This window comes from Enterococcus sp. 4E1_DIV0656, assembly GCF_002140695.1.
In the GTDB taxonomy this organism is placed as follows: domain Bacteria; phylum Bacillota; class Bacilli; order Lactobacillales; family Enterococcaceae; genus Enterococcus_D; species Enterococcus_D entomosocium.
Genome location: NZ_NGLF01000001.1, coordinates 1,593,532 through 1,647,025 on the forward strand (window position 1 = coordinate 1,593,532; position 53,494 = coordinate 1,647,025).

Annotated in this window: 44 protein-coding genes (1 of these 44 cut by a window edge); 34 read left to right on the forward strand and 10 right to left on the reverse strand. The window is 42.6% G+C overall.

Going from position 1 to position 53,494, the window contains the following annotated elements:
* Positions 1-187 carry the 3' end of a hypothetical protein gene (locus A5882_RS07580; RefSeq protein WP_050790962.1) on the forward strand. It extends 305 nt beyond the left edge of the window, so the window shows 187 of its 492 coding nt (coding positions 306-492); the start codon falls outside the window, past its left edge; it ends in the stop codon at positions 185-187.
* On the forward strand, positions 114-647 hold the full coding sequence (locus A5882_RS07585) for a ParB/RepB/Spo0J family partition protein (protein WP_005232014.1): 534 nt from the start codon (positions 114-116) through the stop codon (positions 645-647). The genes A5882_RS07580 and A5882_RS07585 overlap by 74 nt, the downstream gene beginning before the upstream one ends.
* Positions 648-698: 51 nt before the next feature.
* Here the strand turns inward: A5882_RS07585 and A5882_RS19755 are convergent, their stop codons facing one another.
* The 3 genes from A5882_RS19755 to A5882_RS07595 form a co-directional block, all read right to left on the reverse strand.
* On the reverse strand, positions 699-851 hold the full coding sequence (locus A5882_RS19755; protein ID WP_008377957.1) for a hypothetical protein: 153 nt from the start codon (positions 849-851) through the stop codon (positions 699-701).
* A 502-nt stretch (positions 852-1,353) separates the two neighbouring features.
* Positions 1,354-2,220, reverse strand: a complete 867-nt coding sequence (locus A5882_RS07590) for a LysR family transcriptional regulator (RefSeq protein ID WP_016611302.1) — start codon at positions 2,218-2,220, stop codon at positions 1,354-1,356.
* A 458-nt stretch (positions 2,221-2,678) separates the two neighbouring features.
* Positions 2,679-4,184 carry a helix-turn-helix domain-containing protein gene (locus A5882_RS07595; RefSeq protein ID WP_086333014.1) on the reverse strand — a complete coding sequence of 502 codons (1,506 nt, stop codon included), beginning with the start codon at positions 4,182-4,184 and terminating at the stop codon, positions 2,679-2,681.
* Between the two features lie 297 nt (positions 4,185-4,481).
* Between A5882_RS07595 and A5882_RS07600 the strand changes: the two genes are divergently transcribed.
* Entirely contained in the window at positions 4,482-7,142 is a 2,661-nt protein-coding gene (locus tag A5882_RS07600; protein WP_086372618.1) for a bacterial Ig-like domain-containing protein, read from the forward strand.
* Positions 7,143-7,308: 166 nt separating this feature from the next.
* Here A5882_RS07600 and A5882_RS07605 read toward each other — a convergent pair whose 3' ends face one another.
* Entirely contained in the window at positions 7,309-7,884 is a 576-nt protein-coding gene (locus A5882_RS07605) for a recombinase family protein (protein WP_005232006.1), read from the reverse strand.
* 180 nt (positions 7,885-8,064) lie between these two features.
* Between A5882_RS07605 and A5882_RS07610 the strand changes: the two genes are divergently transcribed.
* Positions 8,065-9,555 (forward strand): helix-turn-helix domain-containing protein, encoded by a 1,491-nt coding sequence (locus A5882_RS07610; RefSeq protein ID WP_016611298.1) that lies wholly within the window; start codon positions 8,065-8,067, stop codon positions 9,553-9,555.
* Positions 9,556-9,751: 196 nt separating this feature from the next.
* Here the strand turns inward: A5882_RS07610 and A5882_RS07615 are convergent, their stop codons facing one another.
* Complete coding sequence (locus A5882_RS07615) at positions 9,752-9,955, reverse strand: hypothetical protein (RefSeq protein ID WP_005232004.1); 204 nt, start codon at positions 9,953-9,955, stop codon at positions 9,752-9,754.
* 660 nt (positions 9,956-10,615) lie between these two features.
* On the opposite strand from A5882_RS07615, the gene A5882_RS07620 reads away from it, so the two are divergent.
* The 13 genes from A5882_RS07620 (at position 10,616) to A5882_RS07680 (ending at position 25,588) form a co-directional block, all read left to right on the forward strand.
* On the forward strand, positions 10,616-14,221 hold the full coding sequence (locus tag A5882_RS07620) for an immunoglobulin-like domain-containing protein (RefSeq protein WP_086372619.1): 3,606 nt from the start codon (positions 10,616-10,618) through the stop codon (positions 14,219-14,221).
* Between the two features lie 76 nt (positions 14,222-14,297).
* Positions 14,298-14,792: a hypothetical protein gene (locus A5882_RS07625; protein WP_008377972.1), complete on the forward strand. Its 495-nt coding sequence runs from the start codon at positions 14,298-14,300 to the stop codon at positions 14,790-14,792.
* Positions 14,789-16,042, forward strand: a complete 1,254-nt coding sequence (locus A5882_RS07630; protein WP_086372620.1) for a nucleotide sugar dehydrogenase — start codon at positions 14,789-14,791, stop codon at positions 16,040-16,042. The genes A5882_RS07625 and A5882_RS07630 overlap by 4 nt, the downstream gene beginning before the upstream one ends.
* 40 nt (positions 16,043-16,082) lie before the next feature.
* Positions 16,083-16,817 carry a YveK family protein gene (locus A5882_RS07635; protein WP_016611294.1) on the forward strand — a complete coding sequence of 245 codons (735 nt, stop codon included), beginning with the start codon at positions 16,083-16,085 and terminating at the stop codon, positions 16,815-16,817.
* Positions 16,817-17,458, forward strand: coding sequence for a CpsD/CapB family tyrosine-protein kinase (locus A5882_RS07640; protein ID WP_086372621.1), 642 nt, complete (start codon positions 16,817-16,819; stop codon positions 17,456-17,458). Before A5882_RS07635 ends, A5882_RS07640 begins: the two co-directional genes overlap by 1 nt.
* A 13-nt stretch (positions 17,459-17,471) precedes the next feature.
* The gene (locus A5882_RS07645; RefSeq protein ID WP_086372622.1) at positions 17,472-18,119 is read left to right on the forward strand and encodes a sugar transferase; all 648 of its coding nucleotides are present in this window, start codon (positions 17,472-17,474) and stop codon (positions 18,117-18,119) included.
* Positions 18,119-18,865: a WecB/TagA/CpsF family glycosyltransferase gene (locus tag A5882_RS07650; protein ID WP_008377984.1), complete on the forward strand. Its 747-nt coding sequence runs from the start codon at positions 18,119-18,121 to the stop codon at positions 18,863-18,865. The genes A5882_RS07645 and A5882_RS07650 overlap by 1 nt, the downstream gene beginning before the upstream one ends.
* Positions 18,862-20,115 (forward strand): O-antigen ligase family protein, encoded by a 1,254-nt coding sequence (locus A5882_RS07655; RefSeq protein ID WP_008377986.1) that lies wholly within the window; start codon positions 18,862-18,864, stop codon positions 20,113-20,115. Before A5882_RS07650 ends, A5882_RS07655 begins: the two co-directional genes overlap by 4 nt.
* Positions 20,116-20,123: 8 nt before the next feature.
* Positions 20,124-21,539: a lipopolysaccharide biosynthesis protein gene (locus tag A5882_RS07660; protein ID WP_086372623.1), complete on the forward strand. Its 1,416-nt coding sequence runs from the start codon at positions 20,124-20,126 to the stop codon at positions 21,537-21,539.
* Positions 21,536-22,567 carry a glycosyltransferase family 4 protein gene (locus tag A5882_RS07665; protein ID WP_016619486.1) on the forward strand — a complete coding sequence of 344 codons (1,032 nt, stop codon included), beginning with the start codon at positions 21,536-21,538 and terminating at the stop codon, positions 22,565-22,567. The genes A5882_RS07660 and A5882_RS07665 overlap by 4 nt, the downstream gene beginning before the upstream one ends.
* A 32-nt stretch (positions 22,568-22,599) precedes the next feature.
* Positions 22,600-23,697: a non-hydrolyzing UDP-N-acetylglucosamine 2-epimerase gene (gene wecB, locus A5882_RS07670; RefSeq protein WP_061053768.1), complete on the forward strand. Its 1,098-nt coding sequence runs from the start codon at positions 22,600-22,602 to the stop codon at positions 23,695-23,697.
* A gap of 14 nt (positions 23,698-23,711) precedes the next feature.
* Complete coding sequence (locus tag A5882_RS07675) at positions 23,712-25,172, forward strand: helix-turn-helix domain-containing protein (RefSeq protein WP_008377994.1); 1,461 nt, start codon at positions 23,712-23,714, stop codon at positions 25,170-25,172.
* Between the two features lie 53 nt (positions 25,173-25,225).
* Positions 25,226-25,588 (forward strand): hypothetical protein, encoded by a 363-nt coding sequence (locus A5882_RS07680; protein WP_008377996.1) that lies wholly within the window; start codon positions 25,226-25,228, stop codon positions 25,586-25,588.
* Between the two features lie 127 nt (positions 25,589-25,715).
* Here A5882_RS07680 and A5882_RS07685 read toward each other — a convergent pair whose 3' ends face one another.
* The gene (locus tag A5882_RS07685; protein ID WP_008377998.1) at positions 25,716-27,203 is read right to left on the reverse strand and encodes a helix-turn-helix domain-containing protein; all 1,488 of its coding nucleotides are present in this window, start codon (positions 27,201-27,203) and stop codon (positions 25,716-25,718) included.
* Between the two features lie 487 nt (positions 27,204-27,690).
* Here A5882_RS07685 and A5882_RS07690 point away from each other — a divergent pair, with 487 nt between their 5' ends.
* From A5882_RS07690 to A5882_RS07750, 11 genes are all read left to right on the forward strand, one after another.
* Positions 27,691-28,086, forward strand: coding sequence for a hypothetical protein (locus A5882_RS07690; RefSeq protein ID WP_008377999.1), 396 nt, complete (start codon positions 27,691-27,693; stop codon positions 28,084-28,086).
* 378 nt (positions 28,087-28,464) lie between these two features.
* Positions 28,465-28,689, forward strand: a complete 225-nt coding sequence (locus tag A5882_RS07700; protein WP_016611282.1) for a hypothetical protein — start codon at positions 28,465-28,467, stop codon at positions 28,687-28,689.
* A gap of 1,186 nt (positions 28,690-29,875) precedes the next feature.
* A complete protein-coding gene (locus A5882_RS07710; protein WP_086372624.1) occupies positions 29,876-30,244 on the forward strand; it encodes an LPXTG cell wall anchor domain-containing protein in 369 nt (122 codons plus the stop codon).
* A gap of 12 nt (positions 30,245-30,256) precedes the next feature.
* Positions 30,257-31,081 carry a WxL domain-containing protein gene (locus A5882_RS07715; protein ID WP_086372625.1) on the forward strand — a complete coding sequence of 275 codons (825 nt, stop codon included), beginning with the start codon at positions 30,257-30,259 and terminating at the stop codon, positions 31,079-31,081.
* Positions 31,082-31,099: 18 nt separating this feature from the next.
* Positions 31,100-31,987 carry a WxL domain-containing protein gene (locus A5882_RS07720; RefSeq protein WP_016619479.1) on the forward strand — a complete coding sequence of 296 codons (888 nt, stop codon included), beginning with the start codon at positions 31,100-31,102 and terminating at the stop codon, positions 31,985-31,987.
* Between the two features lie 83 nt (positions 31,988-32,070).
* The gene (locus A5882_RS07725) at positions 32,071-33,135 is read left to right on the forward strand and encodes a DUF916 and DUF3324 domain-containing protein (protein WP_086372626.1); all 1,065 of its coding nucleotides are present in this window, start codon (positions 32,071-32,073) and stop codon (positions 33,133-33,135) included.
* A gap of 1 nt (position 33,136) precedes the next feature.
* The gene (locus A5882_RS07730; RefSeq protein ID WP_086372627.1) at positions 33,137-36,157 is read left to right on the forward strand and encodes a WxL domain-containing protein; all 3,021 of its coding nucleotides are present in this window, start codon (positions 33,137-33,139) and stop codon (positions 36,155-36,157) included.
* Positions 36,158-36,238: 81 nt separating this feature from the next.
* Positions 36,239-37,657, forward strand: a complete 1,419-nt coding sequence (locus tag A5882_RS07735) for an HTH domain-containing protein (protein ID WP_086372628.1) — start codon at positions 36,239-36,241, stop codon at positions 37,655-37,657.
* A gap of 76 nt (positions 37,658-37,733) precedes the next feature.
* Positions 37,734-38,213 carry a signal peptidase I gene (gene lepB / locus A5882_RS07740; protein ID WP_086299120.1) on the forward strand — a complete coding sequence of 160 codons (480 nt, stop codon included), beginning with the start codon at positions 37,734-37,736 and terminating at the stop codon, positions 38,211-38,213.
* 73 nt (positions 38,214-38,286) lie between these two features.
* Entirely contained in the window at positions 38,287-39,051 is a 765-nt protein-coding gene (locus A5882_RS07745; RefSeq protein WP_035006577.1) for a hypothetical protein, read from the forward strand.
* 47 nt (positions 39,052-39,098) lie between these two features.
* The gene (locus A5882_RS07750; protein WP_008378017.1) at positions 39,099-40,262 is read left to right on the forward strand and encodes a hypothetical protein; all 1,164 of its coding nucleotides are present in this window, start codon (positions 39,099-39,101) and stop codon (positions 40,260-40,262) included.
* Between the two features lie 54 nt (positions 40,263-40,316).
* Here the strand turns inward: A5882_RS07750 and A5882_RS07755 are convergent, their stop codons facing one another.
* The gene (locus tag A5882_RS07755; protein ID WP_008378019.1) at positions 40,317-40,766 is read right to left on the reverse strand and encodes a MerR family transcriptional regulator; all 450 of its coding nucleotides are present in this window, start codon (positions 40,764-40,766) and stop codon (positions 40,317-40,319) included.
* A gap of 89 nt (positions 40,767-40,855) precedes the next feature.
* Here A5882_RS07755 and A5882_RS07760 point away from each other — a divergent pair, with 89 nt between their 5' ends.
* Positions 40,856-41,905: a zinc-binding dehydrogenase gene (locus A5882_RS07760; RefSeq protein ID WP_185953769.1), complete on the forward strand. Its 1,050-nt coding sequence runs from the start codon at positions 40,856-40,858 to the stop codon at positions 41,903-41,905.
* A gap of 428 nt (positions 41,906-42,333) precedes the next feature.
* Positions 42,334-43,812, forward strand: coding sequence for a helix-turn-helix domain-containing protein (locus A5882_RS07770; RefSeq protein ID WP_086372631.1), 1,479 nt, complete (start codon positions 42,334-42,336; stop codon positions 43,810-43,812).
* 203 nt (positions 43,813-44,015) lie between these two features.
* Here A5882_RS07770 and A5882_RS07775 read toward each other — a convergent pair whose 3' ends face one another.
* Both A5882_RS07775 and A5882_RS07780 read right to left on the reverse strand, forming a co-directional pair.
* On the reverse strand, positions 44,016-45,182 hold the full coding sequence (locus A5882_RS07775; protein WP_034871877.1) for an NADP-dependent malic enzyme: 1,167 nt from the start codon (positions 45,180-45,182) through the stop codon (positions 44,016-44,018).
* A 30-nt stretch (positions 45,183-45,212) separates the two neighbouring features.
* Complete coding sequence (locus tag A5882_RS07780; protein ID WP_086299125.1) at positions 45,213-46,541, reverse strand: 2-hydroxycarboxylate transporter family protein; 1,329 nt, start codon at positions 46,539-46,541, stop codon at positions 45,213-45,215.
* Between the two features lie 167 nt (positions 46,542-46,708).
* On the opposite strand from A5882_RS07780, the gene A5882_RS07785 reads away from it, so the two are divergent.
* From A5882_RS07785 to A5882_RS07795, 3 genes are all read left to right on the forward strand, one after another.
* Positions 46,709-48,238: a sensor histidine kinase gene (locus tag A5882_RS07785; RefSeq protein WP_086372632.1), complete on the forward strand. Its 1,530-nt coding sequence runs from the start codon at positions 46,709-46,711 to the stop codon at positions 48,236-48,238.
* The gene (locus A5882_RS07790; protein WP_086299718.1) at positions 48,235-48,927 is read left to right on the forward strand and encodes a response regulator; all 693 of its coding nucleotides are present in this window, start codon (positions 48,235-48,237) and stop codon (positions 48,925-48,927) included. Before A5882_RS07785 ends, A5882_RS07790 begins: the two co-directional genes overlap by 4 nt.
* A gap of 144 nt (positions 48,928-49,071) precedes the next feature.
* On the forward strand, positions 49,072-49,635 hold the full coding sequence (locus A5882_RS07795) for a hypothetical protein (protein WP_086372633.1): 564 nt from the start codon (positions 49,072-49,074) through the stop codon (positions 49,633-49,635).
* A gap of 140 nt (positions 49,636-49,775) precedes the next feature.
* Here the strand turns inward: A5882_RS07795 and A5882_RS07800 are convergent, their stop codons facing one another.
* Complete coding sequence (locus A5882_RS07800) at positions 49,776-51,275, reverse strand: helix-turn-helix domain-containing protein (protein ID WP_016611264.1); 1,500 nt, start codon at positions 51,273-51,275, stop codon at positions 49,776-49,778.
* Positions 51,276-51,482: 207 nt separating this feature from the next.
* Here A5882_RS07800 and A5882_RS07805 point away from each other — a divergent pair.
* The coding region (locus A5882_RS07805; protein ID WP_254908466.1) for a VWA domain-containing protein at positions 51,483-53,494 on the forward strand (2,012 nt) is incomplete at its 3' end.

A 53,494-nucleotide genomic window follows, 5' to 3' on the forward strand; every position in this document is an offset into this window, starting at 1 on the left:
GATTCTCGCTTCTAGTAACCAGCCTAGTGAAATTGCACTTTTGGAGTCAAAAGGGTTTGCGGTCTATCGACAAACAAAAAATTATTCATTTCTAAAAAGGAGTGTAGTACCTCATGAGCGATATCGATTTTCCAGTGTTAGCGGCGAAGCTGATCCCAGTCAGCAAGATTCACGCGAATACGTATAATCCCAACACCGTGGCTGCTCCAGAGATGGATTTGCTGGAACTGTCGATTCGGGAAGATGGCTTTACGCAGCCACTGGTTTGTTACCACGATAAGGAGCAGGACAAGTATATTTTGATCGATGGGTTTCATCGGTATGTCGTAGCAAAAGATCGCTTAGAATTGCCAAGCGTTCCGGTCACAGTGATCGATAAGCCTTTTGAGAATCGCATCGCTTCAACGATTCGCCACAATCGAGCACGTGGTACCCATGGCATCGAGAAGATGGGAAACATCGTGCAGCAGTTGGTCGCTAACGAGTGGTCGGATGAACGAATTGCCAAGGAATTGGGGATGGACCGCGAAGAGGTCTTTCGCTTTAAGCAGCGCTCAGGCTTAAAAAGTGCCTTTTCCAACCATGAATTCAGCAAATCTTGGATTGAGTTTGAAAAAAGATACTATAAAGGCAAAAAAGAGACCTGAGAGGTTGAAAAAACTATCTAAAAAAGCTATCTATTAGAAGACAGCGATTCGTTAATAATTCTTTTTAAATTTTGAATAGGTGTTTTTTACAACGATAACGATCAGATTGATCACCATCGACAAACAAAGCGTCCCTAAGAGAATGGCCAGGATCACACCTAATGTGTCTCTTAGAAAGCTGAAGATCGCTTCAATGATAAACATAGTTTTTCCTCCTTTTCTCATCGTCTATTTTTTCTGACAATTGCAAAAATAGGCTCCTTGAGCAATAACTGCCTGCTACTAAAAACATGATCGAACGGTTTTCAAGTCCAGCCTTTTTTGGTGATTGTTCTTTTCCAAAGTAGAGTATACATTGGAAAGGATGAAAGAACGTTTCTATTTTTTATAATCGGTAAAAAATTCTGAAATGTAAAGAACAACAGTGGCTTTTTTATCTCCTGCGGATAGCATGAATAATCGTACCAGTTTGCATAAAAAAAGTAAAATGATAACAAAAAGTGAGTGGCGAAACAAGAGGTAATCATCTGATTGAATAATAATAAGCGAAATGAAAAGCTATGCTTCACAACGTCTGTAGAACAGAAAGAGGTTGTGCGGCTATTTGTTTTCACGCTGCTTCTTTGCTGCTAGAATAAATACTATCATTTTTTTTTGAAGAATAACTGCATAAAAATCGATCGTGATCAAACTGGTTTTATAACAATTACAGTAAGCGCATTTTTAACTCAAAGACAAACTTTTTTGTAATATTCGGGAAAAGTGTCAATGGTTGCTTTGACAGTAAGCCAATCGTCATGCGGAGATTCGGTAAAGGCAGTGATAAAATTTTTACTTGAGCGCATGTTTGATCAATGATCGAACGCGGGACTAGACCGCAGAAGCCTGTTTGTTCAATCAAATAAGGAATCGTCGTGCTGCTGCTGACATATTCCCATTGGAGCGAAGGTACACACTGGTCAAGGTAGCCCTCGATATTTCTAAGTGCAGGACAGTCACCGCCGGAACTGTATAGATGGATTCCTGTAAGGTCGGCTAATTCCTTAATGATCAATGGGTTCGTGATCGAAGTGATGCAGCAGATTTCTTCTTGGAAAAGTTCTTCATAGACAAAGGAATCTTCGTGAGGAAGTGAGCATAACGCAAAATCAATACGATTTTCTTTTAATGCATCGGCTAATGCCAGCGTGGATCCCACCATGATCTCGAATTTTATTTTTGGGTATTGGTGGGAAAATACATGGAGAAGCTCCGGTAAAATCAACATGTCATAAGGGGGGACGATGCCCATCCGTAAAGAATATTCGACTGTGTTCGAAGCATTGAGCAACTGTTCTTTGACCTCCTCCCACTGAGCGATCAGACCAGGAACCGCCTGTTTCAACAATTCACCTTCCAACGTGAGTACATTGCTTTTTCCTTCCAAAAATAACGCTACTTCTAACTCTTCTTCTAACTTTTTGATATGGTTCGTAACCGTCGATTGGGCATAGTTTAATTTAGCAGCAGCTTTCGTAAACGTACCTTCTTCAACGATCGTTTTAAAGGAGTGCAGCTCTTTGATAAAATCCACATTGGTCCCCCTCTCTTTTTACCTATTATACAAAAAAGGAGCGGGGAGAAGATTTCTTTTTTTTCTAGTAAATAAAAAAAATAGATACAAAAGTTATTTAAAACATGCAGTCTGTTTTGATCGTATGTTTCTTTGCTTTTAAAATAACGCTTTTCACATTTGGTGCTAAGAGTAGCTGCTAAAATTTCTATCATAAAAAATACACCAAACATCCCAACTTTTCAGGGATTACGAGCAGCACACGAAAACAAGACAATGAATTTTTACGCTGCGCTTGAAAAGAAAAGCGTTTGTTAGGAGAGGAATCTTGAAAAAAGGTCTGATTTTTTTCGGATGTGAAAAAAATAGACACGCTAAGAGAAAAGAAAAATGGATACTTAGGAAAGGACTAAAATAGCAAACCATGCAATGAAAAAACTGACGGCGCTTCCTTCAAGAAGGCCGACAGTTGCCTTAGGTCAATGAATCGGTGTGATTCTTGGCTGAATCAGCTGTTCAATCGTTTTGTGGATGATCGTCCAGTCCGAAAGGGTAGGAACATTGGAAATTCGTAGTTGCTGAAATTTGGTGTTACTTTTCAGATGCAAGTCAAAATTGCTAACGATCAAATCAATTTCTCGATGGATCAATTCTTGTTCATCAGGAGCCACTTCAAAAAAATAACTGATTTCTGTATGGTCATTTTTGAATAGCTCTGTTGATGCGGCTAAAAAGGCATCTAATCCAGCACCACCTTGAAAAGCAAAGGCCACTTTGAGATGCTTTTTCAACTGATTGCTAGAAGAAAGTTCGCTTAACAAGGTCAACGTAACTGCGACATGCTCTAAGTGAGTAAACGAAAAGAAACGACTTTGTTCATTAAACTGTTTCAACCATTTATTCCAAGCAAGGTAGTCCGTCTTGAATGTCGCTTCAACAAAGGTTTTGATCTGGGGATCGGCAAATTCGTAATTCGCAGAAATCATCGTTAACAAGCGGAGATTTACGAGATATGCGATGATTTTGTGTGATGCTGCAGGAAGGATAGCTATTCCAGGTTTCTTTAAAAAGGCAGCAACTTCTGCGAGAATTTCTGGTTTCTCTGTATGGTGAAAAATGTAATCCGCCTCGCTTTCCCCATTAATATCCATCGTACTATACGAAATGCAGTGGAGAGCATTGAGGAAGATCCAAAGGAGTTCTTGTTGCGGCAAGTGGATGATCCGATATTTTTTCAAATAATGTTCGTTTAATATTTTTGAGAAAACAGCGAAGCGTTCTTTCTCTAATAGATTGCGTTCTAAAGACGGTGGCAATGTCAAAAAGTAAGAATAGCGCCACCTACGCTTGGCAATACTTAGCCATAGGGCAAGTCGATAATGACTGTAATGCAAATCTTTTTTGTTGGCTTCTTTTGCTTTTTGGACCAGAAGACGCGCATCTGCAGGGCTGTCTTTATCTAAGATCGTGCTATCGCCATAAGCGGAGAAAAAGACAAACAGACAAAAGCGAATATCGGCTTCGGTACCGATAAAATCAAGATGATTCGTTGCGATGGTCACAGAATAGGTTTGTAAAGATTTGTTCATATAACTGATCGTTCGCAACAGATGACTGCGGGAATAGCCAAATTCGATCGTTGCTCGGTGAATAGAGTATTTTTTATTATCAATGATACTAGACATGATTTTAAACTCCAACGTTTCCATGCCCAAAAGCTGAATGGCAGAATTGATTGAAGCATTTGGTGCATACTCAATCGAAACGATGTTGGATCCAGAAAGTTTGATCTTGACCAGATCTTCCGGCAAACTGTCGCTTAAAATACTTAATTCTTTAGAGACTGTAGGCAAGGAAAGTCCCAATAATGTCGCCAACTCTTGCGGGTGATACCCTGCGGGTGCTGCATTTAGCACTTGCAGAATTTTTACTTGACGAGAAAATGCCTTATCTCGATGTAAGTTGATGGATAAATTTTCTAACATTGATGTCACCACCTCTTTCAAGACCCTGTGGGAGCGATCAGCGATCGAATATAAAAACCATTCGTTTTAAGTAAATTATATAATACTCTGGGCCATTCAAGAAGTCTTATCCCTTGAAAATTGAAGGAATTCATGTTAAAGATGCGGCGCCCACATATTTTTGCGAAGGACAGTCATTTAAGGGAGTTATTTTATAGAAAACACCCCTGCCAGTTGCAGTCAACCAAAATTTGGACAGATTGGAACGGAAGTAAGTGTGAATAAAGTTTGGAAAAAGAAAAAGGAGAAAAAGTAAAAATGAAAAAACGCGTAGTTATAATTAAGAGTGGTTTAATAGGGATGCTGATTTTAGGGACAACCTTTCCAAGCACATGGCCGATCGCTCAGGCAACAGAAAGACAACAAACAGAGCAGCAAACACCATTCATAGACTCATCGGTTCCCTTGCTGGCAGATTCAACAGGAAGCATGAACACAGGAGAAAAGACAGATACCCAAGAAGGAAATGCTGACGTCATATCTTCTGAAGCAACCAAAAGTGAAGTGGTGACCACCACTTCAAACTCAGAAACAAATCAATCTAACGCAGCTGATGCTGCAGAAAAAACTCAAATTTCAGTTACTGCCCCATCTGCTGAAACCAATGTAGAATCTACGGATAGTCAACCTCTCGCTGCAGAATCAACGAAGAGTATCGAGAGTTTCAACTACGATCTGACTGTAGAATATGATCCGATCAAGTATAAAGCACTGGTTTTGGATTTGCCAATCCCGGAAAAATACGCACACCAAACACTATACCAAGACCCGCAGCTGACAGAAGATTTTTATGTCTACAAAACGGATAAGGTATACATGCTAGTGGGACTATGGTATACAAGTGAAGTGACTGGTACCAATCAATTAAATATATCTTGGACAAGCTTCACAGGTTTTACGATCAACTATTACGGTTTAACAGCGGTTTTAGAATATACCGACGCTAACGGTAACCTTTTGTTTACAGCAACATATAATATTCGCTTTACAAATAGCCATCTGACCATTAAATATGTGGATGAGACTGGTATGGAAATCTATCCTTCCCAAACGATCAATGATAGTACCAATGAGCCTTATGATGTCTCTACAAGTGCGTTTATTCCACAAATTCCGGGGTACATCCTTGATACCAGTCAACTGCCAACGAATGCAAAAGGTGTTCTTCCTCGTGGCGAAGTAACGGTGACGTACGTCTATCAAAAAGCACCGACTGACTATACCAATCTGACCGTGAAAGATACCACGATTTATGAACAGGATACATGGACAGCGGCGGATAATTTTGAGCAAGCTATTTCAAAAGAAGGCAAAACTTTGACTTATGAGGAATTTATTGCTGAGGGTGGTCGTGTTTCCGGACAAGTAGATACTAACAAAGCCGCTACGTATAAAATCAGTTATCAATTGAATCATGTGAGTAAAGAAGCAACGATACTCGTAAAACCACGATTCACTGCGATTAAGGTTCATGATTCTTCGATATACGTCGGCGATGACTGGGCCGCAGAAGATAACTTTGATCAAGCCGTAGATCGGGATAACAACCCAGTTTCGTTTGCGGATGTGAACGTTGAAGGAAGCGTAGATACTAAAAAAACGGGGTCCTATGAGGTAGTTTATCGTTATGATGGAGTAGCATCAAAAGCTGTGATCACCGTCAAAGCTGACCAAACCAAGGTGACTGCCCATGACAGCGAGTTGTACACAGGGGACAACTGGAAAGCTAAGGATAATTTCGATAGTGCAACAGATAGAGATGGTTCATCTGTTGATTTTGGGGATATCACTGTCACGGGGACTGTCGATACAACGCAAGCAGGAAAGTACGAGGTCACTTACAGCTATCACGGCGTAGAAAGCAAAGCCACTATCACCGTCAAAGCCAACCAAACGGCAGTCAAAGTCCACGATAGTGAGTTGTACACAGGGGATAACTGGACAGCTAAGGATAATTTCGATAATGCAACAGATAGAGACGGTTCATCTGTTGATTTTGGGGATATCACTGTCACAGGGATTGTCGATACGACGAAAGTAGGCGAGTATGAAGTTATATACAGCTATCATGACTTAGAAAGCAAAGCCCTTATCACCGTCAAAGCCGATCAAACTACAGTCAAAGTCCACGATAGCGAGTTGTACACAGGGGAAAACTGGACAGCCAAAGACAACTTCGATAGCGCAACAGATCGGGATGGTAAACCTGTTGATTTTGAAGATATCACCGTTACAGGAAAAGCAGACACAACGAAAGCAGGCGAGTACGAGGTCACTTACATTTATCGTGGTGTAGAAAGCAAAGCCACTATCACCGTCAAAGCGGATGAAACATCCCTAAAAGTCCACGATTCAACGATCAAGCAAGGCGATGAATGGTTGCCAGAAACAAACTTTGATTCTGCCACCGATCGTGATGGCAAAAAAGTAGCCTTTTCAGAAGTAGAAGTCAATGGCACAGTGAACAACAACATAGTCGGTCAATACACGGTTTCCTACCATTACGGAGCAGTGATTGCCCATGCCGTGATTACTATACAAGCAAAAGTCAGCGAAACACCTGACGAAACGCCAACAGAAGTACCAGAAGAAAATCGCCCGGAAAGTGAGTCGCCTGGGACTGAATTTCCTGAAACTGAAGCGTCTGATCCAATAACAGAAGAACCAATTAAGGCACGTCCTGAGACAGAGACGTCAGAAACAAACGATGATGAGAAAAACGAAAAACGTCCATCAGAACAATCAGACAACCCCTCAGCAACAGGACAGACAACACCGATCAAAGCAAGCAAACAATCCACTGTTAAGCAACTGCCAAAAACAGGAGAAACAAGCAGTGTTTTGCTAAGTGTTACAGGTATCCTATTCTTAATCGGCGGGTTGGTGCTCTTGTACCGTAAGAAATCATGGAGAAAATAACAATAGGATCGACAAAAGAGCTAGAAGAATAAAACATACAGGACGAACAAGCTGGATGAATTGCTTTAAGAGAGAACAAAAAAGCAATCACAAACATCAGCAATGTTCGTCCTGTTTATTTATATAGTGAGCAGCCGAGAGTACTAAGTTTAGCCAGCACTTGTATTTATGAAACGATTTCCTCTTTTTCCAGACTAAGATAACGATAAAAAGTTGATCGTTTTAACCCTGTTTGGGCACAGATATCCACAACAGCTTTTCCTTCTTTTTGATAAAGGTTCAATGCGTGTTGAATCAGTCCAGGATCGATTCGTGGGCGACCACCGATATTTCCTCTAGCACGAGCGGATTCTAAGCCTTCTTTGGTCCGTTCGACGATGATGTCTCGTTCGAATTGGCTAAAGGCTTGGAAAACAGTCATCATCAATTTCCCTTGTGGGGTTTGCGTATCAAAATTTTCTTTGATACTGATAAGCTTTACTCCTTTTTTTTCAAAAAAGTAGACAAGATCAATGAGATCTTTGGTACTTCTTCCTAGTCGCGAGAAACTTTCAATGATGATTTTATCGTTTTCTTTCACTCGTTTTTTTAATTTATTTAATTCAGGACGATTCGCACGAACACCACTGATCTTTTCCGTATAAATTTTATTGCACTCATACCGGTCAAGTAAATCTAACTGACGCGAGAGATCCTGTTGTCTTGTGGAGACACGTGCGTACCCATAAACCATATTTGTCATACGAATTCCTCCAGTTGCACAAAAATAAGTCTACATAGAGAATACCTTGTTTGTTCACTTAAGTACACATTCAAGAAGCTTCTTAATGTGAATTTGGGAAATAGGAAGGTTTTTTTATGCACCTAAATATTGTACTATAGTAAAGACACTAGTCGGTGAGGAAGAAACACGGAGGGGAAAATGAGAGAATTGCAGTTAAATTTTATGCTAAATAAGACGACCGTTCGCTGGCTTCAAATGTTAAATACTTTTGAGCGAGAACGGACTTGTTCCATCGCAAGTTTAGCAAACAAACTTGATGTGACCCAACGGACGATCAGCTCGGATATCAAAGAATTGAAAACCTATCTACAAGAGGCAGCCGAATTTTCGCTTGTAGCCAATGGCTATCATTTTAGGGAAACGAATCCGAAAAAATACTTGTCCCAAAAAAAGGAGCTTGTTGCAGAAGAAGGAATGTATCAAATCGTGGAAGCCATTTTCCACGGTGAATTCTGTTCGGTTGAAGAGTGGGCGCAGCGCTTGTATGTATCAGAAAGTACGATGCGTCGTTATTTGAATACTGCTTCTGTGACGTTGCGAAAGTATCATGTGGAGTGGATCTTGCAACCGGTTAATTTGAGTGGCTCCGAAGCCAATATTCGCAAGTTCTTTAAAGATTTTTATTATGAATCAGATGTCACCCCTCATACGCTATTGCCCCCCAAAGAACTGATTGCACTAGTCAGTGATGTCTTCTCAGAAATGCCCGCAGAGCTGGTGAATACAGGCGTTTCTCCGAGTGATTTTTATTATAGCTTGTATATTGCGATCAAGCGTTACCAATTGGGAAAGACGGTTCAGATTCCTCAATCGTTGGCAAAAATCATCGAAACCCATGAGGCATTTGCCGTAATGAATGACTTAGCACCTAAAATCGAAGCGCTATACCGAGTAAGACTGCCGCAACAAGAAATTATGTGGCTTTATTTAGTGACCGTGATGAAACGGACTTTGACCGAGCCTGAAAAAGAGCAGCAATTCGTTGCATCGTTTGGACTGTATCCTGAACTCGAAGAACTGAGTCAGCGCTTCGTTCAAGAATGGGGCATTTCCTTTCAAGAGCCCCAACGGGTCAAGACGATGATCCACGCCTTTTTCCTGTCAAAGAAAATCAATGAGCAACTGGCGCCCGTTTTAAATCACTTGCTAACAGAAGTAAAAAATGAAGCGCAGAAGCATCGTTCTGCCGCTTATCAAAGGAATCTGGCATTTATGAAGCAGCACCAAGCGATTCTTGGGATCAAGCAGGAGTATCTGGTAGATATTTGTGCGGCACTGACCCTTTACAGTGAAGCAATCAGGGAGCTCTATGCTCAAAAAGTCAGACGGATCGCATTGATAATAGAAGGTGATCTCTATGCCTGTCACACGATTCGTGCGCGCTTTTTGCGTTATGTCGGCAATGATCATCTGGTATTTTTTCCAAAAATCAATGAATTGACGACCGATTATTTGAAGGGAAATGCCATTGATCTTGTGGTTACAAATTATAGTGAATATTTATCAGAGTTCATCTTATCGACTGATTATCTTTTGCTCAAAGCAATCCCCGATCATCAAGATTGGCAAAGAGTGATTGAAAAAATCGATCCTCAGTTAGGGCAAGCGTTAAACGCTCCCACAGCCTAATATACGTGTTGAAAAAGAGCATGACGAGGACATGTGTGGATAAATTAAAAGGAAAAGCCGCAACCGTTGCGATCAACGGTTGCGGCTTTTATTCGTTCATCTAATAAAAAAGGGAGTTATCTGAAAATAGGCCCACTGTTCCTGAATACCAAAAGATTGGGTTATTTTGGTGAAAGAACAGCCTACGTTGAAACAGTTAGTTGGCATTTACTAGTTTATCAAAAATTGCTTCAAAGGTTTTGAACGTATCACTATCTAACTGACAAAGCCATAAAAGGTAGCTTTTTTCTTTGAATGTCCATTCGATCGAAGGGTAAGAGGCAATCAAGGCATGGTATTTCTCTCGTTGTTCACTGGTAGCTAATAACCACCGCTTCTCAAAAATCTTTTTCTCTTCCATTTTTATCTATCCCCCATAAAGAAACGTTGCCTGAAACTTCACTAACGGGCAACGTAAATCTAATGATATGCAGATCTATGTTTAGTATACCAAAGAAAAATGAATTTTTTTAGAAGATGTGTAAAATTACATGCAATTTCTTTTATTTTGCTTTTTTTGGGACCTTTTTTGAAGAAAAGAAGCGTTCTGTTGAAAGGAACTGTTGTTAAAAATGTTTGTGATAATACTAAGAATTAGTAGGCAGAAACCTTGTATCCATCGTATTGAGTTAAGTGGTTACAGGTAATAACAAAAATGGACGATCCTTTTTAAATGATAAGGAATCGTCTTTTTTTATAACACTTTTTTTTGCACAAACTTTTAAAATGCCTTATTTAAAAAGAAAATGAAAATCAATTTATTCATACAGGTTTGCAAATCTTGATTTATCGATTGATGATCAACCATGGTAAATTTAATCTCGTTAAAAACGATAAAATTTCGTCAAAAAAGCATTATTTTATAGCTCTAATTTAGGTTTTTAGAGAGTTTGTATCGAATAGGTTGTTCCGATAAGAGCTATAACTGATTTTTTTCGAGGGAGTAAGAAAGGGTGACTGATAAAAACGTGAAATGAATCTTTAAAGTACAAGAGAAAGAATAGAGAAAAAGGAGTTACTTATGAATAACAAATTTAGTAAAAAAGTCACAGGTTTATTGTTGATTAGTCATTTAACTTTATCGGCGTTGCCAATAAATGCGATGGCGACAGAAAAAACTGATAATTCTTCAGGAGTGACACAAGAGAGAATAGAAGCTCCAAATTTATTATCAGATAGTGAAGCAACTCAAAGCACAGAAAATGACCATACAGCAACCAATGAGCAAGCAGTTCAGGAAACAGAGGGTTCTCCTACTGAAAGTGAAGAAGCTCAAACAGAAGTTTCTACTGAGAACTCTTCAGAAAATAATGAAGTCGCAGAAAATGATGAACAAGCGGATGCACCAAATGAAGAAACCTCAGAAAGTAATTCTAACGAATCATCAGAAGACGCTGCTGAAACCCGTTCAACAAGGGCAAGTGTCCAAGTAACATCTGATGCTGAATTACGGACAGCGTTAGCCAATGCGACGGTTACACAAATCAGCTTAGCCAATAACATCACGATGACTAGTAGTGTGACATGGACAGGGACGACCAAAACGATTGAAGGTAATGGTCATACGTTAACCTTCGGGAATAATGTTCGGTTGTATGGAAATACGGTAAATCAAGGATTAAGTATCAGAAATGTGAGAATCGTGGCTCATGCAACAAATACGATCTATCAAAATAGAACGTCCAGTGTTTCCTTCACAAACGTTACTCATGAAAATAGTCATGCAACGGGGCGCTTACTCTATTTAGCCGCTAGCAATTCTTCAGCTAATTTCTTTGGCGAAAACCGATTAAATGCAGGTTCCTTGATTTGGGCTACTTCGAATGTCCGAATGAATATCGGCAGTGGTGCTTCTGTAGTTGCAAATAACAATGGAACAGCTCGTGCGATTTATCTTGCAAGTGGTGGTCGAATTGATTTAGGTGAAGGCAGTTTATTAGACGTTACTCAAAACAATCCTTCAAATACAGCAAAAGCAGTCTTGATCGAAGGAAGTGCCTCAAGCGTAGTAGTTAATTCGAATGCAACGTTTAAGATCACAAGTGCGCCAAATACGCAAAAAACACAAGAAGCATTGGGGTTGCGAGGTGCTTTGACCGTATTATCTGGGGGAACACTGGATGTCGTGGGAAGAAGCACGTATTCAACGGTAAACGTTGGACAATCAAGCACTTTCCACGAAGGATCAAATGTTCGAATCCAAAACAATCATACGAATGGAACCGCAATTGGGTCCTATCCAGGAACAACGAACTACACGATCCACTCATCGACAGGAATGCAAACTTGGAGAAGATCAGCTGATTTTTCAGGAGAGCCCAGCTTTAATTATCCAGAGTTTAGACAAGGTTCTTTCTCACTAAATACTTATACGAACAAACAAGTTACTTCGCGAATTGAATCCAATGACTCAATCTTCAACGCAACATTCAATAGTTCTCAAATCGGAAAAATCGCTTTTGGTGACTTTGTGGATACCGCAACGATTCAACAAACGACCATTGACGACTTAACCACAAGCTCAACGCACATTACGGGGCGAGCTGAGCCAAATGCCGATTTAGCAGTCACTATTGAAGGACAAGGAAGTTTAACGGGACGCGTTGCAAGTGATGGAACTTATCAATTTGCGATTCCGAACGCACCATTAGCAGTTGGAACAAAAGTGACTGTTACCGCAACGTCCAATGGTATTCAATCGGTTGCAGAAACAGTTGTAGAGGATAGTGAAAAAGAAACGATTGCCGAAACAACGATTTCCGAGCTAAATACTGACTCCACAAGTGTGACGGGAACGGCTGAGCCGAATGCTGAGATTACGATCAAAGCCGGTGACACGATCATTGCGAATGGACGAGTGGGTAGTGATGGCATCTATGCATTGACGATTGAGAAACAACAAGCTGGTACGGTAGTTACCGCCCAAGCAACCTTAAATGGCATTTCATCAAATATTGCAGAAACCATGGTTGAGCGAGCAACGATCGCCGAAACAACATTGAATGAGGTGACAACCACATCCACTACCGTTAGCGGAACAGCTGAACCCGATGCACATGTGGAAATCACGATTGGTGATGAAACGAAAAATGCCACTGTTGACAGTGATGGCAATTTTGAAGTAGAGATTGATCAACAAGCAGCGGGAACAATTATTACTGCTCAAGCAAGCATCGATGGATTGCAATCAAATATTGCTTCAACGATCGTTGTCACTGATCCAGCAAACACTGAAGGCACGATTACACCAGCAAGCTACAATGTTTCTTCGGCCGATCAGTTCCTGAGAGGGTCGTATACCGGTGATGTTGTATCTGCCCGTGTGTATGTAAATGGATCATCCGTTCGTGGTGGGAATTTTGCTGATGGTTCGTTTGAATTCTTTATCGGCAATCGCATCCAATCCGTAGATGATGTCGTAGAAATCGAAGCCTTGGATCAATATGGCAAAGTACTTGATCGGACAACCGTTGAATTAACTAGAGATTTGGCTGGTTCGATCACACCGGATCAATATCGTGTTGGCGAAACAATGATTACAGGGACCTTTACGGGTGATGTCAATTTTGCACGTTTAGTGATCAATGGCACGCCTTCTAATGCATGGGGTGGTACCTTCAATGCCGATGGCACCTTCTCGTTTTATGTAGCGAATCTTGGAATCAAAGCGGGCGATAAAGTTGAGATCCAAGCGTTGAACCGCCAAATTAACGGTAACACGGAAGCCATCGAAGTGCTAGAAACCAAAGAAGTAACAGTGATTGATCAACTTCAAGGGACGATCACACCGGATCAATACAGTTACACCGATACCATGATTACGGGAACCTTTACGGGAGATATCAATTTTGCCAACTTAGTGATTGATGGACAGTCAGTAGGGAACTGGGGTGGCACATTCAATAAAGAAACTGGCCGCTTTGAATTCTTTGTTCACGCACAATTTAGAGAACAGATCAGAACGGCAACGAAAGTAGAATTGCAAACCTACCATCGTGAAACAGTCGATGGACAAACGATTGATCATAAGCTGGTGTTGCAGCCGATAGAAATCGTCAAAGCAGCAGGCACGATTCAACCAGCAGCCTTCAAAGTGACAGAGAGTGAAATTACTGGAACCTTTACAGGCGATGTGAATTTCGCCAACTTGATCGTTGATGGACGTTCAATTTCATGGGGAGGCACCTTTAACACCGCAAACCAGACGTTTACTTACTTTGTCAATCAAACGACCCGCGACTTGATTCGCGATGCGGAAACAGTTGAATTGGTTGCTTACCATCGGGAGGTTGTTAGTGGCCGTCCGGTAGACACCGAATTGGATCGTAGTGTAGTCACTATCGACAAAGAATTTGTTGGCACAATTACGCCAAACCCTTACACATTAGGTGATCGAATCGTTACGGGAACCTATACAGGAGATGACATCAACTTTGGTCGACTTGAAATTGATGGCATGATCCTGTGGGTGAGCGGTTTTGCGGATGGTACCTTTACCGCCTACTTGAACCAAGAACAAGCCAACAGTGTGACAAAAGACAGCCAGATGACGATCTATGCATTGCATCGCTTTGCTGACTTAAGTACACGAGAGATTGCACAAGCAACCGTTTCAATCACAGAATAAGAAACAGAAACTACGAGAGCCCCTTGTACCTTGCCTGTTGCAAGGGGCTCTTCATTGATAGAAAGAGAGAAAGCAAATGAACATGAAGAAAAAAATCGTTAGCCTCTTTAGCCTTGCCCTCATGGGGAGTTTTTTAGCGGCTTGCTCGACGGATGACCAAGCAAAGACGGATACTACCCAAGGCAGCGAACCAATCGAACAAATCACGGATCAAAGCAATGCCGAGCCGCAATCGATCATTGGTGGATTAAAGATCATCATCGACAAACAAGAAATCAATCAAAAGAAAACAGAAGATGGGGAACAAGTATTACATACATTTACCATCACAGCAGAAAATATGGGATCAGTTGCCGCTGGATTAGGTTCGATTGATTTTCTTTTAGAAACTGAAGAGGGAGAATTTCTTGAACTTGATCATACCATGGCGATGTTTGGCAATGAGATCGCTGTAGGTGAAACCATCACTGGACAAGTTTCCTTTGCTTTAGAAGAAGGACAAGTGGCGAAAAAACTGATTTATAAACCCGGTGAAGAACAATTAGCAGAATGGGATGTTAAGAGCGAATGAAGGTAAACGTTATTGGATTGGGGTATATCGGGCTACCCACAGCACTTACTTTTGCAAACCATGGGATTGAAGTCGTTGGGGTTGATGTGTCAGAAACAGTCGTTCAATCACTTCAAGCAGGTCAGGCACCAATCGAAGAACCCGACATTGATCGCTATCTAGCACAAGCTTTAGCGAAAAAGACATTCAAGGCACAGTTGGTACCAGAAAAAGCGGATGTCTTTATTATTGCCGTACCAACGCCAAATATCGCCGATCAATTTGGTAGTTGCGACTTGTCCTACGTGAAAGCGGCGATGGCTGCTATCTTACCCTATCTTGAAAAAGGCAACACAGTCATTGTTGAATCGACCATTCAACCCCGCACGATGGAAGACATCGTTGGACCCTTTTTTGAAAAAGCAGGTTATACCATTGGAGAAGATCTCTATTTGTTGCATTGCCCAGAGCGAGTTTTGCCAGGGAAAATCTTTGAAGAGCTGGTGATGAACAATCGAATCATTGGTGGCATGACGAGCGCTTGCACCCAACAAGGCAAACGAATTTATCAGACCTTCGTCAAAGGAAACGTGCTGGAGACTTCTGCAAGTATCGCTGAGCTATCGAAATTGATGGAAAACACCTATCGCGACTTGAACATTGCACTAGCCAATGAATTGGTCCAAATTGGGGATCGCCTAAACATTGATGCACTCCAAGTGATTGAGTTAGCCAATCAGCATCCACGGGTCAATATCCATCAACCGGGACCTGGTGTCGGCGGTCATTGCTTAGCAGTCGATCCGTATTTTGTTGTCGCGGCAGCACCTGATGACGCGAAGTTAATTCAATTGGGGCGGATGATCAATACAGAGATGCCTGAATTCATTATAAAAAAAGTCGAAGAGATCTTAGCGATTCATGGTGGAAACAAAATCGCGGTCCTAGGGTTGGCGTATAAGGGCAACATTGACGATGCCAGAGAAAGTCCGGCTGTTGAGATCGCCAAAAGATTGAAACAAAAGAAAGCTCTGCAAGTCACTACCTATGATCCTTATGTCGCCACTTCTGATGTTGCACAAATTGAAGTAGCACTAACAGACAGTGATCTGGCATTGATCCTCTGTGACCATGATGCCTTTAAAGACATAGCGCCGGCAGCCATTCAAGCGATGAAACAAAAAATCGTTTTTGACACGAAAAATATTGTGACAGGTAAAACGAGGTTCGAGGCTGCCTATTCTCTTGGGTCATTACCAAGCGCCCAGTAAATGGTTTGATTGCTATTTCTGTTATTGAAAGGGAAAACCAATGAATAAAGAAATAAATATGAAAAAATTGAAGCAAGTCCTTCAGCAACGAATAGGCTGGATCCTCATGATCATTAGTATTCCCTTACTAGCGATGTTGCTTTATCTAACCCTGTTTGCTGAACCCATTTATCAAAAAAGTGCACAGTTGCTGATTAGTCAGTCAGAAACGATAGCTGGCAATCGTCTGGAAAACCAGACGATTCAGGCAGACCTTCAACTCGTCAGTACCTATAGCACCATCATCATGAGTCCTCGCATCTTAAATGAAGTCAGTGAGGCGCTAGAGGAAAGCTACGATGTGGCTGAATTGTCGGAGATTTTGAGTGTTACCAATGCCACCAACTCGCAGATCATCGAAATCAACGCTTACCATCAAAGTCCGAAGATCGCAGCCGAAATCGCCAATACGACCGCCAGCGTTTTTAGTGAAGAGATCCCTAAAATCATGAACATTGATAATGTCACGATCTTAGCAGAAGGAACCGTTTTGCCACAAGAAACGCCTGCTCGTCCAAACAAGTTTTTGTTGTACAGTTTGACCACTTTTTTAAGTCTTCTTTTCGCTTTTACGTATGTGTTCCTCCTGTTGGTTTTTGAGCGCAGTTTTGCTTCGAATACGGAAATCGAAGAGGTCTTAGGGGTAAAGGTCATCGGAGAGATAAGCAAAGAAAAACGAGTTGCTTCGTTTAAAACCATCCAGTCGAGAAGCTTTAGAGGAAGGAAGCGTGTGTGATGCGTAGCATGAAGGGAAATTATTCCATCATCAGCGAACAAGTCAAGTTGATTCGCGAAAATGTCGACTATTTATGCCAACAACAAGATGCTCAAACGATTTTGATTACTTCAGGAGAAAGCGGTACGGGAAAATCCACGGTCTCGGCAAATTTGGCGGTCGCCTATGCCCAAAAAGGGAACCGAACCTTATTGATCGATGCGGATCTGCGTAAACCCACCCAACATTATTTGTTTTCACAAGAAATGCACGTGGGCTTGTCCAACTATATCCGACGGGACATCTCGATCGAAAGCTGTGTCCAACAAGTGATTTTAGAAGATTGCGAATTTTCAATCATCACTAGTGGAGCCATTATGTCAAACCCTAATGATCTGCTCGCTTCTTCGAAAATGACCGCAGCCTTGCAAGAGGTCAAACAACTATACGATGTGGTCATTATTGATACGCCACCAGTCAATGTCGTTTCGGATGCCTTGATCCTAGCCAAGAAAGTCGACGGTGTACTTTTAGTCGTTCATGCGGATAAAACGAACAAACAATCCGCAAAAAATGCCGTCAAAAAGCTACGCCTAGTTAACGCAAACATCTTAGGTGTCGTGGCGAATGGCACGGACACGGGTGAAAATTACTATTATTAAGGAGGGGAACTTTGTGGAAAGACCCGCTTTAGACAAGCAGTCAAGGGTTCAAGCGACTAGCTATTTACGTTGGAAACGCACGATAGAAACTATCTTTAGCTTGGGCTTATTAGTCGTCCTTAGCCCGCTGTTACTGCTGATTTGTATAGGGATCAAATTTTCTAACTGGCAGGCACCGATTATTTTTAAGCAAGTTCGTGTTGGCAAAAATGAGGCCACGTTTGTGATGTACAAATTTCGAACGATGGTGCCTGATGCCGATCAATTATTAGGGCGATACCTTGATAAAAACGAAATTGAAGGGGCCATGTTCAAGCTGAAGAAAGATCCGCGAGTGACGCGCTTAGGCCGTTTTTTAAGAAAAACGAGTCTTGATGAACTGCCCCAATTGATCAATGTCTTGAAAGGGGAGATGGCACTGATCGGCCCTCGTCCTCCTTTAGAAAGAGAAGTCGTCAGTTATTCAGAAAAAGACAAGCAACGATTGTGTGTCACACCCGGGTGCACAGGGTTGTGGCAAGTCAGTGGACGAAACGAATTGAGTTTTCAAGAGATGGTCGCATTGGATCTCTATTACATCAATAACCTGAGCTGGTTATTGGACTTGAAAATAATTATGAAAACGATTGGCGTTGTTTTCTTACCCAAAGGAGCATTCTAATGGAGCAACAAGTACGTGTATCACTTTTAGGCAGCAATCTCGATTCCTTAAACTTTCAGGAAACCATTACTAAGATCGAGGCAATGATCGAACAGGGGATGCCCGCACAGCATGTTTCAATTAACGCGGGAAAAATAAACTTGATGCGAAAAGATCCCTCGTTGCGATCGATCGTCAATCGGGCAGCTTTGATCACGGCTGATGGGCAGTCGATTGTCTGGGCAGCGAAATATTTAGGGTGCCCGGTACCAGAAAGGGTAACAGGCATCGATCTTTTTCGCGAGCTGGTCAAATTGGCAGCAGAAAAAGGCTGGCGTCCTTATTATTTAGGAGCAACTGCCGAAGTCGTAGAAGCCGTCGTCAAACATGACCAACAGCTCTATCCCGACCTGAACATAGCGGGTTTTCACCATGGCTATTTTTCCGAAGTCGAATCATTGGACGTGGCAAAAGAGATTGCACGGACGCAACCAGACTTGCTGTTTGTCGCTTTTTCTAGTCCGCAAAAAGAGATTTGGCTCGATACATTCAGCGAAGTGTTGCAAGTGCCATTTGCGATGGGCGTTGGCGGCAGCTTTGATATCGTCGCAGGCAAAACCAAACGAGCGCCTTTGTGGATGCAGCGGGCAGGTTTGGAATGGTTTTATCGCTTTGCGCAAGAGCCAGTCAGGATGTTTGATCGCTATATCATAGGAAATTTACGCTTTTTACAGTATGTGTGGGGAGAAAAAAGAAGAAACGCATGAAATCAAAACAGCAAAGCCATCACCGCTTCTTCCTGGGGATTGTGGCCATTTTTCCGATAATCGACGTCTTAAACGGCTTATTTCTAAGTCTGGGCATTCCTTTTCCCATTGGCGTGTTCTACCGTTTGCTGTTCTTTTTGTTCTTAGTGATTATGATCGTGACAGAAAAGATTCCCCATAGCTACTATACATATTTAACGTATGGGTTTATCGCTGTGACGCTTACGATTTTTCTGTTACAAGCACTTTTTCTAGGGTACAGCTGGCAGTGGGTGATCGAGGATCTATCGGTGTATATCAAATACCTCTTATGGGTACTGATTCCTTATTATGTCTATCAACGAAAAAACGACTTCTCCAAACTGCACTACGACAGCTTATTTATTGTTATCAGTGTCTGCTTCACCTTGGGGCTACTGATTCCTTATTTTTTAGGGCTAGGCTACCAAACTTATGACAATTCTGATGCTGGGTATAAAGGCTATTTCTTTGCCAATAATGATACGAGCTTTGCCTTTATTGTTTCAATCACCTTTACAGTCCAGGCACTAATTGTTTCGATCAAAGAACAGACCCATAAGTTTTCACTGTTTTTGGCTAGTTTATTCGCTGGAAATTTCGTCTGTTTGGTCTTGGTCGGTACGAAAACCGGCGTGTTTTATGGTGTCGGTGTGTTGTTCTATCTTTTAATCCGATTGGTGCTAGGCATTGAACGTAAAGCATTTCTGCAACAATTGTTTATCTGGTTTATGAGTTTTATTACGATTGCTTGGCTGCTTATTCAAGGACTACCATTGCTGATCCAAGCCGTCGAAGGAACCTATCTTCGCATGGTGTATTTTTATCATCTTTTCGACGGGGACTTGATCCGGCTATTTTCTAGTTCAAGAAGTGATTTTTTGATTGGTGGGATGAACGCCTTCTTAAATGATGAGGCCCGACACTTTACCATGATCTTTGGCCAAGGCTTTGAATACCGTTTGGCACACTTTGGTCGTCTTGGCTTAATTGAAATGGACTTCTTCGACACCCTTTTCGGGCAAGGCCTACTGGGAATAGCGTTATTGCTGCTAATGCTCGCCTATTTTGTCTATTTGGCCTTTCAGCCACGAAAACGATCGGTTTATAGTTTTGCCTTGATCGTGGTGCTTTTTTATAGTTTTTTTGCCGGGCATGTTTTGTATTCGGCATTGTCTTCCACCTTTTTAGGATTGATTTGTGGAGGCATTATTTTAACAGAGAAAGAGTGAACAACTGATTGAAAAAATTACTTTTGAGGCTGGGCTTTTTCTCCCTCGGTTCGTTAGGTTCGGCGGTCTTAAACTTGGTGCTTTTGCCCGTAACGACCAGCTTTTTGACACCCGAAGAATATGGGAAGACCAGTATGTTTTTCCTTGCACAGACCTTTTTGATATACGTGATCTATCTCGGCTTCGACCAAGCCTTTACGAGGGAATACCATGACCACGAAAACAAACGCGAGTTATTGCAACAAGCGATGCTCGTCCCGTTGCTCTGTTCATTTTTCTTTCAGCTGATCCTAGTGGTTTTTGCGGCAGTTTTTTCGCAGCTTTTATTTGAATCTCCACAGTACACCCGTGCGATTTATTTATTTGCTCTTTCGTCGGGACTGCTGATTTTTGAACGGTTTCTTTTGTTAACGGTTCGAATGCAAAACAAAGCGATCCAGTTCTCCGTTTACAGTATTTTGGTGAAATTCATGGTCTTGTTCATCACGTTGCTGTTTCTCTTTTTTGGTCCGCCGACGTTTATTACGGTGGTCTATGGCATGCTCTTCGGTCAGATTATCGGTGATTGTCTGTTGATTCTGGCAAACCTGGCGCTTTTTATGCCGCTCGTTCGCCAAATCGATCGCAACCTGATCAAAAAGCTGAGTCGTTTTGGCTTGCCGACGGTGGTGGGAACGTTCCTCTATAGCCTGTTAATGATTATCGACAAAATGATGCTGCGCTATTTTGCTGATTTTGCCGCTTTGGGCATCTACACGGCTGCATTCAAAGTGGCAAGTGCCTTGATGATTCTACAAGTTAGTTTTGCCAATTTTTGGATTCCGACCTCCTATGAATGGTTCAAAAAAGGCAAACCATTGATTTATTACGAACGAGTCAGTCACTTTATCATGTTCGTCTTGTCGATTTTCTTTTTACTGATGGTCTTTTTCAAAGAAACGATCGTCATCTTATTGTCGCAAGACTACTTAGAGGCCCAGTACTTGTTTCCCTTGTTATGTTTTTACCCCTTGATGATGACGATCAGTGAAACGACCAATCTCGGGATCGTTTTTTATAAGAAAAGTCATTTGAATATTGCTGCCTCTTTGCTGGCGGTCTTAGCTGCATCCCTTGGTCATCTCCTACTCGTACCGACAATTGGCGCCACAGGAGCGGCTTGTGCTACGGCATTAGGGTACTTGGTCTTCTTTTTTGCCCGTACATATTTTTCGATGACCTATTGGCAGGGGTTCTCAGTCAAACGCCAAATCAGCCTTTCGATCATGCTGTATTGCTTTGCGCTGTTTACGGCATTCAATCGGACTCTTTGGCTGGAAAAGAGCCTCGTTTTGCTGCTGATGCTCTTCGTCGTTGTTCTTTATCGCAAGGAACTAAAGCAGGTAACTAGATTTGTACAAGAAAGGAAAATCAACAAAGCATGAATATCTTACTTATCGGTCCAGATCCAGCAGCAAAAGGGGGGATCGCAACGGTCATTCATAATTTCCAAAAAGCAAAAGCGCCAGAGGACGTGCGTTTCGTCGTCCATAAGACTTGGTCGGAAAAAGGAAAATATTGGACGCAGATCAAAGCGTTTCTTACGTTTCGTCGGCACATCAAAAAAGAAAGGTGCCAGATCCTTCATTTCCACGTTGCGCAAAAGGGCAGTTTCTATCGCAAGAGTTTGCTGTTGTTGCTAGCACCAAAACATTGCAAGACGATTTTTCATATGCATGCTTCGCAATTTGACCAGTTTTATCAAAACAGTCCTTCGTGGGCAAAGTGGTGGGTCCGTTTTACCTTAGCTCGGGTGGATCAGCTCGTAGTGCTAAGTAGTAGCTGGTCAGCATTTTACCAAACGATTACCGATACCTCAATCGAGGTCTTGCCAAATGCCGTAGCGGTGCCGGAGGAATCCTTTTATGACCCCACCGCAAAATGGATCATCACTCTTGGCAGGATCGGGCAAAGAAAAGGCAGCTTTGATCTGTTGGCAGTTGCAAAAGCAATGGCTGTTTCCTTTCCCGAGATTCGCTTTATGTTATTTGGCGATCAAGAAAATCAACAGGTTGCCCAACAGCTCCAAGAAGAGGCTCTCACCAATGTGTTCTTAAATGAGTGGGTAGCAACCGATGCGTTACCAGCTGTTTTTCGTAAGGCAGCCATCCATTTTCTCCCTTCTTATCACGAAGGCTTGCCGATGGCGATCTTAGAAACCATGGCGGCAGGTATCCCCAATGTAACGACGAAGGTTGGGGGAATCCCAGAGTTGATCCAATCGGGTGAAAACGGCTACCTAGTAGCTGCCGGTGATATTCAAGCAATGATCGAGACGTTGAGCGGTCTGTTAGCTAACGAGGAAGAACGAATCAAAAGCAGCCAACAAGCCAGAGCAACGATTGAGCAACAGTATGCCTTAACGTCGTATATGAAGCGCTGGCAGAAGATTTACAAAAAGCAACTTGATTAATGCTCAAATTGCTGAAAAAAAGGAGAAGTACGATGCAAAAAATAAAGGTATTATCTATTTTTGGTACACGACCAGAAGCCATCAAGATGGCACCGGTCATAAAAAAACTAGCAAATGATCCACGCTTTCTATCAAAGATCGTCGTGACAGGGCAGCATCGAGAAATGCTTGAGCAAACATTAGCGGCGTTTGAGCTGACCCCTGATTACGACTTGGCTATCATGCGAGAAAATCAAACCTTGTCTAGTATCACCAGTCGTATTTTAGAAGGACTCGAAGGTATTTTTCAATCAGAAGAACCAGACGTAGTGTTGGTCCATGGCGATACGACGACGGCAGTGGCAGCTGCGCTGGCCGCTTTTTATCAGCAGATCTTGATTGGTCATGTGGAGGCTGGGCTACGAACAGGTAACAAGAATGATCCGTTTCCAGAAGAAATGAATCGCCGGTTGATTGATCAACTAGCAGATTTTCTCTTTGCCCCTACAGATCAAAGCCAGGCAAATCTGCTAAAAGAAAATCATCCACAAGACCGCATCGTCGTTACTGGCAATACGTCTATTGATGCTTTGTACCACACCTTGGCACAAAAAAAAGACCGAAAACCAATCAGTGAGAAAAAAATCCTTTTAGTTACGATGCACCGGCGAGAAAATATTGGGCAACCCATGGAACAAGTGTTTCGTGCACTAAAACGCATCGCTATTGCTTATCCCGCACTGACGATGGTCTTTCCGATGCATAAAAACCCTCGTGTCCGTACACTAGCCAAGCGCTATTTAGAAGGGCAGCAAAATATTGAGCTGATCGAACCATTGGATGCCCCTGCATTCTATCAGTTACTGGCAGGCAGCTACCTTGTTTTGACCGATTCAGGAGGGATTCAAGAAGAAGCACCCTCCTTGGGGATTCCTGTCTTGATCGTACGTGAAACGACGGAACGCCCAGAAGGGGTGGCAGCAGGGACTTTGAAACTTATTGGTACCCATGAGGAGCATGTGTATTCAGAAATCGTTCATTTATTGTCTGATGAGGCAGCATACAAACAGATGGCGCAAGCCAAAAATCCCTATGGAGATGGACAAGCCAGTGAGCGAATCGTGGCTGAATTAAAAAGTTATTTCGAGTAGAGGAAGGCGAATCTATGAGACAATTCCAATCATCTTTTGTCATTAGTAAAACGACGCTAAGGTGGCTACATTTGCTAGAACATATGGAGCACGCTTCTCATACACCGATCCGTGGGTTGTCAAAAGTGATCAAAAGCTCTAGCCGAACCATCATTGAAGATTTACAAAACATTAAAGAGTATTTCGAAGATGCTATCGAAATGGAAACGTCAAATAGTGGCTATCAGCTACAAGTCATCGATACAGAAAGCTACTTAGAAAAAAAACGGAATTTGATCAGTAACGAGCCGTTGTTTCGCATCTTTGAGAGCATTTTTTTAGGGGAAATATTGACCATCAATGAGTGGTCAGACATTTTGTTTATTTCCCCTGCCACGTTGATGCGGTATTTTCGAAAGATCGACCCAATTTTAGCACAGTACCAACTGACATTAAACAAAACCACCGTTGATCTTATTGGTGAGGAAGTCAATATTCGCCATTTTTTTCTGAACTTTTATTATGAATCCGATAGTACGCCGCATACCGTATTTCCGCCGTTGATCATTCATGAGATCGGTTTAAACTTGAAAAAAGAAGAATTCGATAGCAATTTCTCTAATCTTGCCTTTGAGGAAATCAGTTACATGCTTTATATCATTTTAGAGCGAACCTCTCATGGCCATTACGTCACGATCGATCCAGCCATCGTCAAGCAGTTTCGTAAAGAGTATTATCTTGAGCTGAAAAAATTAAAGACGATGCTATCGAACCATTTGCAAACGACGATCGCCGAAAAAGAAATCATCTACTTTTATGCGTTATCGATGGGAAAACGGACGGTGTTTGATATTGATATGGAAAGGGACTTTTGCAACAAGTTAGGCAAAGACTCGCAGATCCTGCAACTAACCCAACGTTATCTAAAGGAGGCAGGCGTACCGCCGTATGCGCTGGAATATAGTACGGTTTTGATCCAGTCTTTTTTTGCGACGATCTTACTAAAAAATAAACTTTCACCGGTCTTGAACAAAGTGATTCCCGATTTGATCTCATTTGTAAAAAAACATTTTCCAGAGGAAATGGCACAAAACACAGCGTTCTTACAAAAACAATTCAAACAACTGAAGTGTCTGTCTTTAGACATGATCGTAGATATCAGCGCAGTGTTTACCATTCACATGGACTGTGTGAAAGAATTGTACTGGGGGAAGCCTAAAAAAATTGCGTTCCTGTTAGAAGGGAATCAATTTATCTCGCAACGAATTCAGGTCACTGCTCGTAAGTATCTAGGCAGTTATCAGAAACTCTTTTTTCCGAATGTATTAGATATCAATCCCGGCTATTTTGAGGCGAACCAATTTGATATCGTCGTCACAAATTATAATGAGCATATGTCGAATTTTTCTTGTTCTGGCGTGTATTTATTGTTCAATAAAATCCCGAACTCAACCGATTGGCGCAGACTCATGTCATTGATCGACTTTAAACTTTAACAATGGTCCAGGTGCAAAATAATTCTCAGATGAAAGATAGGAATGATGCAATCATGATGAAAAAAGGACATATGACACCAGAAGCCTATTTAAAAAATTACAGCGAACTTTGTTACTTGCAGGAATTTCCCTTAATCAAACAAGTATGTACAGAGTTGCAAACACGATTCAAAGAAATTTGCTATACCGAGTACGATAATGTGCTACAACAAATGGCGGATTTGCTAGAAATCGATGCCCAACTGCAAATGTTTTTAGATTTTTTCCGACACGACTTTTTTAAAGAAATCGAATTAGCAGAAGAAGAGATCGTCGAAATGATCAAAAAGGACAAAAATGTCTATTACCGACAAATGGCAGGGATCGGCACAAACCAGAAAGCGCCCCATGGCTTGATTTATCTCAGCGAGAAATGAACACTGTGATCGCTGAGATAAATCAGAGTGTCAACCACTCGTTGGGTAAGAATGGTTTTTATAAAATAACACTTCGAAATGCTTTGTGACCGTAATGATTCCACAAGATAGTGTCTAGCAAGTTGACCTACGCATTGTCCAACACAACCAGACGCAAGATTCGTGGATTGATTTGATTAAGTAATCGATTCCAATCTGTCGCATCTGGAAACGATTTTAGAAGAACGCATTCTACTTCCAGTAAGTATTCTGTCGTATACTCCGAATAATTGGTGACTAATAGATCAATTTGCTTTTCTTTTAAATAGGTTGGAGAGAGTTCACTGGCATTAGGATAATACAATGTATGGAAGCGACCCAAATATTTTCGCACGATACTTTCGGCATATTCACAAACATATTCGTTTCCTTCAAAAATCACAGCGATCGTCCGTTGTGATCCCCAATTTTCTTCTTTGATCGCTTCCATATGAATCGTTAAGCTGGCACAGAAATCGTCAAGATAGGAGGATGAATACAGCTTTTTGACTAGCTTGTGTTTTGCCAAAAATGCATAGTTTCTCTTATATTCGTAGGAAAACTTCTCTTTGACGAATTGCGTAAGATCGTCAATATTGACATTCATGATGGGCGAGAGCATATCGCGTATTTTCACAATCGTAAAAAATGATTCTAACCAGTGTAAATCTTTTTGTTCATCATAGGAATTGCCTTGATTTAGGGCATAGAAATCTTTTGTCACTTGTTGGATCTCAGGCCAGCGATTATACTTTCGGCAAAATTCTTCGATCGAAGGATGATTGATTTTTCGGCGACAGATGAGACAAAGTAACAAATAAATGATTTCGTCCTCTGGCAGATGGTAATGAAAATAGGAATAAAGGATCTCTCTTAACGTATCTGGAGCAATCAATGAATGATAAGCATAAAAGATGTCCTTTAGTTCAGGTGAAAGTTCGACTTGTAACCCTTTCTTGCTGCGTTCCAGTGTAATGTAGAGAATATAGGAAAAGTAAGAAAAAGTAGAAGCCGGTTGCTTTTTTGAATGCAAAAGATTGGTGATCTCAATGACAGCATCTTGGACATCCAGCGATGGGAAGATCGTATTGACATTGATATCTGACTCATAATAAAACAGACAAAAAAAGCGGCGAATATCGATTTCGGAACCTATCAATGTGACAGGGTTTGTTGATAGACGAAGTTTGAAGGGCTTTAATAATTCGTTCATTTTTTTTAAGTAACTGAGCAATGCTTGTTCAGAAAGATTAAGGGTCAAGCTCCAATCCAGAGCAGATTGTAATTCATCAAAAAAAATACTCTCCAAAATCATAAAAAATGGCTCGTCTTTAACTAAATTTTGTTTTTGTTTGATATACCCCTCGGGATCAAGTTCTTCAAATAAATACCCAAACTTAGAGGAATAGATTTCGATCGCATCATTAAAATGTTCGCGAATCATGGCAATATCCGCAATGATCGTACGGGTACTGCTTTTTGTTACTTCTGATAAATCGCCCAATGTTGCAGATGGATTCTTCTCAAATTCATTTAATAATTGCAATCGTCGGATTAAAGAACGATTTTTGATAAATTTTAGCTGAAAATTTTTCATAGTTGCCCCCGTTGAATTTAAAAAAGAATTAAACACATTATAAACAATTGGTTAAAAAACTTCAATTTTTATGTTTAATTTTATTTTATTTGACTAAATATTCGATTTTTTATTATTCTGGTGGATGTAAACGGTTGAAACGAATTGATACAATGTAGGTTTTTTCACCGACAGGTGAAAATTGCTATTTTTTTTTAAGGATATTTGACGCTATAGTGAGACCATAGTCCGATGCTTAGGAGTATTTGTTTTTTCTCAAGAGGAAACCTGTGAACTGTTGGTTGGATCAAAAGGGAGAAAATAAACAGTAAATGTAACTAGCAAATGAGTGAATGTGCCATCAATACCTAGAAATGCAGTGTACTTGAGGGTATCCACGAATGAGAGAGAAAGAAAATAGAAGACATTGATTGGTTGAAGAACATCTACGGTTACCAGAAAGTGTAAACTGGAAACGAACATGCAGATAGATTACGAGGAGGCTAATATGCTGGCAGAAAAGATAGCGGGAGCAGAAGAATATTTGGCGCATTTTCAAACAGAGCTAGAAAAACAAGGGGTGTTACGCTTTTTTCCAAAAATAAATGCCTTTTATCATCGGTTAGCAAAAGAGTTTTTAACGATTTTTCATAGCAAGGAAGAAAACCTGTTTGTTCAGTGGGGCCACTTATTGGCGATTGATGCACAATTGCAAATATTGATGGAAATCAGCAACAATCGCAAAGAGGGATTGCTAGATGACCTTGGGATGAGTGAGGAAGAAGTCATTGAAATGATAGAAAATGACCATAAGTATTTTTACCGTGAGATCACGGGGGCAAAGTTAACGCAAAAACCCAAAATGGGCTTGATTTATTTGAGTGAACACTTAGCGGAGTCCTGAAGTTTTATGTCTAATACGTCGAGTAGACCTGAGAGTTAGGAAAAAAATTGAGATAAATGGGAAACGATGATGCTCAGTAGACTATTGGGGAAGTTTCATAGATAGTTTTTTGGAGAAATAAATGGAGAGTAGTAGTGGGGCTAAAAGGATGATTTTCAGGTGGAACGTACCCTTGAGAATGACAGAGGGCAGATGGACTACTCAAACAACGCAGTGGGGAAGGCAATTGGTTGGTCTTCCTTGCTTGAGTAAGAGTTGTTTTTAAGAAACAACAGATTGACCGCTAAAGTCAACGACAAAGACGAATGTTTTTTTCTCTTCATAAAATAATTACTGTGTAAGACGTGAAAAAAAGCAAAAAGCGCTTGAAGGTAGGACATGAACGGAATGAAACTTTTTATTATTTTTGCCTACTTGTCGGTAGGCATATCGGTGGCACAATACGGCATGTATGATTTCTTTCCCAGCATATCTGTGATCCTTCGCAGCTGGTTTCAATTGGGGCAAACCATTCTTTTGCTTGGCTATTTCTTTCTGCTGGTTATGTATTTTTGGGTACAGCGTGGCAGAACAAGGAAAGAGAAGCAATCTTTAGGAGAATGATCAAGAATTAAACAGCAATGATCAGCAAAGAAGCGTTTTTACAGTAGGAAGAAAGCGCTTGTTTGTAAGAAAAAGTATACATAAAATAGTACGACCGAGACGAGCCTTTCGTGGGCTCTTACTTAACATAAACAAATCTGCAGCAAACGTTTGCTTCTTTTGGTGAAACCAAGAAGGGATCGTTTGCTGTTTTTTTGTGCTAACAAATAGGCCTGTTTTCAAATGTCCCGTGGAGAGCTTTTTTCAAGGAAATGAAAAATTCTTAAGGGGGAGGCTGGAAGAATCGATTCGTTCTGTAAATAGTAATCAAAAAATGGATGGCCGAAGAACTACATACGAGAGAGTCAATAAAATGCTTCATGGAGGAATGGCTGATTTAGCCAAGCGGCATTTCAAGGGAGTACCGAAGGATAATAGATAGAGAAGATAAAGCAATGGACAGAGACGCCAAAGTTTTTAGCGCTGCAATAGCTATTGGAGTATGCGTTGGTTTGGCTGCATCTGTATTGGCAACAAAAGAGTACCGGGAAAGGGCTGGACAAGTGAAAATGAATGGGAAAGGTGGCGCTCCAAAAGAAGAACCATAGCTGATGATCCGCCAATCGTCGAGGAACCACCCAACTGTTTTCCGTAGAGAAATACCAAACGAGCAGGAGATGACCACTGACAGGCATGCTTCATGTTCTTGTCAGTTTAGTGATTCTAAGAAAAACAACATAAAAGAAAGAATACCCGACAAACGTAGCTTGGGGGATCAGATGAAAAGAGAGGAACGTTCTTAATAATAATAGTCCCCCCCTCTTTTTTTACCGTTATTTTATTGTGGCTTTTATAGAATGGAGAACTGCAGGTGCTTTGGAGATTGATATATGATTTTTCTATGGTAACAAGCACTTTGGTAGATGTTAAGGATTTCTCACTTTAGCCATATCCTATGTTGAATAATTTATTTAAAACGGGGGTTTGTTTTTTTATTTAGGCATAGATTTCATCAGCCAGTGAATTTATTGATTTTTCCCGCATCACAAAGATAGCTATAATGAAGTATATCGAGGATAAAACCCAGCGTTTTTGGAAGCCAACTGAAACAAAGACCAATCGACTTTGTTCAAGGTTACCGTCTAAGTAAAGGTGTCTAAAAAAGGGTGGTTTTTAGGCTTGATGATGTCAAAAAGGGGGAGGGAGAATGAAAAGAGCGAGGGGGAATTTTTGGGTCAAACTGATGATCTTCGCTGCTTTTTTTCAAGTGATCAGTGCTTCGATGATTTTAGTTTCGGCACAAGAAGAGCGTTCCGTCGATACAGAAGGCTCAGTCCAGTTCACGGGTGTCTATGAACCAGACAAACCAGAACCTTCACCACCGACCGGACCGACACAACCTGGCGGGGATGGGGGACGTTTGCCGCAGACAAATACCCGAAAAAGTTCCAGTGCCACGGCACTCGGATCATTGCTGCTATTGATCGCTGGCTATTCAACAGTGAAGAAGACACGCAGGTACCAAAAAGAACGAACAACCTCAAGAACACAAGAAAAGTTGAGTAATAGAGAATAAGGGAATGATCTTATGAGATTTTTGCGATTTGCAACGAGCACCGTACTTGCCGCAACCCTTTTGACTGGTGGAATCCAAGGGACCGCCGCTGAAGTAAGAGTCGCTGAAACCGATGGGCAAGTCAGTTTTGTGCCCAATGATCGAGACCCGACGGAAGTGTTACCGCCTGATCCAGGCCCCGATGGCCCCGATGTGGAGATACCGCCGATCGGACCAGATGGACAAACAGGACCATTGACGATCGCTTATGCGCCGACTTTGGATTTTGGTACCCAAGAAATCTCCAACCGAGATGCCGTCTATTCGATGGTGGCAGAAAAGCAACAATTAGCGGATACCCAAGGGGAAGAAAACCAAGTACCGTATGTTTCCTTCGCCCAAGTACAAGATACCCGTGGGTCAAATGCTGGCTGGCGTTTGACTGTAGCACTAAGTGCGTTTGAATCAGGGACGCAACACAACGAACTGCGAGGGGCACAAATCATCTTTGCCTCACGAGAAGTTGACTACAATAGCCACAATCAAGAAAACGCACCGGCCGCACATGAAGCAGACTTGCGTTTGGATGCCAATGGTTCAGCACAAGCTGTTCTGACTGCTGATGCCGGCAAAGGGGCAGGCACTTCATCCGTCGTTTGGGGCTACCAAGATGAGTTGAATGCGCAGGTCCAAGCCCAGGCGCCGGTGGTTCGCAATGAGGCGATCCAATTGTTCGTCCCGGGAGCGACTGCTAAAGATGCAGCCTTGTATGTGGCGACTTTGACGTGGCAATTGACGACCACTACCTCGCAATCAGGAGAAACAGTTCCAACGGCGCAAGCCGATGAAACAAACTAAAAGAAAGAAGGAATAAAAATGAAATGGATTCGCTTAGCAACAGTCGCAACACTGACCTCTACGATCTTCGCAGGCGGTGTACAAGCAGTAGCAAATGATGAACCAAGGACACCACTTTTTGAAGTAGAGACACCAAATGAGGTTACCTTTACCCAAGGGGAAGAAGACATTGATGACGTTGAAAACCCACTTGAATACCCACCCGTTATCATTGATCCGCTTCCAGTAAAAGGTCCATTAACGATCGTTTACGTGCCAGAAAAATTCGATTTTGGTCAACAAGCCATTACTTCATCTGCAGCTGAATATTCTTTGATTGCTGAAATGCAAAACGTAGATGAAAACCATCCTCTTGCGGTCGGACTTCCAGACACAGTTCCTTACGTTTCCTTGGCACAAGTCAGTGATACACGAGGAAACAGTGCGGCAGATTGGACATTAAGTCTTTCATTATCAGAGTTTATCGGTAAAACGACGAATGATGTTCTTTATGGCGCCCAACTTCACTTCATTGATCCGCAAATCAAACACAATGATGGTACCGGGCCTGCTGAAGAAGCGCCGGAAGCACCAGTAACTGATGACGATCGTGTGATTTTAAATGCTGATGGGGATTTAGCATCGAGCATTCCAGTCATGACCGCAGGAGCCAATCAAGGACAAGGACGCTCCTCTGTCTTCTGGGGAGACCAAGACAAAATGATGAATGAGTTTGAGGGTAATGATTTTACCGGAACGATTCTGAATGATCGTATTCAGCTGCATCTTCCATCAGCTGCGACGCCGCAACAAGACACCTATACAGCAGCCTTGACTTGGATACTATCTACCACAGTTAGTGTAGATGGTGAAAATGGTGGTAATGGCGGCGATGGAGACGACAACGTTTTAAATCCAGAAGAATAATCTTCAAAGCAACGCAACAATAATGTGAAACAACTGGCAGGAGTAGACCGTTATTCCTGCCTTTTTTGGAAGGAGAAACAACAGTGATTGAACAACCAACAAACCAACGCTGGCTGCGGCTTTTGACTGCAATAATCGTGCTATGCTCATTGATTGCTTGGCCGACACCAGTACGAGCAAATGATGACATTGAATCAGAGTTGAATTTTTTTGTAACCCCTATATTCCCTGACAGTCAGATCGAAGGCGGTGCTAGCGGTTATTTTGATCTGAATTTAGGCGCAGGGGAACAAGAAGAATTGCAGCTACGCATCCAAAATACATCGGAAGAAACCATCGATGTCGAAGTATCGGCTCATACTGCCTTCACCAACGTCAACGGAGTAGTAGAATACGGTCGTGATGCCGAAGCTCCTGACCCGACATTGCCTGCCTCGATTGCCGAATTGATTGAAACACCTGGGGTCATCACTTTAGAAGCCCAAGAAGAACGGATCCTTACACTTCCTCTGACAATGCCTGAGGAAGAATTTGATGGGGTACTGGCAGGATCGATCCGAGTTGAAGAGGTTCGCGATGCTACGGCAGCAGAGTCGGAAACAGAAGGCATCGGGATTCGTAATGAGTTTGCCTTTATTTTAGGAGTCGTCGTAAGCAACAACCGCTCGTCAACGGATCCAGGACTTGAATTGCTGGACGTTTTTGCCAGTCAAGTCAATTATCGGAACGTGATCAGTGCCAAGATTCAAAATTACACACCGACTTTCGTCAACCACTTAGAAATTGATGCTGAGGTTCGTGCCAGCGGCAGCGACACCGTCTTGTATGAAACACAGCGCACAAGTATGCAGATGGCACCAAATTCGCAGATGGATTTTCCGATCCCGCTAAATGGCGAGCGTTTCCGTCCGGGAGACTATGTCCTGACTATGACGGCCCGTTCACAAGGGGAGGAATGGCATTGGGAAGAACCCTTCACGATTGCGGCTGCTGATGCCCGACGTTTAAATGAGGAAGACGTGACATTGGAACCAGAAACCAATTGGTGGCTGATTGGCGGAATCGCCGCACTTGTTTTGTTATTGATCATCGTTGTTGTTTTAATCATTAACAAGAAAAAAAAGGCAAAGGAAGGTGGGGATCAGTAAAATGAAAAAGAAAACACTAAAGATAGTACTATCACTTATGGTAGGACTATTTAGTGTTTACTTGTTTTTTCCGTCTATTCGTGTGTTCTTTTTTGAACCACTACATGCATGGCAAGGAAGAGAAGGTACGTTAGGCGAGGTGTTCACTGGATCTTCTTTTGAAGAATCTTTAGAGGATCAAGAGGAGTTGGTGGTTTCTTTTCTGGAAGAAATCCAGCAAGCCTATGTTGGAGAAGTGTTTCCGATCATGTTTTTAACAAACCGCCCACTAACAAGCATCGACATCCAGCTGCCTGCAGCCACGATCATAGAAGAAACATTTTTAATGGAAGAAATAGTGATCACCCAAACCGAGGATCCCGAGCAATGGCTTCTGAACTCCGAAGTGCCGTTGACGTCGTTTAGTCTACCACTGACGATAGAATCCGTAGGTACTTATGAAATAACGGTCGCAGAGGCAGTGCTTACCTTGAACGTGGAAGCAAGAAAATCCGGAGAAGAGGGGGAGACATCCCCTATGGATACGGACGACCACCTGAGTGGCACTAACTTAGCAGCGGACCCTGTCACGTCAGATGGTTCATTTTTTGATGACATCGAGGTGGATGAAGGCAATCTTGATCTTTTGGAAGATAGGCGAAGAGAACAAGAAGTAGGCTCTTGGCTAGAATTTTTAGAAGCTGTCATGGACCCAGAGGTGAATCATATAAAGTTGATCGACAGCTTTGAATCTAGTGATAATCCGATTGAAGGTATAGCTTCAGGCGTATCAGGAAGTACAATTAATATTACGAGTGGAGAATCTTATGTCTATATCAGCCAACCGGAAATCTCAAGAACTCTTATTATTGATGGACAAGGAAAATACCAAATTGATTTTCGTGCGGTTGCTGTTGGCTTCTTGGATAGTACGATGGTACCAGAATCTCTTTGGGATATTTCGTATCAAAATATTACCCTTTATCATGGGAATTTTTACGGACCTATGAACGTTACTACTTTGGGTGCTAACAATCAAGCCATATCCACCATGCGGTACCATAATGTTGAAAACATTGGGAATCAGCTTTTACATTCCCCGGGTACAACCGCAGTGCTTTCAGGAAAGGTTACCTCACATCAAGCACGAAGCTACCGTTCGACTTTTAATGAAAATTGGCAGATCAATGCTTGGAATCAAGCAAATTTTGAAGTCCATCGACTTTGGATCAGTCCTAATGCAGAAGTAGAATTGTCGACGATCAGTTCAGGAAATTTATTTTATCATGGTTTTAATCATCCAGAACTGATTATTGGAGAGAATGCCAAAGTTTCCATGAAAGCAAACTTTGAGGGGAGTAGAGGGGAAGCCGATGGTGTGAATGTCTATTTTGGAAATGGTGGTGGGAATCTGACTGTTGGCAAGGGAGCAGAATTAAAACTTGACACTCAGATCAACGCCTCTGCGATTTCCACACTTCATGGAAACCATACCATCGATCTCTTGGAAGACAGCAAAGTGCATATCCAATCCTTAGAGAATCGAAGCCACACGAATGGATGGAATTGGAATATTCTTTCATTTCAAGGAGGCAACACCCATATCAATCTAAAGGAACGTAGCATGTTAAAAATTGATGCGGAAAATCAACCCAACTTATCGGCACATGTTGTTGGCTTCTGGGAACCTCAAAACAGTATCACTGTTGGTAAAGATGCTGTTTTAGATATTCGTTCGGACAGTCGCAATGATTCTCAAAATTTGATCTTTTTTGGAAATCTTTCGAAGTTGACGTTCAATGAGGCCCGAAAGGTCAATTTAGAACGAACGGCGCCGCTTTCTTTTAATAACGGAAGTTTGATCAACTTAAATGGAACCAATGAACTGGAAATCGAATTTCAAGGAATCAAACAATGGCAATACGGCGAGTTTGATGAGGTGCAGCCTACCCATGAGTGGATGCCTTTGATTCATATGAGTACCAACTTTACTTGGATCAATCCAACAATCAACAGTGTCGTAACTTTGGATCCAACAGTGGAACAAGGGGTACGTAGTCATTTTTCGACTCATAGCCAACGATTGCTTTTCGAGCAAGTTTCTGAAGTTGAAATAGAGTTGAATCCATTAACGGAAGATCCGACCTTATTAAATTCTCGGATCATCTCTGGAAGAGCAAATCCCAATAGCTATATTCGTTTTGAGCGGGAAGCATTTATGCCCGAACCAGATCCTTCCCTTGGTACTGTAACAGATCCAGATGGACGCAGAGAATTCTTTCACGTCCAAGCTGATGAAGAGGGAAACTTTCAGTTTGATTTATCCGAATTTCCAAACTTCCAACATTTTCGTCACGAAGAGCTAGTGACAGCCGAGGCGTTTTTGAATGGGAGATGGGGAAAGGATTCGGTGATTGTAGAGAAAATCGACATTGTGGACCCGCGGGATCCTTTTCGCCCGGATGAAACGGTCGATCCTGTGAATCCTCCTGTTTTGCCAGAAAACCAGGGATTTGTCAGCATCGACTTTATTTCTCAATTCGATTTTGGAGAAGTACCAATTCTTTCAAGTACCACTCGATATCCAGCAAAGCCGCAGGCGTTGCGGGAAGTTTATGAGGATGTGCATGAAGGGGACCGTCCCAATTATATCCAAGTATCGGATCGGAGGATCGCTACTACTGGTTGGACACTGAGTGCTCGCTTATCTGAAGAGGGTTTTGTGGGTACGCATGATGAAAGGCAACGACTAAGAGGGGCAAGCGTTTATTTGTCAAATATCCATATGGTAACCACTGGTTCGAATGAGTCGGAGACGCCAGACTATCAAGAAGCCATTGAACTTATTGCAGGTCAAAGTAAAACCTTGGCTTCGGCTCAAGAGAATCATGGTGGAGGGACGTGGATCCAACATTATGGCTCAAGTGAAACAATGGAAAACAGTGTGGAACTGGAAGTCCCGATTGGTGCCAACCCCCAAGCAACTGCTTATCGCGGCACGATTTATTGGGAATTAAGCTTTGTTCCGAGACCTGAGTCATAAAAGTTTGAATAAGAAGGAAGCAGAAGCTGCTGGAAGTCGCCTGCAGCTTCTCTTCTTTCGAATGTGTGGGGAGGTGAAACGATGAGAAACAAGCCGTCTTTATTGATGAACAGTTTATTTTCAATGACGTGCAAGCGGCAATTGACGATTTTGCGGCAGTTGGAATGTTGCGGTCCTTTAAGTGGGCAACAGCTGGCACATGCTTGCGGCGCTTCTCGGCGGACGATTATTTCAGACATTGAGGAACTGCGCCAACTCTTTGGGGCTTCGACGATCCTCGCATCTGCCAGCAATGGTTATGAATTGATGATCCAAGAATTGGCAGAGTATCAGGAAAAAAAGCGAGCATTGTTGGCGGATGACCCGAATCTGTTGTTTCTGCATTTCTTGTGTCAGCAAGAAACGGCGATACCGGAAAAACTTGTTGCAATCACCGGATTAGGCAATCAAACCTTTTTGAAACAATGTCGTCAGCTTCAGACCTTGTTCGCTGCTTATGAACTGACCTTGAATAAAAAGCAGTGGTGCCTAGAAGGGGCAGAAGGAAACATACGGTATTTTTATAAAGCCTTTTATTTTGAAGAAGAGGAACAGCCCTACCAAATCTTTGAGCAGCTGGCTGAAACGTTGACACTGCGGTATCGTCCGTCCTTGCCGATCGATCCAGTGGTTTCGTTGCAGTGGACGAAGGTCTTTCTTTTACGGGCGCAACAAGGTGGACGCTTGGAAGAAAATTGGGAAATGGCTGACTTTTGTCGGTTGTTTCTAGAAAAAACGGTTTTTGTCATCGAAGGCTTGGAGGTCTGCAGGTCCTTGTCGCAGCAAGAACGGTGTGTCCTATTGTTTTTGATGATGGCAGATGAAGGGGTACTTTCGTTTTTATTGAAACATCCGTGGGTCGAAGAAACGGTGCCCTTTGATCCAATCGATAGCTTGCGAGAGACGTTTCCCAAGCAAGCAGAGACATTGAGAGAAGATCGCGTATTCGTGCAAGTGACGTTAGCAGTCATGTTACTGGATCGGCTCTTCCATGTGCCACCTCCTTTGCTGCGGGATCGTCGAAAGCCAGAAGTGTCTGGTATTGGAAAGACGAAGGCACTTTCTAGCGCTGCTTCTCACTATTTGCTGACAATAGGCGAGTCCTATCTAAAGAACCAGCAGTTAAAAAACAACCAGCTGATGATCACCTATCATTTGTGTGGAAATGAGAAAATCAAAGGCTGGATCAAACAACGTCTGAGTGATTGGCTGGCTGCCCAAGGAGTGGATGTCGTCGTCGAGACTACGAGTGAGCTGTCGATTTTCACCGCCCGCCAGGTGGTAGTCACTGATCAACCGCTCTTTTTGCTGGAATTGGAACAGCCCATCTATCGGTTGGAACGACCGATTGAGCCAAATTCCATTGAACGTCTCGGCAAGGCGATTTTAGCCGATTTTCTTGGTCAATGTAAAGGCTCTGTTCCTAGTGAAGAGCTTCAAGCAGCGTCTGCCTCTCGCTAAAAGCGGTAGAGCCAACGGTATAAATAGTCAAAGGCTACGTACGACGTAAAATTATGGTAGAGGAGCAACAGGTATCATGGGTCGATTCCAAAAGCAATGGGCACTTCGTGTGTTGGGAATAGGTTGTCTGCTACTGCTGCTGTTCTATTTCTTTTCAAACTACAAAATGGCTCGTGTCAGCGGTGATTCGATGGCCCCCATTATTCAAAACAACGAGTTAGTCGTTATTCAAAAGAATCAGTTGCCGCATCGTTATGATCTCGTCGCTTTTGAGCATGAAGGGCTGCTGATCGTAAAACGAGTGATCGGGGTTCCTGGGGATTCCTATGCGCGCAGTGGCAATCGTTTGCTATTGGGGGCATCAGGGTCCTATTATGATTTTTCCTATACCTTTACACTGACGCAAGAAACGGCGAGGGAATTGCCGGTCGGAGGCATCTTGCAGCCAGGAGAGTATTTCGTCGTTGGGGATGCGATCATGCACTCGATCGATAGTCGTGAATTTGGTATGGTGACGAGCGAGGCGCTTCGTGGGGTCGTCTTGAATTTCTTTTAAGGATTCAACGTGGTCAGTCAGCGTGTCTGTTTGAAAATCGAGGCTCAATTATGGACAAAAGATGGAAAGGGGGATGTCCGTGAAGATTGTTTATGTCAGCATACTGCTGCTTTGTTTTGTGGCGATCGGGGTGCTTGCTCAACGGGGATACCTCGAAATCTTTGTTCGAAGACTTGAGCGACGAACAAATATGACGGAGTTGGAAAAAAGAAAACTGGCTTTTTTTAAGCATAAGATTCGTAATGAACATCCGTTAGCGTTACTGATGGTGAGTGGTCTGTTTCTTATGAGTTTGCTGCTTTTGACTTTTACTCATGTTTCCATACATGCGCAAAGCTGCAGGGTAGCAGAGGAAAGGGAGCAGATGAAACAGGAAATCTTACATTTACAAAAAGAACAGATTGAAGGGACGCAACGACCGTTATCGGTGTACCCGTCTGCAGGTCTCCCTTTTGAAAATCTTGCTTGGCAGACGCTGCTGATGGCGGATGATCGAGAAGCGCGTTTTCAGCTAGAAGAAGAATTTGGGACGCAAGTGACGCCTTTTTTAGGACCGACAGTCGTGCTGATCCATATTGACCAACCGCTGCAAGAAATCACCCTAACGAGTTCAAGTCATTTGAACTCTTCTGCGGACTTTCCTGCTTGGGAAGCTAATTTGCAGCGAATCATCGATGATCTATCGCAGGCGCAAGGCGTGAAACGGTGCCATTTCGTGTTGCAAGTAGCAGATACGCCCGATACGTCATTTGAACAAACGATCGTCCGCAATGCTCAGGGACAGTGGCAAGTACTCAACCGAAAAGAGCTTGTCCAAGCTTCAGACACGGGAACTTAGAATGAAACAATCAAAAGAGTTATTGACGAAAGGGAGGGATTCAAGGGATGAGTAAGAAGAAGGGACGTGGGTGGTTTTCTGCTCAGACGCTATTCGACGAAATGAACCAAGTGTCATTGAAAGAATTAAAAGGATTTGAAGAAACGTATGAGAAAGAAAACAGAACCGCTGAGACAGCTGTTGCCAATGGACCGGCGAAAGAAGCCTTCGCCGATACCGCAAAAAAGAAAGCTACTAGCAATGATCAAGAAATGACGGGTACCAGTAGTAAACCCCAAAAAGGCAAAAAACAAGGGCAACGAAGTGGACAGGCGCCGGCACCGTCTCCTTCAGTACAAGCGGAACTAGAGGAACGATTGGAGCCAGAAGGATCGCCTAAGCACTCGATGCAACCCTGGTCCTCAGAAACTGGCATGCCACATCCAGTAAGCAGTAAAGGGAAGAGAAAGCGTAAAAGCACCAAAAAGCGTAATGAAACTGTCAATGCGCCCTTGCCTAGCTATCAAGAAAAACGCTCTTTTGAAGCGTTTACCGCGGAAGCGAACGAGGAGCAGATGGAGCTGGCGCCTGTCTCACCAGCAGATATGAGCTTTGAACAAACCCATCAAGAGTTAGTGTTGGCACGAACGAGAATCACAGAACTTGAAAAGCGGCTCCATGCAGAAACCTTGCATCGCTCACAGTCGGATATCCAGCAAGTGAAAGAAAAAGCGATTTTTGAACGCTTGGATTGGGCAAGAGAAAAACAATGGTATGAAAGCAAAGCCCAAGAACAAAAACAGCTGCTGCTCCAAAAAGAAGAGGTCATCACAAATTTGGCGAACCAACTCGCTGAAAAAGAAGCACAGCTGGAGGAGCAGGATCGAGGCCCTCAGGAAGAAGAAGCCGCTGCGCTTCGCAAAGCGGTCAATGAGCTGCAAAAAGAAAACCAAGAGTTACAAAAAGAAAATCAGCAGTTTCAAGCGGAGATGCGAGAGATCTTGCTGTTTGCTAGAAAGAAAGCAGACCGGACACTTGAAGAAGCGCAGGTTGAAGCAGAACGGATGATCTACAACGCCGAAATGCGCTTGAATATCGCCCATCGTACGGCAAAAGAGATCCTTGATGAAGTGAGCGATACGAAAGAGAACATGAATACTCTCTTTGATTATTTGTATGAACAAGTCTATTCACTAGCAGACAAGCAAGTATTTGAAAAGTACCAAGAATAGGTTTGCTTCGGATCACTAGAAGCAGGCAGATAGTACTGTGAACGTTACATAACGTTAGCGATCTTCGCTTTGGGCGGTGATCGCTTGAAACTTTTCTTTGTTTCTCAACGACATTTTGATTGGGAAATGGATTTGTTCTGTACCGGCTGCGATCGCTGATTCATAATACCAGCACTTATGGTCGATCAACGCCATTGATTGCTGCAAAGCGTCTATCTGCGCTTGCAGCGCTTTTTTTTGTTCAAGAAACATTTTATGGCGTTCTTGCAGCGAGTCATCACCAAGGCGTGTCAATTGTGCATAATCTTTGATCTCTTTAATGGTCATGCCTGTTTCCTTCAGACATTCGATCAATTCCAGCATCTCAATTTCGGTATCTGAAAATAAACGGTAGCCAGATTCTTTGCGCGCTAACGTCGGCAAAAGGCCTTCTTTGTCGTAATAGCGGATGGTTGACGTGGGGATATTTAAGGCTTTCGCAACTTGGGATATCGTATAGGTCATTTTTTTCACTCCTTAACGTTGACTTTAAAGTTAACTTTAATGTTAGTATGACAGAAAGCAAAGGAAAAAGCAATGAGGAGGAAACAGAGATGACAGAAAAAAACATGAAAGCTGCTGTATTAAAAGGACCAGAAACGATCGAGGTCAAACAAGTACCTGTGCCGAAAGTGGAAGAAGGACTGATCGAGATCCAAGTTTCAGCGTGCGGCGTCTGCGGCAGTGACGTGCATATGTGGCAAGCAGGGAAAGGTTGGGGCAAAACAGGGGAGTCCGATTTTATCATGGGTCACGAGTTTTGCGGTGTCGTGAAGGATGCAGGCGATAGTTCCTTTAAAATCGGCGATCGCGTCGCTTTTTGGGCAAATCTTTATTGTGGAAAATGTGAGATGTGCCAAAAAGGGCAAGAGCATTTGTGTCGGGAAGTAAACGGCACCAATTATATCGGCTTTGTCTGCAATGGCGCCTATGCCGAACGGTTTGTCGGAAAAGCGTCCAATGCTTATAAATTGCCAGATACAGTTTCAGATACAGCAGCTAGCTTGATTGATCCCTTGATGGTTGCCTATCATGCTATCCGTAAATCCAATATTAAGTTAAATGACAAAGTCTTGGTTTCTGGAAGTGGGATCATCGGGCAATTGATTGGCGAATTGGCAAAAAAAGCTGGGGCTTCTTATGTGGCCATGTCCAAAATCAACGATACAAAAATTGAGAAAGCCAAGGAATTGGGAATCTTTGACGATTACTTTGACGCTAAGGATTCAAACCGCGGGGAAGTATTGAAAGACGCGTCTGCTGGTGGGTTCGATTTGATTTTTGAAGCGGTCGGTTCCAGCAGTTCCTTAGCGACATGCATTGAGGCTGCTCGTCCTGGCGCAACGATCGTGGCGATCGGAAATTCCGTTGCTCCCGAAATTCCTTTTTCATTAAATCGGTTGGTCTTGCAAGAAATCAAGCTCATCGGCAGCGTTTCTTGCACCCGCCAAGAGTTTGAAGAAACGATCGATTTGATTGCTAGTGGCATGATCGATCCCACAAAATATATCACGGATGAATACCCATTGGAAAAACTGCAAGAGGCGCTAGAACGCCAAACGTTAGAAGATGATCCATTGGTCAAAGCGGTTGTGAGGTTTTAAATCCGATCCAGAGAAGAATGCCAAATGAAAATCGGGCACCGAGTATTGAACAGACATAGAATGATAGCTGATTCTGCTTAACATCTACGAGGTGTTAAGCTTTTTTATTTGAATCTGCAATAGAAAATCTGTTGCGCACAGGCAAAAGGTTGTGTGTATACATGGGTGTCAGCACTTTTCTTATTTGTCGCGTGTCGCAGTGCTAGCATTTGATCCAGGAAAAGAATGGTGCTTGCCTTGCTATGGATTGAAAGAAAGCCCGCAGCAAGTTCAAAAAAGCGAAAGCGAACTTTTCTGACAATGGATGTTTCGTGCCACATCTTATGTTTTTAGAAAGAAGTTCATTTGACGTAGCGAAGAAAGGGGTTTCTGTTGTATGGTAGAATGAATAGAGCCAAGTCAGAAAAGGAAATGAGTGAAGAAATGGCATGAGGGAACTTCAGATGTCTTTTATTACAAGTCCGAGTACAAAGCGTTGGATGCAGATATTAACGATTATTGAACGAGAACAAGTTTTTAAAGTTGGGATTCTTTCTGAGCGATTGGCTATTTCTCAGCGGACATTGGTGAAAGACCTACGCTTGATCAAAGAGCATTTTGGCGAATGTATTGAATTGGTATCAGGTAATAGCGGATTTCATTTCGAAGAACGAAATCGTGTTCTCTTTAAAGAAAAAAAAGAGCAGCTATTAAATCAGGAAGTTTTATTTGAAATCATTGGGAACATTTTTTATGGAGAAGTAGTTGATCTGAATGAATTGGCTTATCGATACAATTATGCGGAAACAACATTACGAAGGTTTATTGCACGTGTGCAACCAGCCTTAAAAGAGTATGGACTTTCTCTAAGTTTCACACCGGTTACTTTGGTAGGCGATGAAGCAAATATTCGTAAATTCTTTTTTGATTTTTACTATGTAGGTGAGCCCACCCCCTATACGATCAGACCACCAGAAGGCCTGCATCATGTAATTCTAAAGGGACTTTCTGATAAATTGGGAAAATATGAAGTAGGTACTGGCTTGACGATCTCGGCTTTTTATTCACTGCTGTATATAACGATTGTACGGGCGCAAAAGGAGCACTATGTTTCGATTCCTGACTGGGCAAAAGAGCTTGTCTATCAAGAAAATGATTTTAAATTGCTAGAGATTCTGAAAGAAGTCATTTTCAAAGAGTATGGGGTATCTTTACCCAAAGAAGAACTTGCTTGGCTTCACTACATGATTATATGTACGCGGACAATCAATCAATACGATCGAGAAAAAACTTTTCTAGCTCGATTTAATTTCTGGCCAGAAGTGAAGCCGATCGTAAAAGCGTATTTTGCTGGTGCCGAATTTAAGGGCTGGGATCAGTCACTGCTAGAAGATTATCTAACCTCCTTTCTGGTGTCTAGAAAACTTAATGAAGTGATTTGTCCATCTTTGAACAAGCGACAAGCTGAAGAAGTCGCCTCAATAAAAACATACCATCGAGAGTCTTACTACAAAAATAAAGCATTTTTGGAAAAGTACAAAGAAGAGTTAGCTTTTGCGACAGAATTTATGGAAGATATTGCTATCAGTTTTACAACGGTAAGTGATTTACTGCGCGACTATTATCAGCCGAAAAAAAATATTTTGTTTCTTATAGAAGGGGACTCAATGGTCGTTCAAATGATTCGATTACAAGCAATTCGGCTCTTTGCAAACAAGTATCAAGTCATTTTTCTTTCATTGCACGAATTAACAGAAGAACGATTAAAAGCGGACCAGAAGGTTTTGATCGTCACAAATTATCGTCCCTATATCCTGGATTATGGTTTGACGGATGATTATATCTTGTTAAGTAGCATACCAACGAAGAAAGATTGGGAGCGTGTGATTTGTCGATTGTATCCTCAAACTAAAGAGTGCCCTCTGTGAAGTGAACCAAGTGAAGCAATAGTGAATGGGAAGTTAGGGAGTATTTTTTCGGACTGTCTTCTGGGAGGAAACTTTCGATTATCTGTAAAATCCGACACAAAAATGTACCAACTAGTTTTCATAGTCGGTACATTTTTGTAGCTATTTTTCATTTTATTGGTATCAAACAACTAGCGCTGCAGTCACTAATGATACCAATCTATTTAATCTTTTTTCCCCGCATTCTTCACGCTTTCTGCCACGACTTTAGCGACATCAGGCTGAAACGCATCTGGAATGATAGTGGTTGGAGTCAATGCTGATTCGGGGATCAAACTAGCGATCCCTTGTGCTGCTGCGATCTGCATCTCGATCGTGATGTCTCTTGCTCGAGCGTCTAATGCGCCTCGGAAGATTCCCGGAAAGGCCAAGACATTATTGATCTGGTTAGGGAAATCACTGCGACCAGTACCGACGATAAAGGCGCCAGCTGCTAGTGCCTCATCAGGGAAAATCTCTGGCGTTGGATTCGCCATAGCAAAAATCACTGGTTTTTCTGCCATCGTTTTGATCCACTCAGGGTGCAGCACACCGGGAGCTGAAACGCCTACGAAGACATCTGCTCCTTTGAGGGCATCTTCTAGTGTTCCTGTTAGATGTTGACGATTGGTGACTTTGGCAATTTCTGCGTGATGGGGCGCAAGTTCATGGTTCGTTTCTGAAATGATCCCTGCTTTGTCGACAACAGTGATGTGTCTGATGCCAGCAGCCAAAAATTTTCGGGTAATGGCAAGGCCAGCAGAACCACCGCCGTTGATCACGATTTTGACCTCTTCAAAGGATTTGTCGATCAGCTTCAGGCTATTGATCAAAGCGGCTAATACCACGATGGCAGTTCCGTGCTGGTCATCGTGGAACACGGGGATCGGTAATTCTTCAATCAAACGTCGTTCGATCTCAAAGCAGCGAGGGGCGCTGATATCTTCTAGGTTGATCCCACCAAAGGTTGGTGCGATCGCTTTGATCGTTTGAATGATTTCTTCGGTGTCTTGCGTATCTAGGACGATCGGAATCGAATCGATTCCGGCAAAGCGCTGGAACAAGGCCGCTTTGCCTTCCATGACCGGCATAGCTGCTTTGGCACCGATATTGCCCAAACCTAACACCGCTGAGCCATCGCTGATCACGGCGACAGTATTTTTCTTGGTGGTCAAGGTGTAGGCGAGTTCTTCGTTTTCAGCAATTGCTGATGAAACAGCTGCGACTCCTGGGGTGTAGGCGATACTTAAATCTTCTTTTGAATCAATAGTGACTTTAGAAACGACGGCTAATTTGCCCCCATTTTCCTCGGCTTGTTTCATAGCTGCTTCTTTGACATTCATCGTTGACATTCTTGATTTCTCCCTTCCGATTTCAAACAATTAAAATAATAGTCGTAAAAGTGCGGTCATTGAGATAACCGTGATCGCGCCACCCAAACGTGTAGCTACTTGGGCAAATGGCATCAAATTCATGCGGTCGGCGGTACTTAAGATCGCGACATCGCCGGTTCCACCCATTCCGCTTTGACAAGCAGAAACGATGGCTGCTTCGATGGGGTACATGTTCATAAAGCGAGAAACGATAAATCCCGTGGCAATCACAGTGAAAACAACGCTAATAACGACTAAAAAGTATTGCCAGGTCAGCATACCGACGACATCTTTCAAAGGAATATAAAGCAGTCCTAATCCTGCCATGAGTGGAAATGTAAAGTTACCAGAGATGAATTTGTAAAGCTGTTTTGATCCTTTTTGTGTTTCTTTTGGTACGACATTCAAGTATTTCAAGAAAGCGGCTGCTACGATCATGAGAACAGGTCCAGGAAACCCAGTGACGTGTTCCAGCAAACCGCCGAGAATAAAGAGCGTACAAGCGGTCAGCACACCGGCACCCATCAATTTGACGTCGATCGGTGATTGATCTTCAACCAACGCATCTTTCAAATCATCCCCATCACTCATTTTGACGAGTTGGCCTTTTCCTGAAAGCTGCGGTTTTTGTTCCCCTAAGCGAGTCAACAAGCCAGTACAAACGATCGCGAAAAAGTTGCCGATGATAGTGGCTGGAATCAACTGACCGACCAATTGCTCGCTACCTAAACCAGTGATGGCACTATAGCCTAAGGAAAGTGGTAAGATTCCTTCCCCAATACCGCCGGCTAAAACAGGAGTCACAATAAAGAACAAAGTGTGTTTCCAATCTAGCCCTAACAGGACACCGACAAGGGTACCTACGCCCATCGCTAAGACCATGCCTAACATCATAGGAATGATCATTCGCATCAACCCTTTGACTAAGATTTTGCGATTCATACCTAAAATGCTGCCGCAAACCAGACAGGCGATATAGAAATAAAGGAAGTTTGCTTGCTTCATTAAGATATTAGTTGATTCCAATACGTTTTGATTGATGAGATTAAAAAAGACCAGGATTGACGGAATCAACAAAGAAAAAATAGCGGGACCACCAAAATTCTTGATGATGGGGATGTTGGCACCAATCGTTCCTAATAACCAGCCTAAACTTAGGATAACGGCGAACCCCCCCAACATATTGACAGGCAGTTGCTGTAGAAAAGCAGTGATCAAGATAATGGCAGACATTACCAGATAGACGGGCAAAGGAACGGAACCAACATAGAAAGACCACCACTTTGCTTTGGTTTGCTTTTTTTCAACAACGGGTTGTTTTGCGACGACTTGTTTCATTCAAATACCTCCTTTAGATGTTTCCAGTATAAGGAAGCGCTCACAAACAAAGAAGATTATTTAACTAATTTAATTAAATACAACTTAAAAAAAGACCTTCGGAAAAAGATTCCTATGTTAAAATGAGCGTGTAATGAACGCTTATTAGCAATTGAGGAGGAACGACTATGCGAGAGCGGCCAGTTCGGCTGTGGGTGCTGTTAGTAGGAATTTTTACCAGTACCTTATGTATCGTTCTAACATTATTTTATGTACTGATGATGATGGAACAAAAAGAGCAAATGCACCGGGATGAAGAAACGCTGCTGCTATCGATCGGTCGTCAGTTAGCATCAGAAGCGGAGGTCAAGCAAGCACTGCGGGAAAAGAAAGCCAGTCCCCAGTTGCAATCATATACCAATGAATTAGCAAAAAATTATGGGTTGGATTTTATTGTTTTGATGGATCAAGACGCTATTCGGATCACGCACCCAGACCCTGAAAAGATTGGTCAACCTTTTACAGGTGGCGATGAAACACCGGCAATTGAAGGCAAGGAGTCTCTCTCCATTGGCAACGGCACCTTAGGACAGTCCTTACGTGGGTTCGTTCCAGTGAAAGAAGATGGAGAACAACTTGGCGTCGTGGCATTAGGGATTAAAATGACTTCACTGCAATCGCTAATCTTACTATCGCAAAAAGGCTATCGGAAAGCATTGTTCATCAGTTTGCTATTAGGCGGGGGGATTGCATTATTCGTGGCATTTTATTTGAAACGACAACTGCATAATCTGGAACCGCAAGAAATCTCACGTTTGTTAGAAGAACGCAATAGTATGCTGGAAGAAACCAAGGATGTTGTTTTTGTCTTAGACTTAGCGAAGAACATCTTGCTGGCAAATCGAGCTGCCACGGCATTGCCGCTTGCTACTGCATCAGAAGATGGCTTGGTTGGCCAATCCCTGCTAACGATCTTGCCTGCTTTGCAGCACGTCGATTTTGACAAGAAGCAAGAGCGGTTAGTACAGCAAGAAGGGCAGGACTATGTCTTTTCATCGGCGCCGATCATCGTGAGAAATCAGCAGATAGGGCATATTATTTTTCTAAGAAATGCGACAGAGTCTTTATTTATTGCGGATCAGTTGGCAAATACGACAGCCTATGCGACGGCACTGCAAAGTCAAGCCCACGAATTTATGAACAAGCTGCATGTCATCTATGGTTTGGTGGATTTAGAAGCCTATGAAGAGTTGACGATCTATTTGGATGATATTTTGAAACCAGAGAAAGAATTTGCTCATCGGTTAGCGATTCTTATTAAAAACCCTTTGTTGGCAGGGTTTTTGATTGGCGAGCGGCAAAAATTTTTAGAAAAGAAATGCCAGCTGTTGTTAGAAATTTTTCCAGAGATTCCCCAAGGGGCCGTTGCACATGAAACCAAAGTCTTATTAAACCTTTATCAATATATACATCATCTTTTGCTGCAAAAGCATTTGACTCAAGAGGTATTTATGAAAATCGAGTACCAAGAAAATCAGTTGCAAACGAGTTGGCAGCTAGTGGAAGAAATGTTGACACCAGCGGAACAAGTGACTTTACAGCAAGTAGGCTATTTTCAGCAATTACTGCATGAAGTCAATGGGACCATCACTTTTCAGGAAGCGCAAGGCGTCCTAGAAGTGACGATCACGAATGATTATCGGAAGGAGCAGCTATGAAAGCCAATATTTTGATTGTTGAAGACGATCCGATGGTTCAATTTATTCATCGCAGCTATTTAGAACGTTTAGCGGTTTTTGAGCGAATTTTTTCGGTGGAAACAGTGGAAGAAGCGCAAGAAATGCTACAAAAAGAAACCATTGAGCTGCTCTTGCTGGATATCCATTTGAAAGATGGCAATGGCTTGGAGCTGTTGCAAACATTACGGGAACAACAACAGGCTGTGGATGTGATCATGATCACGGCTGCCGATGAAACACGATTGATCAGCCAAAGCCTACATTTGGGGATGCTGGATTATTTGATCAAGCCGTTTTCCTTCGAACGATTTGCCCAAAGTATCCAAGTATTTCAGCAACGACGCGAAAGTCTCAAACATCCGCGGATCGCTCAGCAGCAAATCGATCTGCTGCTGCAGGGAAACCAAAAAAGTCCGTGGATCGAACTAGAAAAAGGGTTGACAGAAGACACGCTTCAGTTGATCCAAGAAACGATTCGTACTATCAAACAGCCATTTACAGTCCAAGAATTGGCGCAAGCTTGCGCATTGTCCCATGTGTCGGTAAGAAAGTATGTCGCCCACTTAGAAAAGACCAAAGCCATTCGCAGTGAAAATGTGTATACAAAAATTGGGCGTCCGTATAAACAGTATTTTTTGACATATGCAGCAAAGCAGACAACGGATTGAATAATGAGCTCTCATTATCAGCTGCGATAAATGCATTTAATAATCAAAATACGAGTATTTTTCTATTTTTGTTAAGATTTTATGGTTATTATTTCAATTAAACCTATTCTTTATTAGACTGATTGATAAAGAAGGAGGAATAAAATGAATAAAAAAACACTGGTTTTACCAATAATCTTAGTTACTTTAACAGGGTGTGGGGCTCAAAATGAAGACGACACAGCACAAGCTGATACGGTTGAAGTGCCAACGATCACCCTCGCTGCAATCGAAGAAGCACAAGAAGCTTGGGCTGAGAGCATCGTAGCTATTGGGGAAGCAAGTACGCAGAGTGAGGAAGCTGCAGAAGAACAAGCTAAAGAAACCCTTGATACGTTGTATGCATTTGATGAAGGAACAGTCCTTTTTAAACCGACGAAAGCTGCTGAAATTCCTTTCCGCTCAACAAAGGAAGAAGCTTTGTCTTATTTCGTTGGTGGTGATATTGAAGAAGACAGCGGGTTTGCTTTAGAGCCGTGGACAAATGTACGCTTTGACAACCACGATACGATTCTAAATGGTGATACAGCACTTTCTTCAGGCAATTATTATTTTACATCTGGTGAGACCGGAGAAGAGGTAAAGGTCGAATATACATTTGGGTATATGTTGGATGAAGACGGCAACGTTCGAATCCAGTTGCAACACTCGAGTGTTCCTTTTCGTTAAAGGAACTAGCAACAGATTTAACTATTGGTTGTATAAAAGTAATACTGTATTGAATGAATGAAACAAAACGAGACGACGAAGTACCTACTTTCATTACTTCGTCGTCTCGTTTTGTTGGAGTGATTTGAGCAGAGCAATCATTATTTTTGCGATTGGAATACTTCAATCGCCTGATGAATTGCTAACAAATCAGGAAGGGTGACTTGTGCATTGATCAATAGGACCGGTGCTTTTTCATAGGTTTCAGACAATGGAGTGGTGCTTAGACAGAGATCGTAGTCGTCGTCGACAAACTGATCACGAATATCAAGGTTGTAGAACCCTTGAAAGGGCGCTTTGATCAGTTCTCTGATGGTCAGCGAAATCGCCAGCGGCAAGTCTGTTTCCAGTTTGATCTTGATTTTCTGCTGAAAAGTAGCTGGCGGTAAAATCAGCGTCCACGCCATAGCGACATGAAGAGAAAATCCGCTTTGTTTCAGCGGCTCTTTTTGGTATAACGAAGTTTTTGTCACTAGCTTTTCGGCTTGCTTTTGCAAATCAGGAAAATGTTCTGTTAAAAACTGGGCAGTATTATAGCCGGCTAATGTATGGTCGACCGGTCCAAACAATTCGACAGTCAAAAGCCCATTCAAGAGGGTATTCACGATCCTACTTTTGCAAGGGCGGGTCAACTCGGATTTTGGTGCGAACGCGGTCATCGACCAGAGAAGTTTTTGGATGCTCGTCGTTGGTTTTTTTGGGGAAAACGCAGCGTCCAGTTGCGCATCGGCAAACGTTCGATCGAGATTCGATGCTAGCCATAGAAAACAAAAGCGGCGTTCATTCTCATCAAGAAAGAAGTGTTCCGCTAGTTCTGACGATAAATGGTTGTAGATGGCGGTCTCTTCATCAATCAGGGATTGAAACAGGGAAAGATCTTCCCCAATCAAAGGGGCTTCGATCGCTACTGCTTCTGCTGAAATCCGTTGTCCTTTGCGAAACCGCAAAATAGTGACAGCCAAAATGTATGTGGTCATTTTCAATTCGATCGGGTTAAAGGGAATCTGATTGTTTTGGTAGAAGTCTTGTGCGATGGTTTCACATTTTTTCTGGGAAAGACCAGTAAAGGGCCAATGCAGACCGGCAAATGTTCGCCAAAAGAAGACCATCATAAAGTAGCGGATACGGGCTTCGCTGCCTACGAGTCGAACCGTCCCTTTTTGCTTTTGCAGCTGAAATCCCAATGGAGCAAGCAGTTTTTGCAACGCATAGATTCGTTTACGAACGGTTGATTCGGAGAAGTAATGGTCAGCGGCGAATTGGATCAAATTGATCTCATTTTGCAGCAAAAGGGTTTCCAGTAAATAAAAAAAGGGATTCGCTTCCAGCAACTGCCGACTCAATCGCTTGTAGTCTCGCTTAGTCCCAATGAAGGATAACCCAAAGCCGTGTTTGGCAACCAAAAGCGGTGAGGGATCGTCTTGTAAGGAAAGCGAGCGTTTGCTTAAAGTGTCGAAGCTTTTTTGGATGGAGCGGCGATCCAAAGCCAACGCTTGACTGATCTCTTCAATGGGAACAAAACGTTTTTGAAGATACAAAAACCGCAACAGGTCGATATCTCTCTTGAGAGTGTGTCCAAAAAATGGATAAAACCGTTCCATAATTCAAGCTCCGTTCTAAAGGTTTCTCTATGTACTCGATTCTCTTATGATAGCACAAAAAACGTGATTTTTTTGTAAATGAAATCAGCAATTTTTTGTCTCCTTTTCGCAGCAAAACCTTCTATACTGTTTTCTGACAAAGACTCGCTTTTCTCAGCATTCATGGTCTGCTGAGGAAAGCAGTGCGGAAATAAAGGAGCGAAAGTGATGAAACACAAAAGAGGTTGGCAAAAGTATACAGGGATTTTTTTCCTGTTGTTGATGGGGGTTCTCATGGGCAGTCTGACTGTAAACAGTGAAACCACCACGTATGATTTTGACTATCAAACTGATGCGACCGGACAGTATTTGACAAATGGAACGGCGCAAGGAGATACGTACAACTACAAGTATGGACAGGCGCCGGGGGTTGCTTTTGATGAAGAGAACTATGTCAATTATGCAGATGAAGCTTATCTGAAAAAGAGTGTCAAAGAAGCTGCGGGCCAAGGACTATTTGATGTAACGTTAGCTGTCAAAGGCAATCAGACCAGTACCCCTGTTGATCTGGTCATGGTGATCGATTATTCTTCCTCCATGACTGGAGAAAAATTAACCAACGCCTTGTTGGGGCTGCAACAGTTTGGAAATGAATTAGCTGATTCGCTAGCGAATGGCTCCATTCGGATCGGGATCGTTGCCTACAATCGAGAAGTTTACACTACCAACGGTTTTTCTACCGATATCGCGTACTTGGAACAATTTCTGCGTGAGACGGCCGAATCCCATTCTGGAACTTTTATGCAAAAAGGCTTATTGGCTGGACAACAACTGTTACTGGAAGAAAGTCGTCCAGAAGCGGAAAAGCTGTTTATTCATATCGGTGACGACAGTGCCAATCGTAGTTATTTGCCAGTAGATGAGGCAGCGGTTTATCAAAATACCGGCGCAATCAGTGACTATAACGGTTATCACACGGAAAGCTATATTGAAGAATTTCAAACGTCAGCCACTGCTTACCATACGACAAGTAAAAATCCATCAGATTCGCAAGCCATTCCTGTTAGCAACACTGTGGTGACAGACGAGACCCTTGGCACGATCGTCGCGCTTAAAAAATCTGGTTTTACCTATTATTCGGTAGCAACGGCGCCTTCCGCACGAGGGGAATACATTGGGCGCAATCTGGCGTCTGCACCGAGCAATTACTTAACAACGGATGAAAACCTGAGCGGATTGGGTTCAGCATTGACAGAAATCGCCAATCATATCGATAAAACCATCCCTGACGGGACGATTACAGATCCGATGGGAGAGGGCATTCTTTTGCAAGGGGCAGGTAATTTTGATGCTGATCAGTATCAGTTAGTCGGATGGCGCAAAAATGCGCAAGGAGAGTGGGTCGAGGCGCCGGAAGTTGCAACTGGAGTAACCGTTTCTGAAAAGGATCAGACTATTACCGTCAGTGGGATAGCCTTAGGTGAAAATGAAAAATTGACCTTGACCTACCAAGTTCGCTTGAATACGGAAGCCCCAGATTTTAAAGGAGAGGCGTGGGTGTTGTGCAATGGCCGTACGACCTTAACACCAGCAAGCGATGATGAAGCGTTGGATTTTCCGATACCTTCCATCAAGGCACCCAATGTTTCCCTTGCTGTTCTCAAAAAGTGGGTCAATGTCTCAGCAGCTGAGATTCCAGACCAAATCGATTATCAAGTCAAAAGAACCACCACTACGGCAGCAGACAGTTGGCAGCAGTCAGACCGTTTGACCCTTGAAAAAGCCAATGATTTTCAAGCATCATTAACAAAGATACCCGTTGCTGGTCAAATGGCAGACTTACCAAAATACAACAATCAAGGGGAAGACTTCGTGTATCAGGTTGAAGAAGTCAATATCCCCGACGGCTTCGAAAGCAGTGTGACGACTGAGGGAGATACCCTTGTAATCACCAATACAAAAAAAGAAACCGAACCAAGTACAACGGAACCAAGTACAACGGAACCAAGTACGACGGAGCCAAGTACCACAGAACCAAGCACAACCGAACCAAGTACAACGGAGCCAAGCACAACAGAACCAAGTACGACGGAGCCAAGTACAACGGAGCCAAGTACAACGGAACCAAGTACGACGGAGCCGAGTACCACGGAACCAAGTACCACAGAACCGAGTACGACGGAGCCAAGTACCACGGAACCAAGCACAACCGAACCAAGTACAACGGAGCCAAGTACCAC

What these genes read in the sequence shown, in the direction of transcription:
- A5882_RS07750 (WP_008378017.1), top strand. Translation starts at nt 39,099, where the DNA reads ATGAGTAAGAAGAAGGGACGTGGGTGGTTTTCTGCTCAGACGCTATTC.
- A5882_RS07585 (WP_005232014.1), top strand. Translation starts at nt 114, where the DNA reads ATGAGCGATATCGATTTTCCAGTGTTAGCGGCGAAGCTGATCCCAGTC.
- A5882_RS07650 (WP_008377984.1), top strand. Translation starts at nt 18,119, where the DNA reads ATGGAGCAACAAGTACGTGTATCACTTTTAGGCAGCAATCTCGATTCC.
- A5882_RS07715 (WP_086372625.1), top strand. Translation starts at nt 30,257, where the DNA reads ATGAGATTTTTGCGATTTGCAACGAGCACCGTACTTGCCGCAACCCTT.
- A5882_RS07615 (WP_005232004.1), bottom strand. Translation starts at nt 9,955, where the DNA reads ATGGAAGAGAAAAAGATTTTTGAGAAGCGGTGGTTATTAGCTACCAGT.
- A5882_RS07690 (WP_008377999.1), top strand. Translation starts at nt 27,691, where the DNA reads ATGCTGGCAGAAAAGATAGCGGGAGCAGAAGAATATTTGGCGCATTTT.
- A5882_RS07710 (WP_086372624.1), top strand. Translation starts at nt 29,876, where the DNA reads ATGAAAAGAGCGAGGGGGAATTTTTGGGTCAAACTGATGATCTTCGCT.
- A5882_RS07685 (WP_008377998.1), bottom strand. Translation starts at nt 27,203, where the DNA reads ATGAAAAATTTTCAGCTAAAATTTATCAAAAATCGTTCTTTAATCCGA.
- A5882_RS07800 (WP_016611264.1), bottom strand. Translation starts at nt 51,275, where the DNA reads ATGGAACGGTTTTATCCATTTTTTGGACACACTCTCAAGAGAGATATC.
- A5882_RS07605 (WP_005232006.1), bottom strand. Translation starts at nt 7,884, where the DNA reads ATGACAAATATGGTTTATGGGTACGCACGTGTCTCCACAAGACAACAG.
- A5882_RS07610 (WP_016611298.1), top strand. Translation starts at nt 8,065, where the DNA reads ATGAGAGAATTGCAGTTAAATTTTATGCTAAATAAGACGACCGTTCGC.
- lepB (WP_086299120.1), top strand. Translation starts at nt 37,734, where the DNA reads ATGGGTCGATTCCAAAAGCAATGGGCACTTCGTGTGTTGGGAATAGGT.
- A5882_RS07745 (WP_035006577.1), top strand. Translation starts at nt 38,287, where the DNA reads ATGTCCGTGAAGATTGTTTATGTCAGCATACTGCTGCTTTGTTTTGTG.
- A5882_RS07785 (WP_086372632.1), top strand. Translation starts at nt 46,709, where the DNA reads ATGCGAGAGCGGCCAGTTCGGCTGTGGGTGCTGTTAGTAGGAATTTTT.
- A5882_RS07620 (WP_086372619.1), top strand. Translation starts at nt 10,616, where the DNA reads ATGAATAACAAATTTAGTAAAAAAGTCACAGGTTTATTGTTGATTAGT.
- A5882_RS07700 (WP_016611282.1), top strand. Translation starts at nt 28,465, where the DNA reads ATGAACGGAATGAAACTTTTTATTATTTTTGCCTACTTGTCGGTAGGC.
- A5882_RS07625 (WP_008377972.1), top strand. Translation starts at nt 14,298, where the DNA reads ATGAACATGAAGAAAAAAATCGTTAGCCTCTTTAGCCTTGCCCTCATG.
- A5882_RS07770 (WP_086372631.1), top strand. Translation starts at nt 42,334, where the DNA reads ATGAGGGAACTTCAGATGTCTTTTATTACAAGTCCGAGTACAAAGCGT.
- A5882_RS07600 (WP_086372618.1), top strand. Translation starts at nt 4,482, where the DNA reads ATGAAAAAACGCGTAGTTATAATTAAGAGTGGTTTAATAGGGATGCTG.
- A5882_RS07735 (WP_086372628.1), top strand. Translation starts at nt 36,239, where the DNA reads ATGAGAAACAAGCCGTCTTTATTGATGAACAGTTTATTTTCAATGACG.
- A5882_RS07665 (WP_016619486.1), top strand. Translation starts at nt 21,536, where the DNA reads ATGAATATCTTACTTATCGGTCCAGATCCAGCAGCAAAAGGGGGGATC.
- A5882_RS07640 (WP_086372621.1), top strand. Translation starts at nt 16,817, where the DNA reads ATGCGTAGCATGAAGGGAAATTATTCCATCATCAGCGAACAAGTCAAG.
- A5882_RS07755 (WP_008378019.1), bottom strand. Translation starts at nt 40,766, where the DNA reads ATGACCTATACGATATCCCAAGTTGCGAAAGCCTTAAATATCCCCACG.
- A5882_RS07635 (WP_016611294.1), top strand. Translation starts at nt 16,083, where the DNA reads ATGAATAAAGAAATAAATATGAAAAAATTGAAGCAAGTCCTTCAGCAA.
- A5882_RS07790 (WP_086299718.1), top strand. Translation starts at nt 48,235, where the DNA reads ATGAAAGCCAATATTTTGATTGTTGAAGACGATCCGATGGTTCAATTT.
- A5882_RS07760 (WP_185953769.1), top strand. Translation starts at nt 40,856, where the DNA reads ATGACAGAAAAAAACATGAAAGCTGCTGTATTAAAAGGACCAGAAACG.
- A5882_RS07775 (WP_034871877.1), bottom strand. Translation starts at nt 45,182, where the DNA reads ATGTCAACGATGAATGTCAAAGAAGCAGCTATGAAACAAGCCGAGGAA.
- A5882_RS07780 (WP_086299125.1), bottom strand. Translation starts at nt 46,541, where the DNA reads ATGAAACAAGTCGTCGCAAAACAACCCGTTGTTGAAAAAAAGCAAACC.
- A5882_RS07675 (WP_008377994.1), top strand. Translation starts at nt 23,712, where the DNA reads ATGAGACAATTCCAATCATCTTTTGTCATTAGTAAAACGACGCTAAGG.
- A5882_RS07655 (WP_008377986.1), top strand. Translation starts at nt 18,862, where the DNA reads ATGAAATCAAAACAGCAAAGCCATCACCGCTTCTTCCTGGGGATTGTG.
- wecB (WP_061053768.1), top strand. Translation starts at nt 22,600, where the DNA reads ATGCAAAAAATAAAGGTATTATCTATTTTTGGTACACGACCAGAAGCC.
- A5882_RS07730 (WP_086372627.1), top strand. Translation starts at nt 33,137, where the DNA reads ATGAAAAAGAAAACACTAAAGATAGTACTATCACTTATGGTAGGACTA.
- A5882_RS07680 (WP_008377996.1), top strand. Translation starts at nt 25,226, where the DNA reads ATGATGAAAAAAGGACATATGACACCAGAAGCCTATTTAAAAAATTAC.
- A5882_RS07720 (WP_016619479.1), top strand. Translation starts at nt 31,100, where the DNA reads ATGAAATGGATTCGCTTAGCAACAGTCGCAACACTGACCTCTACGATC.
- A5882_RS07630 (WP_086372620.1), top strand. Translation starts at nt 14,789, where the DNA reads ATGAAGGTAAACGTTATTGGATTGGGGTATATCGGGCTACCCACAGCA.
- A5882_RS07595 (WP_086333014.1), bottom strand. Translation starts at nt 4,184, where the DNA reads ATGTTAGAAAATTTATCCATCAACTTACATCGAGATAAGGCATTTTCT.
- A5882_RS07795 (WP_086372633.1), top strand. Translation starts at nt 49,072, where the DNA reads ATGAATAAAAAAACACTGGTTTTACCAATAATCTTAGTTACTTTAACA.
- A5882_RS19755 (WP_008377957.1), bottom strand. Translation starts at nt 851, where the DNA reads ATGTTTATCATTGAAGCGATCTTCAGCTTTCTAAGAGACACATTAGGT.